The sequence below is a fragment of the Streptomyces sp. NPDC049627 genome (assembly GCF_044465645.1).
In the GTDB taxonomy this organism is placed as follows: domain Bacteria; phylum Actinomycetota; class Actinomycetes; order Streptomycetales; family Streptomycetaceae; genus Streptomyces.
This window is the reverse complement of sequence record NZ_JBITLW010000003.1, coordinates 238,681-293,757: the sequence shown is the minus strand read 5'-3', so window position 1 is coordinate 293,757 and position 55,077 is coordinate 238,681. Positions and strand designations below refer to the sequence as shown.

Here is a 55,077-nt window from a genome sequence, read left to right as displayed (position 1 = left end):
CCGGCTACCCTCCCCCCGTGACCACCCAACCCGCCGCCACGCCACTGCCCCCCAACGCCCGCGCCTACCCCCTGCACACCCCCCGCGGCACGTTCGCAGTCGTCGACTCCCCCGCCGCGCCGGACGCGCAGCCACGAGGCGTAGCCCTCCTGCTCCCCGGATTCACCGGCAGCAAGGAGGACTTCACGCTCATGCACGAGCCGCTGGCGGCACGCGGCTACCGCACGATCGCCGTCGACGGACGCGGCCAGCACGAGTCGGACGGTCCCGGGCAGGACGAAGCCCCGTACGCCCAGGCAGAGTTGGCCCGGGACGTCCTCGCCCAGGCGGCAGCCCTCCGCGCCACCGACGGCCCCGACGGCCGCGTCGCCGTCGTCGGCCCCGACACCCCCCTCCACCTCCTCGGCCACTCCCTCGGCGGCCAGATCGCCCGCGCCGCCGTGCTCCTCGACCACTCCCCGTTCCGGTCGCTCACCCTCATGGCATCGGGCCCCGCCCAGATCTCCGACTCCCAGCAGCAGCGCGTGAAGCTGCTACGGGACGCGCTCGCGGTGATGACCATGGCCGAGACCTGGGAGGCGATCCTCGCCATGGGCCCGCCCGAGGAGGTCGGCGGGCCGGCGCGCGGCATCGGCGGCCAGGACCTGCTGCGCCGCCGCTGGCTCGGCACGAAGCCCGCCCAACTGCTCGCCACGGGACGCCAGTTGTGCACGGAACCGGACCGCGTCGACGAACTCGCCGCCGTCCCGCTCCCGTTCCACGTCCTGTCCGGAGCGAGCGACGACACCTGGCCGGTCCCGGTCCTGGACGACATGGCTGAACGGCTGCACGCCCGCCGCACGGTCATCCCCGGCGCCGAGCACTCCCCCAATGCCGACCAGCCCCTGCCCACGGCCCAGGCCATCGCCGACTTCTGGGACAGCGTCGACGGCACCGGCAGCCGATCCCCGGCGGACGCCTAGTGGCGGACATCTAGCGGCGGACGCCTAGTACTGCGCCTGGAGGTGCTCCCAGAACCCGTCCCGCAAGGCCCGCCGCAGATCGGCCTGCCCGCGCAGCGAGTACTGCAGCAGCCCCTCCGCCTCCACCAGCAGGTCCTGGTCCACCGACCCGGGGAGGTAGGGGTGCCCGGGCAGCAGCTCGACCAGCGACTCACGTCCCCGCGCCGCGAGCCACTTCGCCGCGATCTGCGCGCCGACGAACCGCACGTCCTCCCGGGTGGGCCGAGCCCCCGCCGCCTCGTACGCGGCGGCGGTGCGCCGGGAGACGTACGGCTTGAAGAAGTCGAGGTCGAAGGTGCGCTGGCTGTCGACCTCCCAGAGCAGCGGCTCGGCCTGGTTGCGGCCTTCCGGTGCCTCGATGCCCCACAGATGCACCCGCGCCCCGTACCCCTGCGCCGCCTCGACCGCCGACACGAGGTCCTCGTCGCCGCCCAGCAGTGCCGCGTCGCTGATGGCGCGGTGTCGGGCCAGGGACTCCAGGTCGGTCCGGATCAGTGAATCGACGCCCTTTTGCTGGTTGTTGGCGTTGAGGTTCCCCAGCCGCACCTTCACATCGGGCAGCTCGGCGATCGACTGCTGTTCCGCCGTGTGGATACGGCGCCGCGCACCGTCGTACCAGTAGACCCGCAGCAGCCTGCTGTCCGCGAAGATCGTGCGTGCCCTGTCGATGAGCGCCTCGATCAGGCCCTCCGCGTCCACGTCGAAGGCCCGGCGGTCTTCGGTCCCGGCGACCAGCCGTCCCGCGGCGGCATACAGATAACCCGCGTCGACGAAGATCGCATGGGTCGAGGGCGTCTTCGCCACCTCGGCGAGCATGCGTTGCAGCAGCTCGTTGGTGTGGTCGATGCGGGCGCCGAGCGCCGCGAGGTCGTCGTTCATCGCCTCCATTGTCCCGGCCGTCACGCTGCGAACACAACCGGTCCCGGTCGGTCCCGCGAGGGTCTCTCACCAGCCGCTTACCGGTCAGTAGTTAGTCGTTCGAAAAATTTCTTTAGCGTAGGGAATGTTTGTAACACGCATGCCGTTGCATACGTACGTAACCAAGTGTGAACCCAGTAGTTCTCCTCAGGAGGATGACCAGACGAAGGGAGAAGCCATGCGCTTCGAGATCATGCGACTCGACGAGGTCGACGGCACGCCCGTGGACAGCACCGTCGTGGACGCCGCCTCCGTCAACCGGATCGTTCAGCAGGCCGCCTCGATCGGCCAGCGGCTGTGGATCCGCCCGGCTGAGACCTCGGCCTCATAACTGACGCTCCTAACAGACGCTCACTGCAGACGCTCGCAACAGACGCGGATCACCGCAGAAGCTTCGAAGCCCCCGTACGGCATCCCTGCCGCACGGGGGCTTCGTGCATACGGCGGCTCAGGCGCCCTTGATCACCTGCGTGACGCCGTTGATGATCTGCTGCACGGCGATGGCCGACAGCATCATGCCCGCGAGCCGCGTCACCAGGACCACGCCGCCGTCCTTGATGACCCGGATGATCAGCAGCGAGTACCGCATCACGAGCCACAGCACGACATGGATGGCTAGGATCGCCATCCACACCGACACCTGCGTGGCCACGGTGTCGGCCTTCTGCACGGCGAGGATGACGGACACGATCGCGCCCGGACCGGCCAGCAAGGGCATGCCCAGCGGTACGAGGGCGACGTTGACGTCCTTGGTCTGCTTGGGCTCGTCCGTCTTGCCGGTGAGCAGGTCGAGCGCGATCAGCAGGAGCAGCAGCCCGCCCGCGATCATCAGCGCGGGGACCGACACATGCAGGTAGTTGAGGATCTGGTGGCCGAGGAGCCCGAACACCGCGATCACCCCACCCGCCACGCACACGGCCTGGAAGGCCATGCGCTTCTGCACCTTGCCGGGTCGGCCGGCGGTGAGCGCGAGGAAGATCGGGGTGATCCCGGGGGGATCCATGATGACGAAGAGGGTCAGGAAGAGGGAGCCGAAGACGGCGAGGTCGAACATGGGTGATGGGCCTTGCAGGTGAGTGAAACGCACGGTGGGCAGCACTGCGCTGCCGCCGGGCGATGGGGGAGGGTGGGCACGGCCGGCGGCGCCGGGTGCCTCTGAACGAACGTGAGGGTGACCGGCCTAGACCCCGCCGGCCCCCGGCACGGGAAACGCCCCGGTCGCCCGCCGCGTGATCTCGCCGTACACCTCGGGATCCGTCGTGAACTCCCCTAGCACGCACGTCTTGCGGCTGCCGTGGTAGTCGCTGGAACCGGTGGTCAGCAGCCCGAGCTCCTTGGCGAGCCCGCGCAGCCGCGCGCGCGTGTCGGGGTCGTGGTCCATGTGGTCGACCTCGATGCCGTCGAGCCCGGCCGCGGCCATCTCGGCGATCGCGGACTCCGGCACGGTACGGCCCCGCTTGCTCGCGGCCGGGTGCGCGAAGACGGCGACGCCGCCCGCGGCCTTGATCAGCCGGATCGCCTCGAACGGGTCGGTCTCGTGCTTCTCCACGAAGGCCCGCCCGCCGTCGGCCAGCCAGTCCTCGGTGAAGGCGTCACCCACGGTCGGTACGACCCCCAGCTCGACCAGCGCGGAGGCGACGTGCGGCCGCCCGACCGAGCCGTCGCCGGCGATCCGCAGCACCTGTTCCCAGGTCACCGGCACACCCAGCTCGTTGAGCTTGGCGACCATGCCGCGGGCCCGGGGCACGCGGTCGTCCCGCACGAGCTCCCGCTCGGCGAGCAGCGCCGGCTCTTGCGGGTCGAAGAGATAGGCCAACATGTGCATGCTGATGCCGTCGATACGGCAGGACAGCTCGGCACCGGTGACGAGGGTGAGCCCCTCCGGCAGCGCGGCGATTGCCTCGGCGTACCCACGGGTGGTGTCGTGATCGGTGAGGGCCACCACGTCCAGCCCGGCCGCGGCGGCGTTGAGCACCAGCTGGGCCGGCGTGTCCGTACCGTCGGAAGCGGAGGAGTGGGTGTGCAGGTCGATGCGCACGACGCAAACTCCAGACGATGACGACACGAAAGGGACCGCACAAGGATAACCGGCTTTTCAAGCCCCCCTGTCACACCCGCACAGCCGAGCGCCCCTTACAGGCACCCACCTAGGGGCGCGGGGAACTGCGCGAGCAACCCAAGACCACCCGCACTCGCCCCTCAACAGCACACCCCGCCCCAGTAGGCGCTACGGCTCAAGCAAGCGCGGCGACAACGCTCCACACGGCACCAGATCCACCTCGGCCCCCGCATCCCGCAGATCCGTCAGCACCAGCTCGTCGTACATCAGCAAGCCCGACTGCTCCGGCCACATGACCGCCCACAGCCACATCCCGAGCGCCTCCCCCGCGAACACGGCACGGTCGTCGGGCGTGCCCGACACATGCCAGAGCGGTGTCGGCCGCCCCGCGGCGAGGACCTTGGCCTGCGGCGGCTTCTCGACGTTCATGTACGGCCCGGGATCCGGCCCGTCGATGCCCGCATACCGCGCGCCGAGCCCGACGCCGAGCTCCTCGGCGACCAGGATCAGCTCGCCCACGCCGCCGAGCGGCCCGGGCCCGGAGCAGGCCACGGCCGTCGCCCGGCCCCCGCTGCGGTCGTCGCCCGCGCTGGCGACGCCCGTGAACAGCCAGCCGATCGGCAGCGGCCATGGGATCCACACCGGCACCTGCGTGCGGTGCACGACCACACTGAGGGCCTCGACGCTGGGCGGGATCACAGGCTGCACCGGATGCACGGTGCCGTGCACATCGCACTGCCAGGTGTCGACGAAGAGTCCGGGAGCCCTGACCCGGCCACCACACTTCGGGCAACTGGGTTCGCCCCTCATAGGGCCCCACGGTCCTACCCCTTCCGCGTCACGTCAAGGACGATCACCCGACCGGGCGGAACCCGTTCACGAAGGCGGCGGGATGCCCTTTGCGTCGTTAGCATGCCTAACTTAATATATGTATATGCCATCTATCTCTCTGCGTCAGCCGAAGGCCGTATGGGCGACCGCCGGCGCGTCCGTCGTCGCCTTCATGGGCATCGGGCTCGTCGACCCGATCCTGCCGTCCATCGCCGGCGGCCTGAACGCCACGCCCGGCCAGGTCTCCCTGCTCTTCACCTCGTACTTCCTCATCACGGCCGTGGCCATGCTGCTCACCGGCTTCGTCTCCAGCCGCATCGGCGGCCGCAAGACCCTGCTGCTGGGCCTGGCGTTCGTCGTCGTCTTCGCCGGGCTCGCCGGCACGTCCGGTTCCGTCGGCGAGCTGGTCGGCTTCCGGGCGGGCTGGGGGCTCGGCAACGCGCTCTTCGTCTCCACGGCCCTCGCGGTCATCGTCGGCGCGGCAGCAGGCGGCAGCGCGGCCGCGATCCTGCTGTACGAGTCCGCCCTCGGTCTCGGCATGGCCTGCGGGCCGCTGCTGGGCGCACTCCTCGGGGACGCCAGCTGGCGCTACCCGTTCTTCGGTACGGCCTTCCTGATGGCCGTCGGCTTCCTGTGCATCGCCGTGTTCCTGAAGGAGCAGCCGAAGCCGGCGCGCAGGACGTCGCTGCTCGACCCGGTCCGCGCCCTCGGCCACGGCGGCCTCGCCTCCGCGGCGGTCTCGGCGTTCTTCTACAACTACACGTTCTTCACGGTGCTGGCCTTCACGCCGTTCGTGCTGGACATGAGCCCGTACCGGTCGGGGGCGGTGTTCTTCGCCTGGGGCGTGCTGCTCGCGGTGTTCTCGGTGATCGTGGCGCCGCGCCTGCAGGAGCGGTTCGGTTCGCTGAAGGTGCTCGGCGGCTCGCTGGTGCTGCTCGCCGTGGACGTACTCGTGCTCGGTTACGGCGACCACACCACCGCCGTCGCCTGCACCGTCCTGTCCGGCGCGTTCATCGGCGTGAACAACACCGTCTACACGGAGCTGGCCCTCGGCGTCTCGGACGCGCCGCGCCCCGTGGCGAGCGCGGGCTACAACTTCGTGCGGTGGTTCGCGGCGGCGGCCGCGCCCTACTTCGCGCCGCGGATCGAGGAGTGGACGGGCAGCGTCCACGTCCCGTTCGTGGTGGCCGCGGTCACGGCCGTGGCGGGCGCGCTCGTGGTCGTCGTACGGCGCAAGGCCCTCACGGACGAGGTCGAGGAGCTTCAGACGCGGCACGCGACCGAGGACAGCGTCACCGTGTTCGCCAACTGACGGTTTTCGGCCACCGGTTGGTGAGGTTGCTCACGCCGCGGTCAGTCGAGCGGGACGGAGGTGCGGGCGGGATCGCGGAGGTCCGTCCCGTGCGTCAGCCAGCGCTCCTGGAGGGCCTGGGCGCCGTGCACGCGCTTCCAGGCGGCCTCGTTCGGGGTCATGGGCAGCAGGGGCAGGAAGTGCACGGGGTCGGCGGGCTCGTCGAGCTCCAGGTCCTCGATCAGGCCGCCCGGCTCCGCCACCAGGACCGAGGTGAACGGGGCGCCGGGCCACAGCGGTTCACCGACGTCCAGGGAGGCGCCCGGGGCCACGATCACGCCCTCCACCTGCGGGGACGCGGCGAGTACGGCGAGCGGGCGGAGCACCTTGTCGGTGTCGGCGAGGCCCGAGCGGACCGAGAGGATCAGCTCGGCGCGGGGGCCCTTGACCGGGTCGGCGACCATCGCGGTGGGTTCGCTCATGGGTTGCGCGGACATGCCGAGAGTGGCGTAGCGGACGATGTCGCCCTCCTGGAAACGGAGCACCTCGATGCGGTCCGTACCGAGGAAGGTGACCGCCGCGCGGGCGTCCGGCTCACCCAGAGCGGTACGCAACCGGGCTTCGACCAGAGGAAGAACATCAGCCATGCGGCGAGCATAGAACTCGTCAGCACCGGGCAAAGCAGCGCCTTGACACTTCAGTCGGCTGATACTCTTGCCCGGTGTTCGGGACAGCACGCAGAAGCGTCTGGATCGAGTCCCGACGCCGAATTGAGACTCCCCTACGGGGAACCCCGAACGGGGTATGGAACGTCCCTCACGAGGGACCGGCCGGAGGAGGTGGGGCTGTCATGGATCGAAGTCGACCGTGCAGTACCACTCGCTCTTCCCGCCGCTGATGTAGCTGATCCGGCTGTTCCGCTCCGGCTGACCGCCGCCCTTTCACGCTCGCGTCCTCACACGGAAGAGCACTTCGTTTCGCTTTGCCTGATCGGTCTGATCTGAATCAGCAACGAAGCCCATCACCGCGACGGTGCGGTGCTCCCCGCTTTGTGGACGTGCCAAACATCCTGAGGTCAGGACGTCCCCATTCCGGGCAGTTCCAGCCGTACCGCGGCCCTTCACGCTTCGTTGCCCGTTGCGAAGGAGCCTGCTCATGTCGATGATCCGCGACCTGCGTGCCGTGGTCCGCCCGTCCCGCGTCTCGCTGCGCAAGGACAACGGCGCGTACGACACCACCCGCGCCCCCGGGACTCCGTCGGCCGTCGTCGACTGCGCCGTCTACCGGAACGGCGCCCGCGTCGAGAGCGCGAAGCCCCTGACGCCGCACGAGGCGATGCGCCAGGTACGGCGTGACGGCGGCTTCGTGTGGATCGGCCTGCACGAGCCGACCGAGGCCGAATTCTCCGGTATCGCGAGCGAGTTCGGGCTGCACCCGCTGGCCGTCGAGGACGCGGTCCAGGCCCACCAGCGCCCGAAGCTGGAGCGCTACGACGACTCGCTCTTCACCGTCTTCAAGACCATCCACTACGTCGAGCACGACGAGCTCACCGCCAACAGCGAGATCGTCGAGACCGGCGAGGTCATGTGCTTCACCGGGCGGGACTTCTTCATCACCGTCCGGCACGGCGGGCAGGGCTCGCTGCGGGCCCTGCGGCACCGGCTCCAGGACGACCCCGAGCTGCTCGCCAAGGGCCCGTCGGCCGTGCTGCACGCGATCGCCGACCATGTCGTCGACGGGTACATCGCGGTCGCCGACGCGGTGCAGGACGACATCGACGAGGTGGAGACGGAGGTCTTCTCCCCCGGCCGGAAGGGCTCGCCGCGCGGTACGGACGCGGGGCGGATCTACCAACTCAAGCGCGAGGTCCTGGAGTTCAAGCGCGCGGTGTCGCCCCTGCTGCGCCCCATGCAGCTGCTGAGCGAGCGGCCGATGCGGCTGATCGACCCGGACATCCAGAAGTACTTCCGGGACGTCGCCGACCACCTGGCCCGGGTGCAGGAGCAGGTCATGGGCTTCGACGAGCTGCTGAACTCGATCCTCCAGGCCAACCTGGCGCAGGCGTCCGTCGCGCAGAACGAGGACATGCGGAAGATCACCTCCTGGGCCGCCATCATCGCCGTACCGACGATGGTGTGCGGTGTGTACGGGATGAACTTCGACTACATGCCCGAGACGCACTGGAGGTTCGGGTACCCGATGGTGCTCGGGATCACGGCGGTGATCTGCGTCGGCATCCACCGCACGCTGAAGCGCAACGGATGGCTCTGACCGGCCCGGACACGCCTGACGCGGCTGGATAGTCTTGCGCCATGACTAGCGAGCTGCTCGACCAGGCCCTCGTCGAGGAGGCCACCAAGAAGTCCGGCCTCATCTGGGTCAAGGGACCTGGTCACCCGGCCCGGGCTCTGTGGCACGTCTGGCACGAGGGTGCCGCGTGTGTCGTGGGCGACGGTCCCGGTGAACAGCCGCTGCCCGGGCTGGCCGACGGGGCCGGGGCCGAGGTGACGGTCCGCAGCAAGGACAAGGGCGGCCGGCTGGTCTCCTGGTCGGCGAAGGTCGTGGAGCTCGCCCCTGGGTCCGAGCAGTGGGACGCCGCGGTCGCCGAACTCAAGGGCAAGCGCCTGAACGCCCCCGACGGCGAGGCGATGCCCGAGCGCTGGGCCCGCGCATGCCGGGTGCTCCGCCTGGAGCCGACCGGAACCACCGCCCCGCTGCCGGACGGCTCCCTGGCCGAGGCACCGTTGCCCTCCCCGGCGACGACCCGTCAGCCGATCCCCGCGGGGCTGCCGCGGCTGCTGCTGAAGAAGAAGAAGCGGCGCCGCTAGCCGGTCACGACGTCGGCAGCTGCTTGCCGTAGTCCACCGTCTCGCCCTTGGCCGGCTTCTCCAGGGGGAAGTCCTTGCCCCAGGAGGAGAAGGTCAAGGTGCCCGCGCCGCCTGCCCGGGCCAGGCGCAGGGGATACGGGGTGCCCTCCAGGGAGACGTCCAGGGTGCCGCCCGAGCCCTTGTCGCCGGTGATGCGGATGGTGCGTACGCCGGCCTGCTCATGGTGGCCGTCGGTGGCCAGCGAGCCGTGGAGGGTCAGCAGGCCGTCGAGGAGGACGGCCTTCTCCGTGAAGCCGCTGAACTTCTTGTACGACGGATCGGCCTGCGGCACCTTCACATACTTGCCGCCCAGCTTGTCCGCGGCCGCCGTGTCCGCCTTGCCGCCGCCCTGCCCGTCCGCATGGCTCCAGAAGGCGGCGTCGGCCTTCAGATACAGCTGCTCACCGATCCGCAGCAGCTGGAAGGTCGCCCCCTGCACGGTGACCGACCCCGTCGCGCCGTCGGTCTTCAGCTGCATGTCGAGTTTGTAGGTGCGCCCACTGGTCACCACGTTCCCCGACAGGCGCACCGCCTCGGCGGAGTCCGCGGCGGTACGGCTCTTGCGCTGGATCTCGGCGGCCGGCAGCTTGCCGACCCCGTTGGTGCCCTCGTCGGGGTCCTCACTGCAGCCCGTCAGCCCCGTTCCCGACACGACCAGGGCGCACACGGCGCTCATCAGCGCGGCCCGGCGCTTACGCCCCTGGGAAATCCGCGTACGCCCCTGGGAGATCGCAGTCACAGGTGGGGCTGCCTTTCTGTCGTGGGACCTGAGCGGCGTACCGCAGCGTACCGGGGCCTCAGGCCTCAGGCGGAGTCAGACCGTCCGGACCGCTCACCAGGGCGTATCGGATCAGGACGGGCTAGCCTGAAGCCCACCCGAGCGGGCAATTCGGAAATGCGGCACCGTCCGCGGAACCGCACCAGAAACACGGCACATCCCGCACGCAAAGGAGCCTCAGCCATGGCAGCCGGCGCTCCCCGGATCTTCGTCTCGCACCTCGCCGATGTCGCCGCTTTCGACCCGAACGGCGACCAGGTGGGCCGCGTCAGGGATCTGGTCGTCATGCTGCGCGTCGGCCGACGCCCGCCGCGGCTGCTCGGCCTCGTCGTCGAGCTCTCCACCCGGCGCCGCATCTTCCTGCCCATGACCCGCGTGACCAGCATCGAGTCCGGCCAGGTCATCACCACCGGCGTGCTCAACGTCCGCCGCTTCGAGCAGCGCCCCACCGAGCGCCTCGTCTTCGGCGAGCTCCTCGACCGGCGCGTCCGGCTCGTCGAGACCGGCGAGGACGTCACCGTCCTCGATCTGTCGGTGCAGCAGCTGCCGGCCCGCCGGGACTGGGAGATCGACAAGGTGTTCGTTCGGAAGGGGGGCAAGGGCGGCGCCTTCCGCCGGGCCAAGGGGGAGTCGCTGACGGTCGAGTGGTCCGCCGTCACCGGATTCTCCGCGGAGGAGCAGGGACAGGGCGCCGAGAACCTCCTCGCGACCTTCGAGCAGCTGCGCCCCGCCGACCTCGCCAACGTCCTGCACCACCTCTCGGCCAAGCGCCGCGCCGAGGTCGCCGCGGCCCTCGACGACGACCGCCTCGCCGACGTCCTCGAAGAGCTCCCCGAGGACGACCAGATCGAGATCCTCGGCAAGCTGAAGGAGGAACGCGCCGCGGACGTCCTGGAGGCGATGGACCCGGACGACGCGGCCGACCTGCTCGGCGAGCTGCCCCCGGAGGAGCAGGAGCGGCTGCTGAGCCTGATGCAGCCCGGCGACGCGGCCGACATGCGGCGCCTGATGGCGTACGAGGAGCACACGGCGGGCGGCCTGATGACGACCGAGCCGATCGTGCTGCGGCCGGACGCGACCGTCGCCGACGCGCTGGCCCGGGTCCGCAACCCGGACCTCTCGCCCGCCCTCGCCGCCCAGGTCTACGTCTGCCGCCCGCCCGACGAGACGCCGACCGGCAAGTACCTCGGCACGGTCCACTTCCAGCGCCTGCTGCGCGACCCGCCGTACACCCTGGTCAGCTCGCTCGTCGACGAGGCCCTCGAGGCCCTGGAGCCGGACGCGGCGCTGCCGGTCGTCGCCGGGTTCTTCGCGACGTACGACATGGTGGCGGCGCCCGTCGTCGACGAGTCCGGTTCGCTGCTGGGCGCGGTGACCGTGGACGACGTACTGGACCACCTGCTGCCCGAGGACTGGCGGGAGACGGAGTTCCACCTGAACGAGAACGAGGATGGCGAGGGCGCCGAGGGGGTGACCACCGGTGGCTCCTGAGCGCGAGGGCACGCGCGAGCGTGTGGTGTCGGGCGCCACCGCGGCCACCAGGGCGCCCCGCGCACGCCTCGACCAACCCCGTCCGCCGCGCCGCCGGATCCTGCCGGAGTGGGACCCGGAGGCCTTCGGGCGGCTGTCGGAACGCATCGCCCGCTTCATCGGCACGGGGCGGTTCCTCGTCTGGATGACCGTCGTGATCGTCGTGTGGGTGCTGTGGAACATCGCGGCCCCGAGCGGCCTGCGCTGGGACGAGTACCCCTTCATCTTCCTGACCCTGGTCCTGTCCCTGCAGGCCTCCTACGCGGCCCCGCTGATCCTGCTCGCGCAGAACCGGCAGGACGACCGCGACCGGGTCAACCTCGAACAGGACCGCAAGCAGAACGAGCGGTCCATCGCCGACACCGAGTACCTGACCCGCGAGATCGCCGCCCTGCGCATCGGCCTCGGCGAGGTCGCCACCCGCGACTGGATGCGCTCGGAGCTGCAGGACCTGATGAAGGAGCTGGAGGAGCGGCAGGACGGCCACCGCGGCAACGGCCACCACGAGCACGGGGTATTCCCGGCAGAACGGTCGCGCGGACGTGACGCAGACGACCGCTGACAGCCTTTCCAGGGCACGGCTACTGGGCCGTACCATCGTCCTTATGGCTACGGAAGACGCGGTGCGCGAAGCACTGGCGACGGTGAACGACCCCGAGATCAACCGCCCCATCACCGAGCTCGGGATGGTCAAGTCGGTCGACATCGGGGCGGACGGAGCGGTCGCGGTCACCGTGTACCTGACGGTCTCCGGCTGCCCGATGCGCGAGACGATCACGCAGCGCGTGACAGACGCGGTCTCCCGGGTCGACGGCGTCACCCGCGTCGACGTCACGCTCGACGTCATGAGCGACGAGCAGCGCAAGGAGCTGGCGAGCGCCCTGCGCGGCGGCCAGGCCGAGCGCGAGGTCCCCTTCGCCAAGCCGGGCTCACTCACCCGCGTGTACGCGGTCGCGTCCGGCAAGGGCGGCGTCGGCAAGTCGTCCGTCACCGTCAACCTGGCGGCGGCGATGGCGGCCGACGGCCTGAAGGTGGGCGTCGTCGACGCCGACATCTACGGCCACAGCGTGCCGCGCATGCTGGGCGCGGACGGCCGCCCGACCCAGGTCGAGAACATGATCATGCCGCCGTCCGCGAACGGCGTGAAGGTCATCTCCATCGGCATGTTCACGCCGGGCAATGCCCCGGTGGTCTGGCGCGGCCCGATGCTCCACCGCGCCCTTCAGCAGTTCCTGGCCGACGTGTACTGGGGCGACCTGGACGTCCTGCTCCTGGACCTGCCCCCGGGCACGGGCGACATCGCCATCTCGGTGGCCCAGCTGGTCCCGAACGCCGAGATCCTGGTCGTGACGACCCCGCAGCAGGCGGCCGCCGAGGTCGCCGAGCGCGCGGGCTCCATCGCCGTCCAGACCCACCAGAAGATCGTCGGCGTGGTCGAGAACATGTCCGGCCTGCCCTGCCCGCACTGCGGCGAGATGGTCGACGTCTTCGGCACGGGCGGCGGCCAGCTCGTCGCCGACGGCCTCACCCGTACGACCGGTACGAACGTCCCGGTCCTCGGCAACATCCCCATCGACGTCCGCCTCCGCGAGGGCGGCGACGAGGGCAAGCCGGTCGTCCTGACGGACCCGGACTCCCCGGCGGGCTCGGCCCTGCGGGCGATCGCGGGGAAGCTCGGGGGACGGCAGCGGGGCCTTTCGGGACTGTCTCTGGGGATCACTCCGAAGAACAAGTTCTAGACGCCCTGGGGGCGCGGGCTGTGTCGATATGCGGCTCCGCCGCGTGGGCGCGGGCAACCACGAACAGCCCGCAGTCGCAGAACATCATGAAGCCCTACGGCGAGGGGGCGCCGAATGCCAACGGCGCCCCTTTTTCCGGCTCGGCCCCGCCGGCTAGGCGTACGCGCTGATGTCCTTGATCATGGCGAAGCCGAGCCCATACGCGCTCATGCCTCTCCCGTACGCCCCCACGTGGACACCCTCCTGAGTCGAGCCGGCCAGCACCCAGCCGAACTCGGACTCCCGGTAATGGAAGGGCGTCGGTACGCCGTCCACCGGGAGGGACAGCGTCGACCAGTCCGGCCCGTCCAGATCGTCGGCCAGCGCCCACGCGGTCTCCGTCTGCTGCTCCAGCCAGTCGTCGCGCAACGAGTGGTCCATCTGCCCGGGCCAGGTGAACGACAGCAGCCCCACCCCCGCGAGCCACGCCGCCGAGGAGACCGACGTGGCCTCCAGCAGCCCCGTACCGTCGGCACTCCTGCGGGACGGATTCGCCGCGACGGTCACCACGACCGCGAACTTCTCCCGGTCCTCCGTCGCCTCATGCCGCACGGAGGGCTCGTCGCCGTGCCCGATCGACCCGTGTTCCACGGCCCCGTCGGCCGCCGTGCCGACCTGCATCAGCCAGCGCGGCCCCGTGAAGGCCTCATCGAGGCCGTACCACGGGAAGGGCGCCAGCAGGTAGCCGTCGACCGTACGCCGGGCGGAGGGGACATGCTGTCCGCTCTCCGCGCCCGGCGCCTGCGCGACTGCCCGACTCGTCGTCTGACTCGTCGTCTCCATGTGCCCGGACGCCTCCTCGCTCTCGCCGGACCAGCCCGGCCCGCCCCCCTTCGGGCGGCGCTACCTGTTCAGGTACGGTCCGCACAACAACTCGGCAGCATAACCACACCGCACAAAGCAGCAGGGAAAGCGCCCGGCGCGTGGGGCGCGCAGGGGGCGGGTTCAGGCCGCGCGCGACCCGGGCGGAGTATGAGAAGCGTCACGTATGAACGGTGTTCGCTTCCCTGTTCGTACGGCTCAGGTGGCGTCCGCGTCGAAGGGCGGACGGCTGTCGCGGGCAGTCTCGGGCTTCTTCGTCATGTCGACGCTGCCGCCGGAGGATCCGGAGGAACTCGAAGAGGCCGACGACTCCGCTTCGCGGCCGTGGACGGCGTCGGTGACCTCGGCCATCTCCTTCTTCAGGTCGAAGCCGTTGCGGATCTCCTTCAGCCCCAGGTCGTCGTTGTCCAGCTGCTTGCGGATGAACGTCTTGGGGTTGAGGTCCTCGAACTCGAAGTCCTTGAACTCCGGGCCGAGTTCCTGCCGGATGTCCTGCTTGGCGCTCTCCGAGAACTCGCGGATCTTGCGGATCGTCCGCGTGACGTCCTGAATCATCTTCGGGAGCTTGTCCGGACCGAAGATGAGCACGGCAAGGACGACGAGCGTCACCAGCTCGAGCGGTCCTATGTCATTGAACACCTGAAGCTCCTTGCGATGTCCTCGGTCCTCGGCCCTCGGTGGTCGGTGCGGGTCTTGCCGTGGTCCGGGCCGGATCCAAGGTACCTGCCGATCCCGTACGACCGGTACTGTCCCGAGCCTCCGAGTGCGCGTACGCGTGCGGTTTTGGGGGGTGTTTGCCTTGTCATGGGCTTGTGGGGCGGTGACCGGGCTCCGCTGTGAGGTTCGTGTGAGTCTCAGCCACCGCTGGACGAGCCGAGCGTCAGCGAGAGGGTGACCTCCTTGCCGCCGCGCTCCAGGGTCAGCGCCAGTCGGTCGCCGGGCCGGTGGGCGCGGGTCTTGACGATGAGTTCCTCGCCGGAGTGGACGCGCTGGCCGTCGACCTCCTTGATGACATCGCCCGGCTTGATGCCGGCCTTGTCGCCGGGGCCGCCCTGCGTGACCGCCGGGCCGCCGTCGCTGCCCTTGGTGCCGACGCGGGCACCGTCGCCGCTGTAGTCCATGTCGAGGGTCACACCGATGACCGGGTGGGTCGCCTTGCCGGTGTTGATCAGCTCCTCGGCGACGCGCTTGGCCTGGTTGACCGGGATGGCGAAGCCGAGGCCGATGGAGCCGGACTGGCCGCTGTCGAGGTCGGAGCCGCTGTCGGCCGACCGTATCGCCGAGTTGATGCCGATGACCCGGGCCCGGGCGTCGAGGAGGGGGCCGCCGGAGTTGCCGGGGTTGATGGGCGCGTCCGTCTGCAGGGCATCCACGTACGACACATCGCTCCCGTCGCCGCTCTCGCCGCCGGCCGTGATGGGCCGCTCCTTGGCGCTGATGATGCCGGAGGTGACGGTGCCCTCTAGGTCGAACGGGGCGCCGATCGCGATGACGGGGTCGCCGACCTGGACGTTGTCGGAGTTGCCGAGCGGCAGGGGCTCCAGGCCGCTGACGCCGGTGACCTTGACGACGGCGAGGTCGTAGCCGCTGTCGCGTCCGACGACGGTGGCCTTGGCGGTGTCCCCGCTGTGGAAGGTCACCGATATCTCGCCGTCGTCGCCCGCGGGCACGACGACGTGGTTGTTGGTGAGGATGTGGCCGCGGTCGTCGAGCACGAACCCGGTCCCGGTGCCCTGCTCCTCGCTGCCGCTCACATGCAGCGTCACGACGCTGGGCAGGGCACGAGCGGCGATCCCCGCGACGCTGTCCGGCGCCCGCCCGGTGGGCTCGGTCCCGGCCTGTGGCAGCTCCACCTCTCCCACCCCGCCGTTGCGCTCCAGATACGCGCCCGCGACACCACCGACGCCGCCGGAGACGAGCGCGATCAGCAGAGCACCGACGATCAGCACCTTCTTGGCCCGCCTGCGCCGCTGCTGCTCGGTGACGACCGCGGCGCCGTTCTGCTGGAGGGGGGCGGTGGGGTGGGCGGTGGGGCGGGGGGTGGCGGCCCAGGGGTCGTAGTTCTGCCAGGGATTGGTGGGGGGTGGGGCCTCTGCGTAGGTGGGGGTGGACTGGGCCAGGGTGTCGGCCGTCGAGGGCGTCGGCTGGGCGGGGATGCCGGGGGGCGCCTGCTGGACGGCGGCGGCAAGGGGCGACGCCGGGACAGGGGTGCCGGGGGTCGGGGGCGGGACGGGAGTGCCGAGGGCCGGGGGCGGTGCCGGTGTGGAGGCGTCGGCCGGCGGGGCCGTGGCTGCCGACGGCATGGGTGTCCCGTGCACAGAGGCCGGCGCGCCGGGCGTCGGGGCGGGGAGACCGGGTGCGGGCGCGGGCATACCGTGCGCCGGGGGCGGCGGCATCGGTACGGCCGTCCCGTGCGCGGGCGTGGTCGCCGGGTGCTGGACCGGCGGAGCTGGCGCCCAGGGGCCGGGCTCGCCGTAGGGCGGGGTGCTGTAGGGGTCGGGGTCGTGCAGGGGCTTGGGGCGTTCGACGGCGGGCGCCGCGGGGGTGGGGGCGGCGTCGGCGGCGGGCGCTGGCGGGACGGGAGCGGCGTCTACGGCGGCCTCCGCGGGGACCGCGAGCGCACCGTCGGCCTCGGCGGCCTCCACGACGACGGCACCTGCGTCATCGCCGCTCCCCACAGCCACGTCGACGTCACCCGCCGACGGGACGGCAGCGGGCACGACACCCGGCCGCGCCAACTCGAAGTCGCCCTCGTCCGAAGCCCCGGCACGACCACCACTGCCGCCCGCACCAGGCCGCCGCAGCTCGAAGTCGCCCCCGGTGTCGCCCTCGGCCGAAGCCCCGTCGCTCTGCGCGCGCACTGCCGGACGTGCCAGTTCGAAGTCGCCGTCCGTGTCGTCACCGACGACCGGGCCACCGGTGGCCCCCGGTGCCGCCGGCTCGCTCGTCTCGTCCGGTGCCGGGTCGGTGCCCTCCGCCCGGGCCGAGGGCTCCTGCGGCCGGGGTCGGTTCCACCACTTCGCCTTCGCGGGCTTCCCCTCGTTCATGCTCTGCTTCCTACTCGCTGCTGACCCTTGCTCGAGCAGGACGCTTCGCTGGCCCCGCCGCACCCGAAGGGACACAGCAGGAGCGCGGCCGGGCAGGCCGCCACAGGGAACACCCCGGCGCCCGAACGCCTACTCAACTCTGCGCTGTCGCGCTCACCGTTCCCTCAGGAAACCGGCGCCCTCGTGCTACCTCCCCCATCCGGCACGCGGCGTCAACGGCGGCCGCAGTTGATCGACTCCGCGCCCGGCTGTCGGGCAGGGCGCGGCCCACCCCGGATTCAATCAGGTTCGTGGGCCGCTGCGCAGAGGCCGGGTCAGTGGCCGGTGGCGGGCGAGGTGGAGGGAGCTGACGTCGCGTCGGGGACGGGTGCGGCGAGCAGGTCGGGGGTCGCCGTGATCTCGGGGGTCTTGGACCACGAGGTGAGGGTGAGCGGCGGGGTCGCGCTGAGCGGGCGTATCAGCGGCGACATGGCGGCCGCGCCGGCCACCACGGGCGCCGTCAGGGTGTGCATCTCCTGGTCGGCGGGCTGGGCCGGCATCCCGGGCAGGAGAGGGGCCGACACCTCGGTCGGGGCGGTCGGGGCGGCCGGCGTCCGCTGCCCCTGCCCCTGGGCGAGCAGCGGGCCGATCGCGCGGCGGCGCTGGTTCTCGGGTGCCGTCGCGGCGCCGGTTCCCTGTGTCCGCGCCGGTGTCGCATTGCTGCCGCCCGAGCCGCCGCGCGCCTCGGCGTCGGTCGGCGCGCTCGCCGTGACGCCGCCCAGTGAGATGGCCGCCAGTGACACGGCCCCCGCCGCGACCAACGCGAACCGCATCCGGGAGGACCCGGAGCGATCGGCGTCCTGACGGCCCACGGGATGGGTACGGAACCCGCGGTCCGAGGCGGGGAGCGCCGGGGCATGCGGACGCGACGGGACGTATCCGAACTCGAAGCGGTCGCCCCGCTTCACTCCGAACACCCCGGTGGCTCCCGGCCGCCCGGGCAGTCCTCCGAATCCTCCCCCGCCCAGCGGCGAGCCACCGCTGTCCAGGTCACCTCCCCCGGGGAGGCCCTGAAGGCGGGCCAGGAAACTCTCGGACGGAGGCGGCGGGGCCGCTTCCGCGAAGACGTTCTTCAGCCGGCGCTGAGCGTCGACCTCGGCCTTGCACTTGGCGCACGTCGCCAGGTGGGCCAGGACGCGCTCGCGCGTCTCATGACCGAGCTCTCCGTCGACGAGGGCGGAGAGTCGGTCTCCCAGATGCTGCTCTGCCAGGAGCCGTTCGGCGGGGTCGGGTCGGGAGCCACTCACGCGGTCGCGCCCCCTCCCCCCAGCGCGGCCACACGTGGCACGAAGGAGCGGCGCTCGGCGCGCGCCTCCGGCGAGCGGTGGGCGAGGGCCTTGCGCAGCTGCGAGCGGCCGCGGTGGATACGGGACCGGACCGTGCCGAGCTTGACGCCCAGGGTCGCGGCGATCTCCTCGTACGACAGTCCTTCGATGTCGCACAGGACGACCGCGGCGCGGAACTCGGGCGCGAGGGTGTCCAGGGCCTGCTGGACGTCCGCGTCGAAGTGCGCGTCGTTGAAGACCTGCTGCGGGGTGGGTTCCTTGCTGGCCAGCCGCTCGGCGGCGTCCTCGCCCAGCGCGTCGAAGCGGATGCGCTGCTTGCGGCGGACCATGTCCAGGAAGAGGTTCGTGGTGATGCGGTGCAGCCAGCCCTCGAAGGTGCCCGGCGTATAGGTCGACAGGGAGCGGAACACTCGGACGAAGACCTCCTGGGTGAGGTCCTCGGCGTCGTGCTGGTTACCGGTGAGGCGGTACGCCAGCCGGTAGACGCGGCCGCTGTGCGTGCTGACGATCTCCTCCCAGGTGGGCGGAGTCCACGCCTGCCCGTCCGCGTCGGTGGAGAAGGTCGCGGTCTGGGCGTAGTCGCCGGCGTGGCTGTGGTCAGCGGTGTCGTTCACGGATTTCGGCCTGCCCGCCGATCCGAGAAAGCGCCGCAGCACTCCTCCCCGATCCACAGGCGCAGCCGCACCTCCCCTGTCGGCTCTGGTGGTGTCCAGTGGAGCCCCTACCATAGCCACCTCGCCCGTTAGCTCCGGATAAGCGGTTTTACGAGAATTTGATCTGGGCTGATACGGCTGGTGGGCCTGCGTCAGCACTTGCTCGCGGTCTCGTTCGTCATCGTGATCCAACTGTGTCCCCCCGCTCGTCTTCCCACCCCTCTAAACGCCCGGTCCCATCTGCGGGTTCCCGCGCGCAACGGATACAGTCACGCCCAGGCAACCACGGGGCAAGGAGAGGGCCATTACCGGCAACCGGCAGACGAGCTGGGCGTTCGCCGACGCCTACGTCGCCGAGGACGACGTCCTGCGCTGGGCCCGTGACCGGGCCCGCGAGGCGGGGCTGCGCTCGGTGTCGCCCGGCACGGGCGCCGCGCTGCGACTGCTGGCCGCCTCGGTGGACGCCAAGGCGGTGGCCGAGATCGGCACCGGCACCGGCGTCTCCGGTATCCACCTCCTGCACGGCATGCGCCCCGACGGCGTCCTGACCACCGTCGACCCCGAACCGGAGCACCAGCAGTTCGCCCGACAGGCCTTCCGCGCCTCCGGCTTCGCCAGCAACCGCGCCCGCTTCATCCCGGGCCGTGCCCTGGACGTCCTGCCCCGCCTCGCGGACGCCGGTTACGACCTCGTCTTCTGTGACGGCGACCGGCTGGAGTTTCTCGACTATCTCGCTGAATCGTTGCGTCTGCTGCGTCCGGGTGGCCTCGTCGTCTTCGAGGGCGTCTTCGCCAACGGCCGCACGGTGGACTCGGGCCCGCAGCCCACGGAGGTCATACGCATCCGGGAGCTGCTGCGCGCGGTGCGCGAGAGCCAGGAGCTGGTGCCGTCACTGCTGCCGGTGGGGGACGGGCTGCTGTGCGCCGTGAAGCGCGCTGACCGCCCCGCCACCTGACCGCGGACGTACCGGGAAAGCAGCGACCCCGGCACCGTGTGCGATGCCGGGGTCGCCGAAAGGGTAGGGTCGCTGTCCGCGTCAGCCGACGACCTTCTTGAGGGCGTCGCCGAGTGCGTCGGCCTCGTCAGGGGTCAGCTCGACGACGAGCCGACCGCCGCCTTCGAGCGGAACGCGCATGACGATGCCCCGCCCCTCCTTGGTCACCTCGAGCGGGCCATCGCCCGTCCGCGGCTTCATGGCCGCCATGCTCGTTCCCCTTCCTGAAACCAGCTCATAGTCAAAGCCGACGGCCCCATGGGAGGGCACGCGCATCTGGCATGAGACACGCGACACCGGCATCGAACACATTGCTTCCCAGCCATTATCCCGCATCTCAGGACCCGATGACCAACATCAGTCGGCATCGCTTGGGCAACGCGCGCGAGCAAAACCACTCAATTCGGCGATGTGACTGCGATACTGCGCCACCGCACACGATTCGGCCGAACAGAATCGGACACGCATTCTTTGACGCAGGTCACATGACCGGTTGCCGGTGATCTCCGCCATGCTGTCCCTCAGACAAGTGCGTACCGACGAGTACGCCGCAGCCGCGAACCGGAGGGGATACCCATGGCCGACACCGTGCTCTACGAGGTGAGCGACGGGCTCGCGACGATCACGCTGAACCGCCCCGAGGCGATGAACGCGCTGAACATCGAGGCCAAGGTCGCCCTGCGCGAGGCGGTGCAGGCGGCTTCCGCCGACGACGCCGTACGGGCCGTGCTGCTGACGGCGGCCGGAGAGCGGGCGTTCTGTGTGGGGCAGGACCTCAAGGAGCACATCGGGCTGCTGGCCGCCGATCGGGAGACGGGGTCCGGGCAGACGATGACCACCGTGCGGGAGCACTACAACCCGATCGTGACCGCGCTGACGTCCATGGCGAAGCCTGTGGTGGCCGGGGTGAACGGGGTCGCGGCCGGGGCGGGCTTCGGGTTCGCGCTGGCTGCGGACTACCGAGTGGTGGCGGATACGGCTGCCTTCAACACGTCGTTCGCGGGCGTGGCCCTGACGGCCGACTCCGGGATCTCCTGGACCCTGCCGCGCGTGATCGGCGCCGGCCGCGCCGCCGACCTGCTGCTCTTCCCCAGGAACATCAAGGCGCAGGAGGCCTACGAGCTGGGGATCGCGAACCGGCTGGTGCCGGCTGCCGAGCTGCGGGCCGAGGCCGAGAAGGTGGCTCGGGCGCTGGCCGACGGACCGACGGTGGCGTATGCGGCGATCAAGGAAGCGGTGGCGTTCGGGCTGTCGCACTCTCTTGAGGAGACCTTGGAGAAGGAGGACGAGCTGCAGACGCGGGCGGGGTCGTCCGAGGACCATGCGATCGCGGTGCAGGCCTTCGTGAACAAGGAGAAGCCCAAGTATTTGGGCCGGTGAGCTCGGGGCTGCAGCGTCGTCGGGGACTGCGGGTTCATGGGGGTTGAGCGCGCAGTTCCCCGCGCCCCTTACGGGGCGCTCCTCGTCACGCATGCTTCCAAGTGGTCGTCGACCAGACCGCACGCCTGCATCAGGGCGTATGCCGTCGTCGGGCCCACGAAGCGCAGGCCGCGCTTCTTCAGGGCCTTGGACAGAGCCGTCGATTCCGGGGTGACCGCCGGGACGTCCGCCAGGGACTTCGGGACCGGGCGGCCGACCGGGTCCGGGGCGTGGGACCAGATCAGTTCGTCCAGCTCGCCCGGCGACCAATCGGCCAGCACGCGCGCGTTGGCCAGGGTCGCGTCGATCTTGGCTCGGTTGCGGATGATGCCCGGGTCGGCGAGGAGACGGTCGCGGTCGGTGTCGGTGAAGGCGGCGACCTCGGCGATCTTGAAGTCGGCGAAGGCGGTGCGGAAGCCCGGGCGGCGGCGCAGGATCGTGATCCAGGACAGGCCGGACTGGAAGGCTTCCAGGCTGAGGCGTTCGTAGAGCGCGTCGTCGCCGTGGACCGGGCGGCCCCACTCCTCGTCGTGGTACGTCACGTAGTCCGGGGTGGACAGGGCCCAGGGGCAGCGCAACACGCCGTCCGGGCCGGCGAGGGCCGTACCGTCGCTCACTGCTGGTCCTCCTGGGCGGGCTTCTCCATCGACACGCGTCCGCCGGCCGACGCCTGGGCTCCGGCCAGCGCGGACTCCAGGTCCGCGATACGGGCGTCGCGCTCGGCGAGCTCGGCGCCGAGGCGGCTGAGGGCGTCGTCGACGTCGGCCATGCGGTAGCCGCGGGCGGCGAGCGGGAAGCGGAGGCTGTCGATGTCGCCGCGGTCGACCGGGCGGTCCAGCGGCAGCAGGTCCTGCAGGCGCTCGGGGGCCGCCTCCGGCAGCGGGCCGTCGCCCTCGCCGCCGCCCACCACGGCGAGTGTCACCGCGGCGACCACGACGGCGAGCGCGACGACCAGGAACAAGAACATAACCATCGCTGTGGCCCCCACGGTCGGTGAATGCGAGCGGTCGAGTGTGTCAGTGTCCGATCGTGCCATGCGACTCTGACAGTTAGGGTCGCAGGCGGCCGAAGGCCGGCGACTTGCCAGGACGTACGAGGAGAGGTCACAGGGGATGCTCAGGCTGGGCAGGCGTGAGTTCGACACGCACGAGCCGGTGATCATGGCGATCGTGAACCGGACCCCGGACTCCTTCTACGACCAAGGGGCTACGTTCCGCGACGAGCCCGCCCTCGCGCGCGTGGAGCAGGCCGTGGCCGAGGGCGCGGCGATCATCGACATCGGTGGGGTCAAGGCCGGGCCGGGGGAAGAGGTGACCGCCGAGGAGGAGGCGCGGCGGACGGTCGGGTTCGTGGCCGAGGTGCGGCGGCGGTTTCCGGATGTCGTGATCAGTGTGGACACCTGGCGGGCCGAGGTCGGGGCGGCGGTGTGCGAGGCCGGGGCGGATCTGCTGAACGACGCGTGGGGTGGGGTGGATCCGGGGCTGGCGGAGGTCGCTGCGCGGTACGGGGTGGGGCTGGTGTGTACGCATGCGGGGGGTGCGGAGCCTCGGACCCGACCGCATCGGGTGACGTACGACGACGTCATGGCCGACATTCTGCGGGTGACGGTGGGGTTGGCCGAGCGGGCGTTGGCGCTGGGGGTGCCGCGGGAGTCGATCCTGATCGATCCCGGGCACGACTTCGGGAAGAACACGCGGCACAGTCTTGAGGCGACTCGGCGGTTGGGGGAGATGGTGGAGACGGGGTGGCCGGTGCTGGTGTCGCTGTCGAACAAGGACTTCGTCGGGGAGACGTTGGACAAGCCGGTGAAGGAGCGGGTGGTGGGGACCTTGGCGACGACTGCGGTGTCGGCGTGGCTGGGGGCGCAGGTGTACCGGGTGCATGAGGTGGCGGAGACGCGGCAGGTCCTGGACATGGTGGCGTCGATCGCGGGGCACCGGGCTCCGGCGGTGGCGCGTCGGGGGCTGGCGTAGGCCCTCGGGGCGGGTGGCTCGGACGACTTTCCTCGCCCCCGCCGCCCCTACCCGTCCCATCCTTGAAGGGGCTCCGCCCCTTCGACCCCGCCAGGGGGCTGCCGCCCCCTGGACCCCCGTCGGCCTCGAAAGGGCCTCGTCCTCAAACGCCGGACGGGCTGAAATGCCGTGACCGGCGTCCAGAGGTGGCCGCCCCCTGCGGGTGGGTGGGGTTGAAAGAAGCGGACCGGCATCGCCCTAAGGGGCGCGGGGAACTGCGCGACCAGCCTCCTACGGCCGTTCGTCGCGCAACCCGGCGTCAGCCCCGCGGCGCAAGCGAAGTCGGGCGGGGTCGGGGGCGGAGCCCCTGGTACCGCGCCTCCACAGGCGCCGCGCTCTCGGCCTGAGCCCCGCGCCCAGCGGCCCGCGCTAGCGGCCCGCCTCCTTCGACACCAACGCCACCGCCTCGTCCACGTCGTCCGTGACGTGGAACAGCAGCAGGTCCTTCTCCGATGCCTTGCCCTGGGCGACCAGCGTGTTCTTCAGCCAGTCGACCAGGCCGCCCCAGTACTCGCTGCCGAACAGGACGATCGGGAAGCGGGTGACCTTCTGGGTCTGGACGAGGGTGAGGGCCTCGAAGAGTTCGTCGAGGGTGCCGAGGCCGCCGGGGAGGACCACGAAACCCTGGGCGTACTTGACGAACATCATCTTGCGGACGAAGAAGTAGCGGAAGTTCAGGCCGATGTCGACGTAGGGGTTCAGGCCCTGTTCGAAGGGCAGCTCGATGCCGAGGCCGACCGAGATGCCGCCCGCCTCGCACGCGCCCTTGTTCGCCGCCTCCATGGCACCGGGGCCACCGCCCGTGATCACCGCGAAGCCCGCCTCGACCAGGCCTCGGCCGAGGCGGACCCCGGCCTCGTACTCCGGCGAGTCGACCGGTGTGCGGGCCGAGCCGAACACGCTGATCGCGGACGGGAGTTCGGCGAGGGTGCCGAAGCCCTCGATGAACTCCGACTGGATGCGCAGGACACGCCACGGGTCCGTGTGGACCCAGTCGGACGGCCCGCCCACATCCAGCAGCCGCTGGTCGGTCGTGCTCGCCGTCACCTGGCTCCGCCTCCGGATGACCGGTCCGAGCCGCTGCTCCGACGGTGGCTGCTTCTTCCCCTCGGGGTTGCCGGTAGCCATGTGCGCTCCCTCCGCTGCGGGGCCTGCGGGACTTGCAGGTCGTTCCACCTCAGCGTAGATCCACGCGGGTTACGGACGGGGGACGTGAGCATGACCGCCATGAACCGCCATCGCCGGAGTCCGGTCCCGGCGCCCGTCCCCCGGCGCTACGCCGTGAGCCAGGCCCTCAGCCGCTCCTCCCCGGCCAGGATCTTCGCGGTCTCCACCCGTTCGTCCCGCTTGTGCGCCAAGTGCGGGTTGCCGGGGCCGTAGTTGACCGCCGGGATGCCCAGGGACGAGAAGCGGGAGACGTCCGTCCAGCCGTACTTGGGGCGGGGGGTGCCCCCGACCGCCCTCATGAACGCCGCGGCCGCCGGGTGGGACAGGCCCGGCAGCGCGCCGCCGCTGTGGTCGTCCACCACGAACTCCTCGACGCCGCAGTCGGCGAAGACCTCGCGGACGTGCGCGATGGCCTCCTCCTCGGTGCGGTCCGGCGCGTAGCGGAAGTTGACGCTCACGACGCATTCGTCGGGGATGACGTTGCCCGCCACGCCGCCGGAGATGCCGACCGCGTTGAGGCCCTCGCGGTACTCCAGGCCGTCGATCACCGGATAGCGCGGCTCGTACGAGGCCAGCTTCGCCAGGATCGGGGCCGCCGCGTGGATCGCGTTCGAGCCCATCCAGCCGCGCGCCGAGTGGGCCCGCTCACCCGTCGTCTTCAACAACACCCGCAGCGTGCCCTGGCAGCCGCCCTCCACCTCGCCGTCGGACGGCTCCAGCAGCACCGCGAAGTCGCCCTCCAGCCACTCCGGACGGTTCTCGGCGACGTGCTTGAGGCCGTTGAGGTCCGCGGTCACCTCTTCGTTGTCGTAGAAGACGAAGGTCAGGTCGCGGTTGGGGGCCGGCACCGTCGCCGCGATGCGCAGCTGGACCGCGACGCCCGACTTCATGTCGCAGGTGCCGCAGCCCCACAGGACACCGTCCTCGTCCAGCCGCGACGGGACGTTGTCCGCGATCGGCACGGTGTCGATGTGGCCGGCCAGGATCACGCGCTCCGGCCGCCCCAGGTTCGTCCGCGCCACGACGTTGTTGCCGTACCGCTCGACCGTGAGGTGCGGCAGGGCGCGCAGGGCGGTCTCGATGGCGTCCGCGAGGGGCTGTTCGGTGCCGCTGACGGAGGGGAAGTCGACGAGCTGCGCGGTGAGCTTCGCGGCGTCCAGCGTGAGGTCCAAAGAGGTGTCGGCCATGCTGCCGACCCTAACGTGCCGGGCCGTCGGCCCACTTTCCCCACAGGACCCATACCACTCAGTAACCTCGGCTACCTTGGAGCACGTGCCAGAGCCGTCTCCCTCCTCCACACGTCGTGGCCGCCTCCTGCGTCGCGGGGCGGCCTTCCTGGTCCTGCTCGCCGTCGCGGGGTACCTCACGGTGCAGTACGTCACCGGAGGCACAGGAGCGCCGGGCTGCGCGGTCGTCTCCGGCAGGGGCGACGGCGCGCGGTACGAGTTCACGCCGGAGCAGGCGGTGAACGCCGCGGCGATCGCGGCCGTCGGCACCGGACGCGGGCTGCCCGAGCGGGCCGTGACGATCGCCCTCGCCACCGCGCTGCAGGAGTCGGGGCTGCGCAACATCAGGCACGGCGACCGGGACTCGCTGGGCCTGTTCCAGCAGCGGCCCTCGCAGGGGTGGGGCACGGAGAAGGAGATCCTGGACCCGATCTATTCGTCCGGCATCTTCTACGAGCACCTGGTCAAGGTCCGCGGCTACCGGGAACTGCCGCTCACCGTCGCCGCGCAGCGCGTCCAGCGCAGCGGCTTTCCCGAGGCGTACGCCAAGCACGAACCGGACGCGACCCTGCTCGCCGCCGCCCTCACGGGGCGTTCGGCCGCGACGCTGACCTGCGAGGGGCGCCCCGCGGCCACGCGGGACGCGGGTCCGGACGCCGTACGGGCGGCGCTCGCAAGGGACTTCGGGCGGCTGGAGTCGACCGCCGCCGAGCTGGGCTCCGCACGGGCCACGCCCACTCCCTCCGTGGTCGAGAGCGACGGGAACACCGTCCAGCTGCCCGTGACCGCCGACAAGGGTTCCGGCGGGCGCGGGGTCCGCGAACGGGGGTGGCAGCTGGCCCACTGGGCCGTGGCCAACGCCTCCGACCTGCACATCCAGCGGGTGTCGTACGCCGGGCGGGAGTGGACCGCCGGGAACACCGACAGCCAGTGGCGGGCGAGCGCGGCGCGGGGTGGCTCGGAGGCCGGGAGCGGGCTGGACTCGGTCCGTATCGTCACGACTCACTAGGGCCGGAAGCAGTGCGCGCAGCCGTTCGGGAACCCACTCCCACGGGTTACCCGGAGAGCCGGCCGGCGACGGCGTGCGCAGGTTTTCGCGCGGTCACCCTCATATCGGTCAAAGGCCTTGAGAACAAAGGGCTGTAAGGATTCCGCAGACTTTCTCGCCGGGCGCGTTTTGACCGTTTTTATCCGCAGGCGATAATGCGACGCATTGCCAACTCTTTACATTGCGGCGCCGCAACCTTCGCGGGCTTCGAGCGGTAGTCACTGCGTCCGAGCCCGGAGATCAACAGCCAGTCGGTCAACTGCCGGGCACAGACGGACACTTCATCGTTCTCATCCGACATATCCGTCGAAGGAGCATCATGTCCCTCCCCCTGACCCGCCGGATCGCCCGTGCCGCGCTGCTCGTCGCTGCGGGAGCGGCTGCCGGGGTCGGTGCGGCCGGCTCCGCCAGCGCGGCCCCCGAACTGCCCGACGCCTCGAAGGTCGGCGGGCTGACCGCCCTGGACGGCACGAGCGTCGTCGACGGCGCGGCTCAGAACGCCACCGGGATCGCCGGTGGCGCCGTCGACACGGCGGTCGACAAGGCACTGCCGACCGCGACGAAGGCCGGCGACAAGGTGACCAAGACCGGCGGCAAGACCGCGAAGAAGGCGGTGCCGACCGCGGCCAAGGCCGGCAGCAAGGTTGCGAAGAAGGCGACGCCCGCGGCGCAGGAGACCGCGGGTGGCGTGGCCGGGTCGGTCGGGACCGTCCTCGGTGACGCGGCCGGTGCGGCCACGCAGAACACGCCGAAGACCGGGTCTCTGCCGGTGCAGGCGCTTCCGCTCGGCTGACGGTCGGCATGCGCCTGACTTGAGCCGCCGACGGGGTTCAGGGAGTTCCCTGGGCCCCGTCGGCTTTTGCGTGTCCTACGTCGGCAGGGGCCGGGGCTGTTCGGCTTGCGCCCGGCGCTGCAGGCTGTGCCCACCCGTTCCGCCCTGCGGAACGACTGCCCACCGCGGTAGCGGCAGTGACGACACAGCGCCAGCCGCGGCAAGCCACAGACGCCGTTACGCCAGGCGCTGTACCGCCGCCCTCACCCGTTCGTCCGTCGCCGTAAAGGCCACCCGTACGTGCTGGGCGCCCGCCTCGCCGTAGAAGTCGCCCGGGGCCACCAGGATGCCGAGGTCGGCGAGGTGGGCGACCGTGGTCCAGCAGGACTCGTTCTTCGTGGCCCAGAGGTAGAGGCTGGCCTCGCTGTGCTCGATGCGGAAGCCGTGGGACTCCAGGGCGTCTCGGAGCGCGTTGCGGCGGGCCGCGTAGCGGTCGCGCTGGATGCGGACGTGCTCGTCGTCGCCCAGGGCCGCGACGACCGCCGCCTGGGTGGGCGCCGACGTCATCATGCCGCCGTGCTTGCGGATCTCCAGCAGGGGCGACAGGACCGCCGGGTCGCCGGCCAGGAAGGCGGCACGGTAGCCCGCCAGGTTCGAGCGCTTGGACAGCGAGTGGACGGCCACGATGCCCTCGTAGGAGCCGCCGTTCACGTCCGGGTGCAGGACCGAGACCGGGTCGGCCTCCCAGCCCAGCTCCAGGTAGCACTCGTCCGAGAAGATCAGGATGCCGTGCGAGCGGGCCCACGCCACGATCCGGGTGAGCTCCTGCTGGGAGAGGACCTTGCCCGTGGGGTTCGACGGCGAGTTCAGCCAGAGCAGCTTCAGGCCCCGCGGGTCCAGCTCCGTCGGGTCGTCGTACACCTCGTAATCCGCGCGGGCGAGGCGGGCGCCCACCTCGTACGTCGGGTAGGCCAGCCGCGGGTAGGCCACCTTGTCGCCGGGGCCGAGGCCCAGCTGGGTGGGGAGCCAGGCGACCAGTTCCTTGGAGCCGACGATGGGCAGGACGTGGCGGTGGGTGACCTCGCGGGCGCCCAGGCGGCGCTCCACCCAGCCGGTGATCGCGTCGCGCAGCGCCGGGGTGCCCCAGACCGTCGGATAGCCCGGAGAGTCCGCCGCGTCGATCAGGGCCTTCTGGATCAGCTCGGGGACCGGGTCGACCGGCGTGCCGACGGAGAGGTCGACGATGCCGTCCGGGTGCGCGGCGGCCGTCTTCTTGTACGGCTCCAGCTTGTCCCAGGGGAAGGCCGGAAGGCGGTCGGAGACTGCGGACACGGGATCTCGCTCACTTTCTGGTACTGCCGGATATGGCAACGCCTCGGTCCCGTACGGCGATCAAGGTGATCAGACCGTACGGGACCGAGGCGGCACGCGGTGCGGGTCGCCGGTGGTGTTACTCGGCCTGCGGCGGCAGCGCGGCGACGAACGGGTGGTCGCGCTCGATCAGACCCAGCTTGCTGGCGCCGCCGGGCGAGCCGAGCTCGTCGAAGAACTCGACGTTCGCCTTGTAGTAGTCCTTCCACTCCTCCGGCACGTCGTCCTCGTAGAAGATCGCCTCGACCGGGCAGACCGGCTCACAGGCTCCGCAGTCGACGCATTCGTCCGGGTGGATGTACAAGGACCGGGAGCCCTCGTAGATGCAGTCGACCGGGCACTCCTCGATGCACGCCTTGTCCTTGACGTCGACACAAGGCTGCGCGATGACGTAAGTCACGCTGTCGTTCCTCCTCGATAGGGCGCTGGCGGGCCTCCTCAGGCTCCGCCGCCTGGCGCGCGGGAGCGCGGCGTCGTCGATGCCCGCCCCTAGTATCTCCGTTCTTGGGCATGATCCGAACAGGAGGGGTCGACCGACCTGTGGAAATCTCTGCGACAGGGCGCCTTGAGGTCCGTATCACCGCTGCTGACGTGGGCAAACGGGTCTCCGTACGCCGCCTGAACGATCCTGCGTCTCCGGGTGAGAAGTTCACCGACACGGTGGGTGTTCTCGCATCGTGGGACGACGGTGTGCTGCTGATCACACGGAAGAGCGGCGAGACCGTCCGCATCGCGGAATCGTCGCTGGTCGCGGGGAAGGTGGTGCCGGGTGCCCCGGCCCGTCGCCGGGGGCCCTCCGCCACGTACGAGGAACTCGCTCGCGTCGCCACGCGCGCGTGGCGGCCGGCGGAGAGCGAACGGCTCGGCGAGTGGGAACTGCGGGCCGCGTCCGGGTTCACCCGCCGCGCCAACTCGGTGCTGCCGCTCGGCGACCCCGGGATGCCCCTTGAGGCCGCGCTCGACATCGTACGGCGCTGGTACGGCGACCGTGGGCTCCCGGCGTATGTCCAGACCGCGACGGGGGCCGAGGGCACGCAGGAGCTGCTGTGTGCGGAGCTGGAGCGGCTGGGGTGGGTGCGGGAGGTGTCCGCCGAGATGTGGATCGGGGCGCTGGCGCCGGTCGCCGACGCAGATGAGGGCGCCGGAGTGGTGCTGTCCCGGGAGGCGGACGAGGCTTGGCTTGCGCGGTATCAGCGCAAGGGGGTGAGCGAGGTGGCCCTGGAGGTGCTGGGGAGCGGGCCGTCGGTGTGGTTCGCGACCGTGCCCGGTGCGGCGGGTGGTGCGCCTGCCGCGATCGGGCGGTGTGTCGTGGACGGGCGGTGGGCCGGGTTCGCCGCCGTGGAGGTGGATCCGGCGCTGCGGCGGCAGGGTCTGGCGACCCGGGTGATGGCCGCGCTGGCCCGGCGGGCGCTCGACGAGGGGGCGTCGGCGGCGTGGCTGCAGGTCGAGACGGAGAACGTGGGGGCGCGGGAGCTGTACGCCGGGATGGGGTTCTCCGCGCATCATGCGTACCACCACTATCGATCACTGTGAGCAATCGCCGTCAGCTGCGGTACGGATCGCCGTGAAAGGGCACGAGCCAGCTATGCGTCCCCCCTATCCCCCGTCCCCCGAGCGCTCCGCCGAGCTGCGGCGGCGGTTCGCCGAAGAGGCGCGGTCCGAGCGGCCCGATCTGTCCATGCTCTGTCTGCTGGTGGGGGCCGAGGCGGACGGGGCGCTGGACGAGACGGGCATGGATGCGGTGCAGGTGGAGCTGGACGGGCTGGCGGGGCAGCTGCCGTTCCGGCCCGGAGGGCCGCGGGCGTGGGCGGTCGCCCTGCGGGAGCTGCTCGGGGAGCGGTACGGGTTCCGGGGCTCCGCCGCCGATTATCAGCGGCTGGAGTCGTCGTTGCTGCATCAGGTGCTGGTGCGGCGCAGGGGGCTGCCGATTCTGCTGTCGGTGGTGTGGATGGAGGTCGCCCGGCGGGCGGGGGCGCCGGTGTACGGGGTCGCGCTGCCCGGTCACTTCGTCGTGGGGTTCGGGCCGGCCGATGAGCAGGTGCTCGCCGATCCGTTCGACGGGGGGCGGGTGCTGACCGGGGGCGATGCGGAGATGCTGGTGGCCGGGGCCACGGGGGCGCCGCTGGATCCGTCGATGCTGACGCCGGCCGATCCCCTGGATGTGGTGCTGCGGATTCTGAACAACGTCCGGGCCTGGGCGGCGACGCGGCCCGAGCGGTCGGACGTGGCCCTGTGGGCGGTGGAGTTGTCGCTGCTGCTGCCCTCGCATCCGGCGCGGCTGCGGTTCGAGCGGGCGCAGTTGCTGGTGCAGCGGGGGGACTTCGTCGAGGGGGCCGTGGGGTTGGAGGAGTACGCGGAGTTGATCAGCGGGGTTGATGCTGCCGCGGCGGAGCGGGTGCGGGGGCAGGCCAGGGCGGCTCGGGCGATGTTGAACTGACGGTTCGCCTATTCGCCGTCAGGGGTCCTGTTGTCATGCGACTGCGGCTTCGTCGTGGCTTGTCGCGCAGTTCCCCGCGCCCCTCAAGAGGCGCTACAGCCACCCCTTTTCTCGTGCGATCCGCACCGCCTCCGCCCTGTTCCGGACCGCCAGCTTCTGGATCGCCGTCGACAGGTAGTTCCGCACCGTGCCCTGCGACAGGTGCAGGGCGGCTGCCAGCTCCGCGTTCGTGGAGCCGTCCTCTGCTGCTCGCAGGACCTCTCGCTCCCGGTCGGTCAGAGGGTTGGCGCCCTCTGCCAGGGCCGCTGCTGCCAAGGTCGGGTCGATGACCCGCTCCCCCGCCAGTACCTTGCGTACCGCCTCGGCCAGTTGGGCCGCCGGTGCGTCCTTGACCAGGAAGGCGTCGGCGCCCGACTCCATCGCGCTGCGCAGGTAGCCGGGGCGGCCGAAGGTGGTGAGGACGACCAGCTTCACGGCGGGCAGCTCGCGGTGCAGGAGGGCCGCCGCCTCGATGCCGGTCGCGCCGGGCATCTCTATGTCGAGGAGGGCCACGTCCACGTCGTGCTCGCGCGCCGCCGTCAGGACCTCGTCGCCGCGGGCCACCTGGGCGACGACCTCGATGTCGTCCTCCAGGCCGAGCAGGGCGGCCAGGGCCTCGCGGACCATCGACTGGTCCTCGGCCAGGAGGACCTTGATCGTGCGGCTCGTCATGGGGCGGATCCTACGTCGGCCGCCGGGCCCGCCGGCACGCGGGCGACCAGGCGGAAGCCCTGCCTGCTCCCGCCCGCCTCCAGGGTGCCGCCCGCCTTCTCCAGGCGTTCGGTGAGGCCGGTGAGGCCGTTGCCGGGACCGTTGCCCGCGCCGCCCGAGCCGTTGTCCTCGACGGAGAGTTCGAGCACCGGTCCGTCGAGGGTCTGGCGGCGGACCAGGTCGACGGTGCAGCGGCCGGCTCCGCTGTGCCGTACGACGTTGGTGACGGCCTCGCGCAGCGCCCAGGCGAGGGCGGACTCGCTCTCCTCGGGGACGCCGGAGAGGTCCGGGTCCTCGGCGGGCAGGCCGGCGGTGACGCCGGCCGCCGTCAAGGCCACCTTGGCTCCGGCGAGTTCGGCGGTCAGACGGGGGCGCCGGTAGCCGGTCACCGCCTCGCGTACGTCCACCAGGGCCTGGCGGCTGACCTGTTCGATGTCGGCGACCTGCTGGGCCGCCTTCTCGGGGTGGCCGGGGAGCATCCGGCCCGCCAGCTCGCTCTTCAGCGTGATCAGCGACAGCGAGTGGCCCAGCAGGTCGTGCAGGTCGCGGGCGAGGCGCAAGCGTTCCTCGTTGGCAGCGAGGTGGGCGACCGTGGCACGGGCCTCACGCAACTCGATGGTCGTACGGATCAGTTGGCGTACGCCGGTCATGGAGAAGCCGCCGAGGAGGGCCGGGAAGAGCAGGCCCCACAGGAACGACGTGCCACCAGGGACCACGAATGCGACCCCGGTCAGCAGGGCGGACACGGCCGGGATCGTCCAGCGGGCGAGGTGGAACGGCAGGGCGGCGCCGGAGGAGATCGCCACGTACACGAACAGGACGAGCCACTCCCGACCCAGCGTGAGCGCGAGGACCGTCGACTGGGCGGCCAGGACCGCCACCGAGCCGAGCACCACGCCATTGGTCTCGCCGCGCCCGGTGCGGAAGACCAGGGCGAAATACCAGGCGACGAAGGCGACGAGGCCGATCCAGCCGAGGACGCGGACTCCGTCGCTGTGTCCGCCGTGCAGCAGGTCACCCACGGGTGCGCTCAGGTACGCGAGCCAGATCCCGATCCAGAGGAACTTGACGACCTGCTGTCTGCGGTTCTGCGGGCGCTGCCCGATGCCGACGCTGCTCACGCCTTCAGCGTGTCCTTCCGGTACAGCCAGGCCGCGCCGCCGGTGAACAGGGCGAAGAAGACGGCGAGGATGGCGATGTCCTTCGCATGGGGGGCCTGGCTCTGTTCGATCGCCTGCCCGAGGGCAGCGTACGCGTGTGTGGGCACCCAGGTGGCGATGTCCTGCAGCCAGGACGGGAAGGACGTGGTCGGCATCCACAGGCCGCCGAGGATGGACAGCCCGAAGTAGGTGATCATCGTGATCGGGCGGACCGCGTCCCCGCTCGCGAGGTAGCCGAGGGCCACGCCGAGCGCGGCGAAGACGAGGCTGCCGGCCCAGATCGACCCGGTCAGCGCGAGCCACTGCCAGGCGTCGAGGCGTACGTCCTTCACGATCGCGGCGACGGCGAAGACGATCACGATGGACGGCAGGCTGACCACGGCGGCGCTCGCGGTCTTGGCCAGGACGTACCCGCGGCCCGGCAGGGTCGTCAGCCGCAGCTGCCGTACCCAGCCGCTCTCGCGCTCCTTGGCGATGCGCTCGCTGTTGCCCATCAGGACGGCCGTCAGGGCGCCGAAGGAGGCCATCGAGACCATCATGTAGGTCGGCAGGGTCAGGCCCGTGCCGTCGATCCTGGTCGTGCTGTCGGCGGTGCCCGCGATCAGCAGGAACAGGATGGACGGATAGAGCACCGAGAAGAAGAGGAACTTGCGGTTGCGCAGGGCGCGGGTGAGTTCCAGCCGGATCAGGCCCTTCATGACGTACGTGCCTCCTCGGCGGTGGTGATGGCGACGAACGCCTGCTCGAGTCCGAGCCCGGCGACTTCGAGGTTGCGGGGGTACAGGCCGAGCCCGTAGAGGGAGTGGACGGTCGCGTCGGCGTCGGAGGACTGGATGCGGACGGTACGGCCGGATATGTCGAGCGTCCTGAGGAAGGGCAGCGACCGCAGCGCGGCCTCGTCGACCGGGCCGTCGGGCAGGTCGAAGGAGATCCTGCGGGCCCCCGCCTTGGCCTTGATCTCGGCCGCCGTGCCATCGGTCAGCAGGCGCCCGCGATGCAGCACCAGCACACGGTCGGCGATGGCGTCGGCCTCTTCCAGGTAGTGGGTGGCGAAGAGGACCGTACGGCCCTGCTCGGCCTGTTCGCGCATGGTGGCCCAGAAGGCCTGGCGGGTGGTGACGTCCATGCCGGTGGTCGGCTCGTCCAGGACGATCAGGTCGCTGTCGCCCGCGGTGGCGAGGGCGAAGCGGACGCGCTGGGCCTGGCCGCCGGAGAGCTTGTCGACCTTGCGGTCGGCGATCTGCGCGATGCCCGCGCGGCTCAGGACGTCGGAGACCTGGTACGGCCTCGGGTGCAGGTCGCAGGCGAGCCGTACCAGCTCGGCGACGGTCACCTCGTCCATCAGCCCGCCGCTCTGCAGCATGGCGCCCACCCGCCCGGCGACGATGGCCTCGCGGGGCTCGCCACCGAAGATCCGCACCGTGCCGCTGTCGGGCTGCCTGAGGCCGAGCAGCAGGTCGAGCGTGGTCGACTTGCCCGCCCCGTTCGGACCCAGCAGGGCCACGGTCTCCCCCGGGTGCAGCGCGAGCGTCAGCCCGTCGACGGCCCGCACACTCCCGTAGCTCTTGGTCACCTGGTCGAATCCGACCACTGTCGTCGTCATGTGATCAAGAGTGGCTCCCGGCACCCCCGGTCCGGCAGTGTCGGTGGTCCTGAGTGCCGGATGACAGATGTCATACGACGGCCAGGGGGCACCCCGCGTGTGCCGGGTGCCCCCTGGTCCGAGCAGCTGCGCTACGTCGGGTTGGTGTCGATGGTGACGGTGCGCTCCGCCGGCGTCTTGCCGCGCAGGGCCTTGCGCAGGGCGGAGGCGACGTCCTCCGGCAGGACGTCACGCTTGCCGCTCGCGCCGTTGATCTGCACGCCGTCGAAGGTGGCGCCGTACGCCGCCTTGAGCGCCTTGAGGTCGTACGTGTCCACGAGCTTGCCGTCGATGGCCTTGACGCCGAGGATCTTCGGCAGGGACAGCGCGCCGAACGGGATGCTGTGGGAGGCGTCCGTCTGGACCGTGACCTTGGCGGCCATCGCCGGCTCGGCGAACTCCTTCATGAACCGGTCGACTTCGGCGTTCGTGACCGTCGGCTGGCGGGTGGTGGTCGCGACCTGCACCGGGGAGGGGTTGCCCGTCTCCACCTGGGTGCGGTACGCCTCCTCGACCGCCGAGGTCGACTTGGCGACGTCGATACCCTTGCCGGGCTTGCCGTACACGGCGACCGCCTTGCCCGACTTGAAGGAGACCGTGCCCTCGGTCACCGAGCCGGAGCCGCCGGAGACCTGCTCCAGGGCGGCGTGCAGCTTCTCCTCGTCGGTGGGCATGACCGGGTCGACGACGCGCTCCTGGCCGAACAGCGCGCCGATGACCGACACCGGGTTGTAGTCGCTGGTCGCGGCCGCGCTGACCGTGTCCTGCATGTTGAACTGCAGGCCGGCCTGGTCCGGCTCCAGTGTGACGGTCCTGCCGCCCACCGACAGCTTCAGCGGCTGGTTGACCCGCTTGTCGAAGGCGTCGTTGAGCTTCTTCACCGCTTCGTCGCGGGTGCCGCCGCCGATGTCGACGCCGAGCACGGTGGTGCCCTTGGGCACGTCGGAGTGGGCCATCAGCAGGCCGACGCCGTAGACGCCGCCGAGGAGGACGATCACTCCGCCGCCGGCCAGCGCCAGCTTGTTGCGGCCCTTCTTCTTGGGCGCGCGGGAGGCCGGGGCGCTCGACGTGTCCGGCTCGGGCAGCTTCGGGGGCGTGTGCGGCCCGGGCGCGTCGGTGCCGCCCGGCCCGAAGGGCCCGCTCTGCGCGCCGGAGGGCACGACGGGGATGCCACTCGTGACGGTGTGGCCGGAGACGTTGTCGGCGACGCCGCCGTAGTGCGGGGTGCCGGGCTCGGGGGCCGGTTTCTGCGGGGTGAGGATGGCGGTGTCGTCGCTCATGCCGCCGCCGGGGCCGAGGCCCGCGGTGTGGGGCGAGGTGCCGGGGCCGGCGGAGATACCGGAACCACCCGGACCGCCGGGGCCCGCGGGTCCGGGAGGACCACTCGGGCCGGCGGGGCCGCCGCCCAGACCGTTGCCGGGGCCACCGGGCCTGCTCGGGCCCGTCGAAATGCCGGAGCCGCCCGGACCGCCCGGGCCGGCGGAGATGCCGGAACCACCCGGACCGCCGGGACCGCTCGGGCCACCGCGCCCGCCGAGTCCGCCCTGTCCCCCGCCGGGCGCCGGCGGCACCGCCGGACCGTCGCCGGTGACCGGACCGGTCGTCGGGCCGGAGGGACCCTGCGGGCCGCCCTGGCCGCCGCGGCCGTTCGGGCCGCCGAAGTCGCTCGGCCCGTTGAAGTCGCCGGAGCCGTCGAAGCCGTTCGGGGCGTTGAAGTCGTTGGGGGCGTTGAAGTCGTTGGGGGCGTTGAAGTCGGCGGAGGGGTCGAAGCCGCCCTGGCCGCCCTGGGGGCCGTAACCGGCCGGGCCATTGGGGCCGCCCTGCGTGCCGTAGCCGTTCTGGCCGCCCTGACCGTTCTGGCCGCCGCTGCCGTTGTCCGAAAAGTACGGCAGGTCGTCACGGCGCGCCTCGCCGCCGGGGCGTGAGCCGTTGCCGTTGCCGTTGCCCAGCGCGCCTGCCGCCAGGGCCTCGGTCACGTCGAAGGAACCGGTGCCGCCGCCGTGCCCGGGAGCCACGGGTCCGCCGGTCGCGCCGGGGAGCCCCGCGCCCTTCGCACCGCCGGGACGGGATCCCGCGTCGGACCGGGTGCCGTTCGCGCCGCCGGGGCGGGAGCCGCCGGGCACGCCCATCGAACCGACGACCCCACCGGGCCGCCCGGTACCGGGCCGCGCACCGCCGGGCGCACCGGCATCCGTGCCCGCGCCACCGGGGCCGCCCGCGCCGGGGCCCGAACCGCCGGGCAGACCGGCCCCGTTCGTGGACGCTCCGCCCTGACCGCCCTTGGGCGCGGAGGACTTGCGCGGCGCGAACCAGTCGCTCGTCTTCTCCCCCGCCTGCGCCGCGGGCTCGGCCGGAGCCTCGGCGGTGCCCGTGGACGTGGAGGTGGGGGCGGACGGCGCCGACGGCTCGGGGTCCGCGACGGCGCCGGAGCTCTCGGCCTCGGCGACGGGCTTGCGCACGACGACCGGCGGAATGGGCCGCGACCCCGGGATGTTGATCCGGATCCGGGTCGTCAGCGTGGTCTCGGTCTTGCGTTCCTCCGGCTGCGCGGCCGAACGGCCCGCCTCCGCACCGCTGTCGGAAGCCATGGGGGTCCCGTACGGCGGCGTGCCCGAGGGGTATGCGGCTCCGCCGCGCCCGTTGGGCCCGGAGGACGGAGTGTCAGTTTCACGACTCAAGGCAGGTTCTCCCGGTTGGCTCCACCGCCTGTTCGGCCTCATTGCTTTGGCCGGTTCGGCGGCGCGCACCACCATACTGGCCACTTCCGGCCCGCATCCCACGACCGCCTGGGAAACCCACACGGGACTCGCACGAGTGGGTTGTGGAGAAGTGGTACGTCACTTGCCATGTCGGACGCCGTCGGCGTCCGGTTGCCGCACGGGGGCAAGGGTGGCGCAGATCACAGCCACCGCCATGCCACCGAGCAGGAAGAGGTAGGAGGCGGCTCCCGTGCCGAAGACGAAGTCGCCCTCCGGGCGGCTGGCGGTGAGCAGAATGACGGTGATCATCCAGCCGCCGGCGGGCGCGACGGCCCCGGCCCGGCTGCCCGTCGCCCGGCCGGCGCCCAGACAGAGCCCGGCCTCGCCCGCGAGCGCGAGCAGCAGGCCGCCCGGGAACCACGCGGGCTGCACCAGTGCCCCGGCCACCCCGACGACGGCACCGAGCACGAAGAGCCCGAGGTAGGCGAGGACCCGCAGACCGGAGGGCCGCTTCAGGGGCTGGGCGAGCATCGAGCTCATGACGCCTCCTCGGCACCGGTACCGGCGACACCGGCGAACAGGTCGGACTCCGTCTCCGCGGCCCTGTCCCCGCGCACCAACTCGTAGTACTCGGTGGTGAAGAGAGGCTGCGCGAGCTCGTTGGAGAGCGCGAAGTACAGGTCGGCCACGTCGATCTGGGTGGCGTGCGCCCGCATGGCGGCGGCCTTGGCGGCGGCGTACGCGGTGCCGTCGATCACGGTGGTGATCCGCTCGTCGGCCACGACACCTGGTACGCCGTCGACGGTGGCCGCCTTGCTGAAGGGCAGTCCGGGCAGATCCGCCTGAAGCCGGGCGAAGGCCTCCTCGGCGACGGTGCGCGGGACGCGGTTCCAGTAGATCTTGGGGATCCGCCATCCGGCCTCGGCGGCCAGCTCGGCAGCGCGCATGGCGATGCGGTGGGCCTGGATGTGGTCGGGGTGGCCGTATCCGCCGTCGGGGTCGTAGGTGACGAGGACCTGGGGGCGTACCTCCAGGACCACCTCGACGAGAGCCCGGGCCGCGTCGTCGACGTCCGCCTGCCAGAGGCAGCCGGGGTCGTCGTTGTCGGCGATGCCCATCATCCCGGAGTCCTCGTAGCGGCCCTTTCCGCCGAGGAGACGGAAGTCCTCGACGCCGAGCTCGCGCATCGCGGCGGCGAGCTCGCCCAGGCGGTGTTCGCCCAGCTCGGCGCCGGTCAGGTGGTGCAGCTCGGGGGGAATGACCTCGCCGTGCTCGCCGAGGGTGCAGGTGACCAGGGTCACATGGGCACCCTCGGCCGCGTACTTGGCCATGGTCGCGCCGTTGTTGATCGACTCGTCGTCCGGGTGCGCGTGCACCAGGAGGAGACGCCGGGCGGGCAGTTGCGTCATGAGCCCACCCTACGAGGGCGCCGCTCCCGCGCCCCTGCCCACCCGCCGCCTCCCGACCGCCGGTCACCCCTCTTCGTCGAGGACGTGAGCGACGGCGAGCGCGATGCGCTCGATCCAGTCGATCGCATCGTTGACGGCGGCCTCGTCGATGGGGCGACGTTGCTTCAGGTCGCCGTCGATCAGGTCGGCGTCATGCGCGATCTTGTTGCGTCGCTGAGTGATCTCCAGGTAGCGGCTGCGAAGCGTCTTCTCGTTCAGCGAGGTGCGCCCCTGGAAGAACGTCTGGTTGATCCATCCCGCGGCCTCGTACCAGACCTTCTTCTCCGTGACGAGCTTGAGTACCTCGGAGATCTTGCCGGGATGTTGGAGGGACTGAGGGGCGAGCTTGTCACGCAGGTGCTCGACGACAGCCTCGGACACCGTGACCTCGCCTCGCTTCACCGCCTCGACCCTGTGCAGCGGCAATTCGTAAACACGCAGCTGATACGGCATGTCGGGGCTGTCCTTGGCCGCCAGTTCCGCGACGCGGCGCAGCACTTCCTCGTGCAGCCAGTGGTCGATCGCGGCGACAGCCTGCACCCAGGCCGCGCGATAGAAGTCGTCGATGTCGATGGTGGGCGAGTTGAAAGGGGTGAGCATCCTGCCCGCTTCGACCATGCGCCGGGCGTACGACAGGTTCGTCATGAACGCCTCGAACTGACGCGTCTGCGGTCTGGGAACAGCCATGGGTAACCCCCGAGGAACTCTCCGTCACGATCTCTACGTGCACGATTCCCGAGGTGGACGGGGTTGAGTCAAGCCGGGCACGACAGACGCGGAGCAAGGTGGCCGATTCCGGCCCCTGAATTTCCGGATCGCGTCCCTCCGGTCTCCCTGCCGTTCAGAAGCCCAAGTACGTGATCTGAACGACGTAGACCCGCTCGCTTCGCACGACCACTTGGTACCGAATCATGCCTCCTCCGGGAACAGGGATTTGGCGGCCTCGAGGATCGAAACCCTCGTAGGCCCGGCCGTGGACATGGAGAGCCTCGGCCGCCCTGACCAGTTCGTCGGCCGCACGTTCGATGGCGGCCAAGAAGTCGAGCGGAAGGGAACGGGCGGCCTCTTCGGCCCCGAAGGCGTACTCCCATTTCCAGCTCACTCGCGAATTGCCTTCATCGATTCGTCGAGAACGGCGCTCAGCTCGCGAAGGGCCTCCCACGCGATGGCAGGATCCTCGTGTTCCAGGTTGCTCTGCGCCTTGGCGTAGCGCGCGGACAGATCTGGGCGACGGGCGATCTCGATCTCTTGAGCCCAGCTCAGGACCCAGCTCTGGACTGGGCTCACAGACTGCCACTCGACTGCTTTGGCGAAGGCCTCGTCCTTCCTGGCCTGCATCTCGTCCAGGCGACCTGGCGCGACGATGGCCAGAGCTGCACGCAGGGCATCAGGGGTCAGCTCGGGACGAGGGATCAGTTCGTTTCCGTGGTCGGCCTGAGTGCTCATGGTGTCCTCCGGAGGGTGCCCCGGCCAGAGTATCCGGCCGACGCGCGGGGAACAGGGCGGAACGGGCTCAGGCGGCAGCGGCAGCGGCAAGGGGAGTGCGGCAGTCACGGCAGTGTCCTGGGGTGGGTGAGCGGAAGCCTCGGTCGCAGCCTTCGCAGTTCTGGATGGGGTGCCGGACCGTCGGCGGCGGGGTCGGGGCGCGGAACGGTGGTGGGGCCGGGAGCTGTGCGGCGAGGCGGTGGGCCAGGAGGGCGGCGGGTCGTCGTGGCCCTTCGGGCGGTAGGTCCGCGGTGAGGGCCTGGCGTACGGCGGTGGGGGTGACGTCGCGTTCCAGCCAGGCGGCGACGCCGGGAGTCAGATGGGCGGTGTCGCAGGCGGAGAGGAGGAGGCGCGGGTCGTGGCGGCGGAGGTCGGCGAGGAGGTCGGTGGCCTGCTGGAGGAGGGCGGGTGCGGGGTAGGCAGGCTGGGGGACTGCGGGGAGGGGCTTCTTGCGGGGCGCCCGCTTCTTCGTCGGCGTCGGGTGTGAGGGCCGGGCGGGCTCGTCGTCGTGGCGCCGGCTCCCTGGCTGGTTGCAGGAGACGGTGCGGGTGACGATACGGCCGCCAGGGATGCGGGTGCGTTCGCGGCGCAGGTAGCCGTGCGCTTCCAGCTCGCGCAGAGCGGCGGCGATGCGGGTCGCGCCCTCAGGGAAGCGGGCTGTGAGGGTCTTGATGTCGACGCGGGCACCCTTGGGCAGCGACTGGATGTGACAGGCGAGACCGATCGCGAGGAGGGACAGCTCCGGATGCTGGATGAGGTGGTTGCCGATCACCGTGAAGCGGGTGGTGTGGCGGGTGTTGTCGTGAGTGAGACCGCCGCCAGCATGGGGCCGCCGGTTCCGGTGTTTCTTGGCGGCAGGCCGGGACTCGGCGCGCGGGGGCGCGCTAGGGTTCTGCGTATCCATCGGGAAGCTCCTACTTCCTCGGTGGTCAGGCCCTCGCACTGGGATTGCCGTCCCGGCGGGGGCCGTCGCATGTCTGCGGTTGTGTTGCGCTGAGCGTATGGCCAGCAAGGGGCTGCGAATCCAGCCGAGTTGGCGATGTTCACCCGGCCGGGTGAGTTTGCGCCGCGGGCGGGAGGGGTGGGGCTTGGTCGGGTTCTTTCACCGTCGTGGTCCTTGGGAAAGACCGCCCCTCGCACCGGAGCACGAGTGGTCGGGTCCCGGTGGCGTACCTACTTCGCACTCGGCCCACACCGTCTTGCGGGGGTACGGTCCGGGGGCGGTGCCCCAGCGGTCTGCGAGCGCGTCGACGAGGCCGTTGCAGTTGAGGGAGACGGTCGCCCCGAGTGTCGGTGACCTCGATGCGCAGGGTGTCACCGACGACGTACAGGGTGAGCTGGAAGTCTCGGCCGGGGACACGGCTGTGCGTGGCGGCGTTCGCCGCGAATTCGGCCGCGATGAGCGCCGCCGGGTCCGACGGGAGCCCCCAGGAGCGGAGTTGCTCGGTGGCGAGCAGGCGGGCGAGGCGGGCTCCTCGTGAGGTGGGTGACAGCTGCACGCTGAAGTTGCGGGTGGCTGTTTCGAGTTGGGCCTCGGTCGAGGCGATTTCTTGATTCACATCACTGAGCGTGGCGGTGTGCGCTTACCGTGAACAGTGACGATGCCGTTGCGTACGGTGACCGTCCGGGGCTTGTCTGGTGGTGTCCGGGCTTGCCGGGACAGGGCGCACGGGTACGGGGCGGGTCGGGACGGCCGTACGACGGAGGGCGCGGAAATGTCGGTGGACGGTGAGGTCAGGCGGCTCAAGAGCGAGGCCGACGAGCCGGGTTGGGAGGTGGACCCGGACGACGACTGGGGCGTGGCGGTCGTCGCGACCGTGGGGCGGCAGCTGAAGCTGCGGCGGGAAGCGGTGGGGATGCGGGCCGCCGCGTTCGGGGAGGCGGTGGGGTACGGCGAGGACATGGTGTACAAGATCGAGGCCGGCAAGCGGATTCCGCGGCCCGAGTACTTGGACATGGCGGACGAGGTGTTGGGGGCGGGTGGGCTGCTCTCGGCGATGAAGGAGGACGTGAAGAAGGTTCGGTATCCGAAGAAGGTGCGGGACCTGGCGCAGTTGGAAGCCAAGGCGGCCGAATTCCAGCTCTACGACCCTCTGAACATCCACGGGTTGTTGCAGACGCCTGAGTACGCGCGTGCCCTGCTCCTGATGCGGCGCCCCGCATACACCGTCGACGAGGTGGAGCGCTTCATCGCTGCGCGCGTGGCCCGCAAGGCCGTATTCGAACGAGACCCGGCGCCTGAGATCAGCTTCGTCCTGGAGGAGTGGACACTTCGTCGTCCGCTCGGAGGCAAAGCAGCGTTGCGCCGCCAGCTCGAACATCTGCTTGAGGCAGGGCAATTGCGGAACGTCGAGCTTCAAGTCATGCCGATGGACCGCGAGGAGCACGCCGGTGTTGATGGCGGAATCGAGGTGCTCAAGTTCACCGACGGCTCGGCGGTGGGACGCTCACCAGTCGTGGCCGGCGGTCGCCCTGTGCCCGAGCCGAGGCAGCTTCGTATCCTTGAACTGCGGTATGGCATCATCCGGGCTCAGGCTCTCACCCCGCGTGAGTCAGCGGCATTCATCGAGCAACTGCTGGGGGAAACATGATCCGCAACACGTCGACTTTCGACCTGGTGTGGTTCAAGAGCAGCTACAGCAGCGGCAGCGAGGGCGATTCTTGCGTCGAGATCGCCACCACCCCCGGCACCATCCATGTCCGCGATTCCAAGCACACCGCAGGCCCCCAGCTCGCCCTCACGCCGGGGGCCTGGTCAGCTTTCGTGCCCTTCGTGGCCAAAGACTGACAGCGGCTACTCGACCTCCGCCTCCGGAACGTCGACCTCGCCGCCCAGCGAACGGGCGATGGCCGTGAACTCGATCAACGCGGACTGAAGATCGCGCACGATCTCCTCGGCGATCTCCTCGGGTGACAGTCCGCTGTCGGCGTCGTCGAGGGCGGGGTCCTTCATCCATGTGATGTCGAGGTTGACCTTGTCGCGGGCGATCAGGTCCTCGTAAGTGAACTTCTTGAACGGGCCGTTCTCGTCCTCGGACTCCACGCGGGACGACCGGGGCTCGCCGGGCCGGTAGGCGGCGACGAAGTCGTCGAGGTGGGCTCGGGTCAGCGGGCGCTGCTTGAGCGTGAAGTGCTGACCGGTTCGGAAGTCGTAGACCCAGGTCTCGGTGGTGAGATGTTTCCCGTCGGCGCGCGGAGGCCTCTTGTCGAAGAAGAGAACGTTGGCCTGGACGCCACCAGCGTAGAAGATGCCCTTCGGCAGTCGCAGGATGGTGTGGAGGTCGAACTCGTCGAGCAGCTTGCGGCGGACCTTCTCACCGGCGCCGCCCTCGAAGAGGACGTTGTCGGGCAGGACGACCGCCGCTCGGCCGCCGACCGCCGTCAACGACATGATGTGCTGGAGGAAATTCAGCTGCTTGTTGGTCGTGGTCGCGGTGAAGTCGTCGCGGTCGTACTGGATGTCCTCCTTCTCGACCTCGCCGTCCTGGCCGATGACCGTGATCGCGGACTTGCGGCCGAAGGGAGGGTTCGCGAGGACGAGGGTGGCGTGCTTGCCGCTGGGCTTGTCGGCCAGGGCGTCGCCGACGTGGATGAGGCTGGGGCCGTCGCTCTTGCCGATGCCGTGGAGGAGCATGTTCATCGCGGCGAGGCGGGCGGTGCCGGTGACGAGTTCGTTGCCCCAGATCTTGCGGCCCTCGTCGTAGGCCTTCCGCTCGTCCAGCGACATCTTCTTCATGTGGTGGTCGCGGATGTAGGCGTGGGCCGCGATGAGGAAGCCGCCGGTGCCGCAGGCCGGGTCCGTGATGGTGTCGTCCGGGCCGGGCTGGGTGACGTCGATCATGGCGTCGATGAGGGCGCGGGGGGTGAAGTACTGGCCGGCGCCGGTCTTGGTGTCGGAGGCACCCTTGGCGAGCAGGCCCTCGTAGGCGTCGCCTTTGAGGTCCGTGCCGGTCATCGTCCACTCTTCGCGGCCGATCAGCTCTACGACCAGCTTTTCCAGAAGGGCCGGCTTGGTGATCCGGTTCTGGGCGTCGGCGAAGATCGTGCCGATGGTGGTGTCCGGGTGCCGACCGAGGTGTTCGAGAGTGTCGCGGTAGTGCTTCTCCAGGGCGGCACCGCGCTTACCGACGAGCGACTTCCAGTTGTACTCGGGAGGCACGACAGCGCTCATGTCCTGACCGTCCCACGGATCGTTCTCGATCTCGTCGACCATCTTCAGGAAGAGCAGGTAGGAGAGCTGCTCGACGTACTCGATGGTGGACATGCCGTTGTCACGGAGGACGTTGCAGTAGTTCCAGAGCTTGGAGACGAGCGTGTTCGTCTGAGCGACGGCCTTGGCAGTCTGCTCGGCGGACTCGTTCGCGGGCTGCTGGTCTTCGACGGGGGCGGTCACAGGTCGAACTCCTGCTGTATGGCGAGGGCGGTGGCGGGGGTCGGTGCAGGAACGAAGGCACTACCGGACAATGTCGACCTGGCTGAGGATCCGCGTCCGGATTTTCCGGGCTTAGCTTCTGGCCGAGAGGAAATCCGTGAAAGAAGGAGAGATGCGGGCTCTTCCCTATTATCTTGGGGCACCAAATCACCACTAAAGGCCACCGAAAGCAAACGCCGCCGCAAAACCCGTGCTCGCGCCTCAGCGGAATCAACGTAGCGTCCAGAATTATCAGCCTGCTCCCGCAGGGCTTGACACTGAGCCACAATTTCGAGTTGTTCCTCCCGGGATGGAACCAGGAAGGGGACCTTTCGCAAATCCTTCATATAGATTGCGGCAACGTTCGTTGAAGCCTTACCCTTGCTCAGCCGACGGAAGCCAGGAGAGTTCAACTGCAATGCCGCAAACTCAGGCACGATCGATGAAGCAAACCGAATTCGCGTAATGTTCTCATTGAACACCCAACCCTGAATTCGATCATCAACGACGGCCGACTTGCCTACGAGCTCAGCGCTATTCTTACTGTTGAAGAGTACGTCACCCGGTTCCAAACCGTACTTGTCAACGGCTTCTTCGTCGGCCTGTACATGGACTACCTGCTCAAGGTCCAAGTTGCCGTCTGAAGTGATGTTGTTCATCTTCAAGTAGGGAACCCCTGCCTCCGCAGGGACCAGATGACGCTGAGCTCTGCTCCACCCTCCTTGAGAGCTAGAGATTACCTCACCGAGGGGACATTCTAGTGAGCCGGCCTGTGCTAGTTCACCAAGTCGGTTGGCTACATACCTACCAGTCAGCTGACCACTCAGGCGACGAGCACGACTAACGAGGCCACGTGCGATATCAAGACGCGACAACTGTTCTTCGAGGGCATCGACGATACGGTGCTGCTCTGCGATCGGCGGTACTGCGATACTCACCTTGGCCAGGTTCTTGCCCGAGATTCGTTTGCGGGTGGTACCCGTCTGGTATTGAGAAATCTGCTGTCGCACCTGAGGCGAGTTAATGGCCCACATGAGCCAACGGTTGAACACGCCAGACTTGCCGGGACGAAGAATCCGGACGTCCACGACGGTCACCGCAGGACGGTCGCTTCCAGGGAACAGGCAGGCTCTTCCCAACGGCTCAGGCATCCGCGCGATCAGCACATCGCCCGGCTCCAAGTAGGTGCAGCGCAGACGGTCTGCCGTGGCAGCGGTTAGGAACCGGCTACTCCGGTCCCGGAAGGTCCCCTCACCTATGTCAGCCAGCTGAATCAGGCGCACTTCACCGTCTGGATCCTGGTCCTTACTCTCCACCCAGTCTCCGTCGGTGAAAACGCCGTCGGACGCCACCAGCTCACCGAGCGTCGCCCAAGCCCATCCCGCTGGAAGCTCCCTTTCCCCATCCACGCTCACGCTCAAGCCAGTTCCTGATTCAGCTCATCCAACAGTTCCAACGCCTTGTCCTTGTCCCCGAACGCCCGCATGAAGCCCCGGCCTCCGCCCCGCTCGGTAAAGGGCGCGTGCCCAAAGTCCGACGGCTCGATGCCGATGTCGGCGGCAATGGCGTTCTTTATCCGGTCCAGCCACCACACCTGGTCCTCGGTGAACTCCACGCCCGCCTGCCGCTGCCGCAGCAGCCAGCCCTCGAAGCGCTCCTCGACCACCGTACGGTACGGGCGCAGCTCATCGTCCGCGCCGAGCTCGTAGCGGATGAGTCGGATCAGGTCGCCGAGGCCCGCCTCCTTGCCGGGGCTGGCCGCCGCCTTGCCGAGCTGTTCGTAGTGGTCCCAGAGGACTCCCGTCGTCCAGGCCCGGTTCGTCGCCCGGATCCGGCCCGCCAGCTCCTTCAGCGCGTCCCTCGCCTCGCGCGGGCTGACTCGCACCCCGCTGCCCAGCGCGACGCGGATCGCCGCGTTCTGGTCCCGCTGCTCCTTCTCCAGCAGCGAGTTCCACTCGGCCAGCTCCTTGCGGGCCCTCTCCGTGCGCGGTATCTCCCGCATCCCGGTGACCCGGACTTCGGTCGTCTCGTCGTACGTCAGGTCCTGCTGGTGACGGATCTCCAGGATCAGCTTCCGCAGCTCCGGGTTGCCGGTCAGCGGAGCAACCGCGTCCTGCACCAGCTTCTTCGCCAGCTCGGGACCGCCCTCATGACGAGCCCGGTCCTGCGTGTCCACGTCCACCGCGTCCGTAACCCTGCGCGCCAAGTCCGCAAGGCTGACTCCCCCGGACGTCTGGGCCAGAAGCTTCCTCTCGTCCTCGCCCAGCTGACGGTCGATACGGGCCAGCCGACGCGCCAGCGTCTCCGCCTCGTCCGCAGTCAGCGACCGCGTACCGGTCTTGTCGAGGAGCTTCGCCAGCGAGACGCTCTTCTCGCCCGCCGGGATCAGCGGCCTCGCGTCCACCAGCGGAGAGTCCGTGACGCCCACCGCGTCGATCAGGACGAAACGGTCCTTCGTCAGGTCGGGCGCCGCGTCCGGCGTCACCGCCTTCAGCTCGTCCGCGTCGATCGAGCGGGCGCCCCGGCCCTTCATCTGCTCGAACAGCACCGGGCTCTTGATCGACCGGAGGAAGATCACGCACTCCAGCGGCTTCACGTCCGTACCCGTGGCGATCATGTCGACCGTCACCGCCACGCGCAGCCGGGGAGAGTTGCGCAGGTCGTTGATCAACGAGTCGGGATCGTCGCCGTTCTGCCTCGACCGGTACGTGATCTTCTTCGCGAACGCGTCCCCCCGGCCGAAGACCTCCTTGACCTGCTTCAGCACCTCTTCAGCGTGATCGTCACCCGCCGCGAACACCAACGTCTTCGGGAGGTCCGCCCGGCCCGGGAACCACCGCTGCCAGTTGTTCCTGTACGTCGTCAGCACGGCACGGATCTCGTCCTCGGTGATCACCGTACGGCCGAGCTGCGCGGTGGTGTACTCGAAGTCCTCGTCGAGTTCCTCATAGCGCTGCGTGCGGGTCTGGCGGTCGCGGATGCGGACCGTCGTACCCGCCTCGATCTTCGCGCCGCCGTCCTCCCGGATCGTGGTGTTGACGCGCACGATGTCGAAGTCGACGTTGACGCCGTCGGCCACGGCCTGCTCGTACGTGTACTGCGACACCATGTTGTTGTCGAAGAAGCCCTTGGTCTGACGGGTGGGCGTGGCCGTGAGGCCGACCAGGTGGGCGTCGAAGTACTCCAGGACACCGCGCCAAAGACCGTAGATCGAACGGTGGCACTCGTCGACCACGATCACGTCGAAGGACTCGATCGGGACGTCCGGGTTGTACTCGACCGTGATCGGCTCGTCCGCCGCGTAGGTCTCGTCCAGGGTTGAGGTCTTCTTGTCGTCGTCGCCCGAGTCGGACCCGGACTTCCCCGGGGTCGCCGTACGCGCGGCTGTCTCGTTCGACTCGGGCTCGTCCGTCTCCGGCCCGTCCGGCAGCTCCTCCCCCTTGAGCAGCGCGTACATCCGCTGGATCGTCGAGATCACGACCGCCGACGTGTCCTGAAGCCCGCTTCGGCCCAGCATGTCGACGTTGTAGAGGTCGGTGAGCTTCCGGTTCTCGTCCGGCGTCCGGTACTTGTCGAACTCGGCGTGGGCCTGCCGGCCGAGGTTGTTGCGGTCGACGAGGAAGAGGATCCGGCGGGCGCCCGCGTGGCGGAGCAGGCGGTACGTCTCCGTGACGGCCGTGAACGTCTTGCCGGCGCCCGTCGCCATCTGGATGAGGGCACGCGGCCGGTCGGCGGCCAGAGACCCCTCCAGGCCCGTGATGGCGTCGACCTGGGCCATGCGCAGGCCGTGGGTCTCCAGGAGCGGCATGTTCGTGCGGAGGGCCGCACGGAAGGTGGGCGTGTCCGGCTCCTCGTCGGCCCGCTTCATCCACGCGGCGATGGTCTCGGGGCGGTGGAAGGTGAAGACCTCCCGCGAGCGGGCGTCGGGGTCCACACGGTTGAGGAAGTACGTCTCCGCGCCCGTGCTGACGTAGCGGAACGCGAAGGGCTCTTCCCTGCGCCACACCGCCATCGCGTGCTCCTTGAGCACACCTGCCGCGTACCGCTCGTTCTGTGCGAGTGCTCCAGAGAGAGCCGTTCCCTCGCGCTTCGCCTCGATGACGCCGACGATCTTTCCGTCGACGTAGAGGACGTAGTCGGCGCGTCCCGTGGCCAGGGTGAACTCTTCGACGGCGACGCCCCTGCCCGCCAGCGGGTTCGCCTCCGCCTTGCTCTGGATCAGCCAGCCCGCCTTCGCCAGCATCGCGTCGATCTTCTTCCGCGCCTGCACCTCGTTGAGCGGCGCCGGGCGCTGCGCGCGCTCCACGATGGCGTCCCGGGCCGCGGAGGCGACCTTGCGGGGCTGGAGGCGCTCCCGGTCGTACTGCTGCTGGTGAGCCGCACGCAGGTCGGCGACTTGTGCCCTCAGCTCCTCTATCTCGGCGGCGTACGCCGACTTCGACAGCTGCGCGCTCGCGATGAGTGCCTCGGCCTCCGCGCGCGCCCGCCGCTCGGCCTCCAGACGGTCACTGGTCTCGGACAGCTTGACGCGCGACTCGGCCAGCGCACGGCGATGACCCTCCAGAGCCTCTTGGAGTTCGGCGATCTCCTCGGGCTCGGCGGACGGCACGTCCGCAGGGAGCGACGGGGGGACGAAGGCGGAGACGGTTCGCGTCCCGCCCATGGCGCGGTCGAAGAGGTCACCCAGCTGCCAGCACAACCTCAGCGCTTCGAGTGCCTTGGTCGTGTCGAAGAGGTGATTGTGCGCGGCGTCGTTCCGGCCCCGGCGCAGCTTGTCGAAGGCGTCACGGCTCCAGCCGACCAGCACGCCGGCCCGTGTGAGGGCGTTGAGACGGTCGAACTGGGTCGTGCCCTCGACGCGCGTGCCGGTACGGGTGACGAACTCCTCGGCCAGGACCTCGCCGAACTGCCCGGCACTGACGTAAGCGGCGTTCGGGTTGGTCAGAACGGTGAGTTCCGCCTGCGAGCCGTAGATGGCCAGGAGGGGCTGGTACCCGTACAACCGCCCGAAGTTGGGCGACGCCTTCGCCAGCTTCCGGAGTCGATCGTCAACACTGCCACTGTCCACGCGCCGCTGCCTCAGCCTTCGCTTGTCCTAGATCGGTCAAGCTTAGGGCGACCAGGCGCCGCGCAGGGGTGGAACAGGTCGGTCGGAGCGGGCTCCGACCGACCACGGCCCGGAGCCCGCAGGGTGGCGCGGCTCAGAACTTGATGCTGCCGATCATGCCCGCGATGTTCGTCGTCAGCTCACTGATGGTGGGCGCGACGGTCGAGGACGCCAGGTAGAAGCCGAGCAGCATGCAGACGACGGCATGCCCGGCCTTCAAGCCTGATTTCTTGATCAGCAGGAAGACGATGATCGCCAGCAGCACCACCGCCGAAATCGAGAGTGCCACGGCGGCTCACCTCCAAGAATCCCAAGCGCGGGGGGAACGGACTATGGGGGCAGATAAATCCATGCAGCAGCCAGCAGGTTCATACCCACTATGCGACATTGATCATAACTATCCGTACGTGCGCATCGATCGGCGCACAGCCGCACAAGGGGGCGCACTGGCCAATATGGTCGGGGCATGACGACCGAGCCTGTCTCCTTCCCCCGCCGGCACGCCCGCACCCAGAGGTTCACGCTCGGCGCGCCGCGCGCGTTCGCGGTGGCGCCCGACGGCAGCCGTGTCGCGTTCCTGCGCTCCACCTCCGGTACGGATCCGGCGAGTTCGCTCTGGGTGCTCGACACGGCGGACGGCACGGAGCGCGTGGCGGCCGACCCGCGCGCCCTCCTGGGCGGGGCCTCGGAAGACCTACCGCCGGAGGAGCGGGCGCGGCGCGAACGCAGCCGTGAGGCGGGCGCCGGCATCGTCGCCCACGCCACCGACGCGGCGGTGGAGTTGGCGTCTTTTGCCTTGTCAGGGCGGCTTTTCACGGCGGAGCTGCGGGCCGGCACGGCACGTGAACTCCCGGTCCCGGGGCCGGTGATCGATCCGCGTCCCTCCCCCGACGGGCGGCACGTCGCGTATGTCGCGCAGGGCGCCCTGCGGGTGGTGGGCGCCGAGGGCGAGGGCGATCGCGCGCTCGCCGAACCGGAGTCGGACGGGGTCACCTATGGGCTGGCCGAGTTCATCGCGGCCGAGGAGATGGGGCGCCACCGGGGCTTCTGGTGGGGTCCGGAGTCGGACCGGCTGCTCGTGGCACGCGCGGACGACACGCCGGTGCGCCGGTGGTGGATCTCCGATCCGGCGCGTCCGGAGCGCGAGCCGCAGCAGGTGGCGTATCCGGCGGCGGGGACCCGGAACGCGGACGTACGACTGTTCGTGATCGGTCTGGACGGGGTACGCACGGAGGTCTCCTGGGACCGGGCGCGGTACCCGTATCTGGCGCGAGTGCACTGGTCAGCGGCGGGTGCGCCGCTTTTGCTCGTACAAGCGCGCGACCAGCGCAGCCAGCTGTTCCTGGCCGTGGACCCGGCGACGGGGGCGACCCGGATGGTGCACGCCGACGAAGATCCACAATGGCTGGAACTTTTCGCCGGTGTGCCCTGCTGGAGCCCGTCCGGGCATCTCGTGCGCATCGCCGACGAGGGCGGCGCGCGGGTGCTCGCGGTGGGCGAACGCCCGCTGACAGGACCGCAGTTGCACGTCCGGGCGGTGCTGGACGTCTCCGACGACGACGTGTTGATCTCGGCGTCGGCGGGGGAGGCCGCGGCCGATCCCGAGATCGGCGAAGTGCATGTGTATCGGGTGAACGAGCTCGGCGTGGAGCGCATCTCGCAGGAGCCCGGCGTGCACTCGGCGGTGCGCGCGGGGGGCGTGACGGTCCTGGTGTCCTACACGCCCGGCCGGCCCGGAGCGCAGGTCCAGGTGCTGCGGGAGGGGAAGCAGACGGCGACGGTCCGGTCGTATGCCGAAGATCCCGGTATGACCCCGCGCGTGACCCTCACCCAGGGGGGCGCGCGGCGTATCCCGTGCGCCGTGCTTATGCCTCGGGACTACGCCGGTGACACCCCGCTCCCGGTTTTGCTGGATCCGTACGGGGGACCGCACGGCCCTCGGGTGGTGGCCGCGCACAACGCCCACCTGACCTCGCAGTGGTTCGCCGACCAGGGGTTCGCGGTGGTCGTCGCGGACGGACGCGGTACGCCGGGGCGCTCGCCCGCCTGGGAGAAGGCGGTCCACGGGGACTTCACGGTCTCGCTCGACGACCAGATCGACGCGCTCCAGGACCTCGCGAAGTCCCACCCGCTCGATCTGTCCCGGGTGGCGATCCGCGGCTGGTCGTACGGCGGCTGGCTGGCCGGGCTGGCGGTGCTGCGCCGCCCGGACGTCTTCCACGCGGGCATCGCGGGCGCACCCGTCACGGACTGGCGCCTGTACGACACGCACTACACGGAGCGGTATCTGGGCGACCCCGCCGAGCAGCCGGAGTCGTACGCGAAGAGCTCACTCGTCACCGACGACGGGCTCTCCTCCCCCGCCGGGCCGCACCGCCCGCTGATGATCGTGCACGGCCTGGCCGACGACAACGTGGTGGTCGCCCATGCCCTGCGCCTGTCCTCCGCCCTCCTGGCGGCAGGCCGTCCGCACGAGGTGCTGCCGCTGTCCGGGGTGACCCATATGACCCCGCAGGAACAGGTCGCGGAGAATCTGCTGCTGCTCCAGGTGGACTTCCTGAAGCGGTCGCTGGGGCTGCACTGACTGCTCAGTCGCGTCAGTTGCCCTGCGAGCCGAGGAAGACCAGGAGGGGAAGGCCGACGAGCAGGAGGTGGGTGACGCCGGTCTTCCAGTAGCGCAGCACCGCGGCGAGGGCGAACCCGCCGCCGGCCAGCCATGCGGCGAAGACCAGGATGTCGTGCTGCGCGGCGTCCGCCCGGCGGTCGGCGTACTCGTCGAAGCCGGCGCCGATACCGGAGGCGACCATGCCGAAGCCGAGGACGATCACCACAAGGACGTCGAGGAGTCCTACGAGGACCGCGATCAGTCCGTCGTGTTCGCGTGGTCGGCGTTCCATGGGCCAAGCCTCCCGTAGGGGCGGGCCGGGGTCCTGAGCAGCCGTACTCATCCGCTCGGGACCCCGGCGCCTGCCGCCCGTGTCAGCCGTGGACCAGCGGGGAGCCCTGGAGGTCCTTGGTCACGGCTCCCTTTCCGTCGCCCTCGATGTCGTAGACGATCGTGGAGTCCGACGACCACCAGACCTCACCGTCGTACGTCATCGACGGGGCGGTGCAGGTGTTCGCGGGGGTGATCTCGAACCAGGTGTACTCGTCGTTGACGAGCTGGGTCAGGTCGCACGTCTTCTTGGTCTCGACGACGTCGGCGCTGTCCTTGCCCGGGCGGGACTCCAGCCGGGTGGTGATCTTGAAGCTGGTGAACCGCTTGCTGTTGTCGATGACCTGGTCGACCAGGATCTGCCAGCTGACCACGGACTTGGCGGTGATCTTGCCGTTCGCGGCGGTGGCGGTGTTCGCCACGTGGTACAGCGACTCCGGCTTGTTGCCGGGGAAGTACACCTCGAAGGAGGAGTCCGCCGTGGCGGCGGCCGCCGGGGAGGCGAGCAGGACGCCGGTCGCGAGCGCGGAGGCGGCGAGCCCTGCGGTGGTGAGCAGCTTGCGCATGGGGTTCCTTCCGTGGGGAGGGGCCGGGCCGGTGGGCCCGGCCCCTGGGCGGTGGTGCGTCAGTTGCCCCGGAGCGTGTGCTCCAGGGAGTCGGCGTACAGCCGGGCGCCCGCGGGCTTGGGGTGGAACGACTGCATGGAGGGAGCGGGCCCGTCCGCGTCCGCCTCGGAGCGGCCGTTCATGACGATGCCGTGGACGCTCTCGGGGTCACCGCAGATCGCCTTGCCGGCGAACTCGTCGCGCGGGTCGGAGAAGACGGCGTAGGCTCCCGCGTCGGCCGCCGCGCCCTTCATCTCGTCGGCGAGGACGTCCGCCACCTTGTTGATGAACTGGCCCTCGACCCGGTCCAGGGCCGGCAGGCAGGAGCCGTCCTTCTCCAGCAGGGTCGGGTAGCCCATGAGGACGATCTTGGCGTTCTCCGCCTTGCTGCGGATGGTCCTCAGCAGTGCCGTGATCCGGGGCCGGACCGCGTCGTGCAGCCACTTCGGCGCCCATTCGTCGAGGCGGCCGGTCTCCCCGCCGTTCTCCTCGCCGTTGTCCGGGTTGATGTTCGGGATCGACGCCGCCTGGCAGTTGACCAGGGACGGGACGGGGATGTCCACGCACTTCTTGACGACGTCGGTGAAGCGGGCGTCGTTGCCGCCGATGCTGATCGTCACCAGGGTGGTGTTCTGGTCGAGGTAGCCCGCGTCGATCTGCGCGACCTCGCCCTGGCCGCCCTTCAGCACGTTGTAGGTGCGGGCGCCGGAGCAGGCGACGAAGTGGTAGTCCATGTCGGCGTCGCGGTGGTCGGACATCGCCCCGATGGACTTGGAGTAGCCGGGCAGGGTCGCCTGGCGGGACCAGGCGATCTTGGACCGGTGGCACTTGGAGGTCGTGTTGACCTCGACCTTGCCCTCGTCGTGGGCCTTCTCGTTGACCTTGTCGCGGAAGTCGGTCTCCGGGTAGTAGTTCTTGCCGCCCGGCTCGGTGGCACCCTCGCCGGAGGAGTAGGAGTCACCCATGGCGACGACGAAGTTCTTCGGCTTGCCCGGCAGCGGCTGGAAGGCCACGGAGTCCCAGGCGATGTCCTCCTCGCCGCGTCCGTCGGCGGTGTCGGTGTCCAGCGAGACGGTCGGCGCGCCGGTGAAGTTGAACACGCCGAGGTCGACCCACTTGTTCTCGCCGACCCGCTGCGGGTGGACCCGGACCGAGCTCTTGGAGTCGGTGCCGCCGACGTGGTAGGCGGCCTGCCGGGTGTGGGCGCCGTGGTCCGGCACGTGCGCGTACACCCGCATCCAGCCCCGCTTGGCGCTGTTCAGGGTCCAGGTGCCCTTGGTGTACATGCGGATGCCGTTGGCGTCCCCGGTCTTGGACCGGGTGTGCGAGAACCAGAAGTGGTTGCCGTTGCCGGCGCCGATCTGGTGCAGGTCCACCCGGCCGTTGGGCTGGGCGAAGGTGAACTCGAACTTGCCCTGGGAGGACACGCCCCCACACCGGTTGGACGACCCCGCCGGGACGGTCTTGTCGGGCAGGTCGTCGACGATCA

54 protein-coding genes and 1 pseudogene (1 of these 55 only partly in view) are annotated in these 55,077 nt (G+C 70.3%); 18 read left to right on the top strand and 37 right to left on the bottom strand.

The features are described from left to right. The first annotated feature begins 17 nt into the window (after positions 1–17). The gene (locus ACIBU0_RS10475) at positions 18–962 is read left to right on the top strand and encodes an alpha/beta fold hydrolase (protein ID WP_398814724.1); all 945 of its coding nucleotides are present in this window, start codon (positions 18–20) and stop codon (positions 960–962) included. Between the two features lie 24 nt (positions 963–986). Here ACIBU0_RS10475 and ACIBU0_RS10470 read toward each other — a convergent pair whose 3' ends face one another. Beyond that, complete coding sequence (locus ACIBU0_RS10470) at positions 987–1,880, bottom strand: NYN domain-containing protein (protein WP_398814722.1); 894 nt, start codon at positions 1,878–1,880, stop codon at positions 987–989. A 217-nt stretch (positions 1,881–2,097) separates the two neighbouring features. Here ACIBU0_RS10470 and ACIBU0_RS10465 point away from each other — a divergent pair, with 217 nt between their 5' ends. After that, a complete protein-coding gene (locus ACIBU0_RS10465; RefSeq protein ID WP_398814719.1) occupies positions 2,098–2,250 on the top strand; it encodes a hypothetical protein in 153 nt (50 codons plus the stop codon). A 117-nt stretch (positions 2,251–2,367) separates the two neighbouring features. On the opposite strand, the gene ACIBU0_RS10460 is transcribed toward ACIBU0_RS10465, so the two are convergent. The 3 genes from ACIBU0_RS10460 to ACIBU0_RS10450 all read right to left on the bottom strand — a co-directional run bounded on the left by ACIBU0_RS10460 (position 2,368) and on the right by ACIBU0_RS10450 (position 4,788). Further along, positions 2,368–2,973, bottom strand: coding sequence for a MarC family protein (locus ACIBU0_RS10460; protein ID WP_398814716.1), 606 nt, complete (start codon positions 2,971–2,973; stop codon positions 2,368–2,370). Positions 2,974–3,099: 126 nt separating this feature from the next. Next, on the bottom strand, positions 3,100–3,957 hold the full coding sequence (locus ACIBU0_RS10455; RefSeq protein WP_398814714.1) for a PHP domain-containing protein: 858 nt from the start codon (positions 3,955–3,957) through the stop codon (positions 3,100–3,102). Positions 3,958–4,146: 189 nt separating this feature from the next. Continuing rightward, positions 4,147–4,788, bottom strand: a complete 642-nt coding sequence (locus ACIBU0_RS10450) for a DUF6758 family protein (RefSeq protein WP_398814712.1) — start codon at positions 4,786–4,788, stop codon at positions 4,147–4,149. A 118-nt stretch (positions 4,789–4,906) separates the two neighbouring features. Between ACIBU0_RS10450 and ACIBU0_RS10445 the strand changes: the two genes are divergently transcribed. Then, the gene (locus ACIBU0_RS10445; protein WP_398814709.1) at positions 4,907–6,121 is read left to right on the top strand and encodes an MFS transporter; all 1,215 of its coding nucleotides are present in this window, start codon (positions 4,907–4,909) and stop codon (positions 6,119–6,121) included. A 41-nt stretch (positions 6,122–6,162) separates the two neighbouring features. Here ACIBU0_RS10445 and ACIBU0_RS10440 read toward each other — a convergent pair whose 3' ends face one another. Continuing rightward, positions 6,163–6,747 (bottom strand): suppressor of fused domain protein, encoded by a 585-nt coding sequence (locus tag ACIBU0_RS10440; RefSeq protein WP_398814707.1) that lies wholly within the window; start codon positions 6,745–6,747, stop codon positions 6,163–6,165. Between the two features lie 508 nt (positions 6,748–7,255). Between ACIBU0_RS10440 and ACIBU0_RS10435 the strand changes: the two genes are divergently transcribed. Beyond that, on the top strand, positions 7,256–8,371 hold the full coding sequence (locus ACIBU0_RS10435) for a magnesium and cobalt transport protein CorA (protein ID WP_398814704.1): 1,116 nt from the start codon (positions 7,256–7,258) through the stop codon (positions 8,369–8,371). 41 nt (positions 8,372–8,412) lie between these two features. Further along, positions 8,413–8,928, top strand: coding sequence for a hypothetical protein (locus ACIBU0_RS10430; protein WP_398814701.1), 516 nt, complete (start codon positions 8,413–8,415; stop codon positions 8,926–8,928). 4 nt (positions 8,929–8,932) lie between these two features. Here ACIBU0_RS10430 and ACIBU0_RS10425 read toward each other — a convergent pair whose 3' ends face one another. Then, positions 8,933–9,643 (bottom strand): hypothetical protein, encoded by a 711-nt coding sequence (locus ACIBU0_RS10425; RefSeq protein WP_398815543.1) that lies wholly within the window; start codon positions 9,641–9,643, stop codon positions 8,933–8,935. 285 nt (positions 9,644–9,928) lie between these two features. Between ACIBU0_RS10425 and ACIBU0_RS10420 the strand changes: the two genes are divergently transcribed. Genes ACIBU0_RS10420 through ACIBU0_RS10410 form a run of 3 tightly spaced genes read left to right on the top strand, consistent with a single transcriptional unit; the run spans position 9,929 to position 13,014 of the window. After that, entirely contained in the window at positions 9,929–11,236 is a 1,308-nt protein-coding gene (locus tag ACIBU0_RS10420; protein WP_398814698.1) for a magnesium transporter MgtE N-terminal domain-containing protein, read from the top strand. Further along, positions 11,226–11,837 (top strand): DUF1003 domain-containing protein, encoded by a 612-nt coding sequence (locus ACIBU0_RS10415; protein WP_398814695.1) that lies wholly within the window; start codon positions 11,226–11,228, stop codon positions 11,835–11,837. The genes ACIBU0_RS10420 and ACIBU0_RS10415 overlap by 11 nt, the downstream gene beginning before the upstream one ends. Positions 11,838–11,880: 43 nt before the next feature. Then, the gene (locus ACIBU0_RS10410) at positions 11,881–13,014 is read left to right on the top strand and encodes an Mrp/NBP35 family ATP-binding protein (protein ID WP_398814693.1); all 1,134 of its coding nucleotides are present in this window, start codon (positions 11,881–11,883) and stop codon (positions 13,012–13,014) included. A 153-nt stretch (positions 13,015–13,167) separates the two neighbouring features. On the opposite strand, the gene ACIBU0_RS10405 is transcribed toward ACIBU0_RS10410, so the two are convergent. The 5 genes from ACIBU0_RS10405 to sigE form a co-directional block, all read right to left on the bottom strand. Continuing rightward, positions 13,168–13,836 (bottom strand): hypothetical protein, encoded by a 669-nt coding sequence (locus ACIBU0_RS10405; protein WP_398814691.1) that lies wholly within the window; start codon positions 13,834–13,836, stop codon positions 13,168–13,170. Between the two features lie 237 nt (positions 13,837–14,073). After that, entirely contained in the window at positions 14,074–14,514 is a 441-nt protein-coding gene (locus ACIBU0_RS10400) for a sec-independent translocase (RefSeq protein ID WP_398814689.1), read from the bottom strand. Positions 14,515–14,729: 215 nt separating this feature from the next. Beyond that, entirely contained in the window at positions 14,730–16,922 is a 2,193-nt protein-coding gene (locus tag ACIBU0_RS10395) for a trypsin-like peptidase domain-containing protein (protein ID WP_398814686.1), read from the bottom strand. A gap of 314 nt (positions 16,923–17,236) precedes the next feature. After that, the gene (locus ACIBU0_RS10390; protein WP_398814683.1) at positions 17,237–18,208 is read right to left on the bottom strand and encodes a zf-HC2 domain-containing protein; all 972 of its coding nucleotides are present in this window, start codon (positions 18,206–18,208) and stop codon (positions 17,237–17,239) included. Then, positions 18,205–18,903, bottom strand: a complete 699-nt coding sequence (gene sigE, locus ACIBU0_RS10385; RefSeq protein ID WP_128434766.1) for an RNA polymerase sigma factor SigE — start codon at positions 18,901–18,903, stop codon at positions 18,205–18,207. Before sigE ends, ACIBU0_RS10390 begins: the two co-directional genes overlap by 4 nt. 301 nt (positions 18,904–19,204) lie before the next feature. On the opposite strand from sigE, the gene ACIBU0_RS10380 reads away from it, so the two are divergent. Beyond that, on the top strand, positions 19,205–19,855 hold the full coding sequence (locus ACIBU0_RS10380; protein ID WP_398815540.1) for an O-methyltransferase: 651 nt from the start codon (positions 19,205–19,207) through the stop codon (positions 19,853–19,855). Between the two features lie 81 nt (positions 19,856–19,936). Here ACIBU0_RS10380 and ACIBU0_RS10375 read toward each other — a convergent pair whose 3' ends face one another. Further along, complete coding sequence (locus ACIBU0_RS10375; protein ID WP_003966491.1) at positions 19,937–20,104, bottom strand: DUF3117 domain-containing protein; 168 nt, start codon at positions 20,102–20,104, stop codon at positions 19,937–19,939. 366 nt (positions 20,105–20,470) lie between these two features. Here ACIBU0_RS10375 and ACIBU0_RS10370 point away from each other — a divergent pair, with 366 nt between their 5' ends. Beyond that, a complete protein-coding gene (locus tag ACIBU0_RS10370) occupies positions 20,471–21,274 on the top strand; it encodes an enoyl-CoA hydratase/isomerase family protein (RefSeq protein ID WP_398814680.1) in 804 nt (267 codons plus the stop codon). A 68-nt stretch (positions 21,275–21,342) separates the two neighbouring features. Here the strand turns inward: ACIBU0_RS10370 and ACIBU0_RS10365 are convergent, their stop codons facing one another. Beyond that, positions 21,343–21,930 carry a DNA-3-methyladenine glycosylase I gene (locus ACIBU0_RS10365; RefSeq protein ID WP_398814677.1) on the bottom strand — a complete coding sequence of 196 codons (588 nt, stop codon included), beginning with the start codon at positions 21,928–21,930 and terminating at the stop codon, positions 21,343–21,345. Further along, on the bottom strand, positions 21,927–22,280 hold the full coding sequence (locus ACIBU0_RS10360) for a DivIVA domain-containing protein (RefSeq protein ID WP_398815537.1): 354 nt from the start codon (positions 22,278–22,280) through the stop codon (positions 21,927–21,929). Before ACIBU0_RS10360 ends, ACIBU0_RS10365 begins: the two co-directional genes overlap by 4 nt. A 145-nt stretch (positions 22,281–22,425) precedes the next feature. Here ACIBU0_RS10360 and folP point away from each other — a divergent pair, with 145 nt between their 5' ends. Continuing rightward, complete coding sequence (gene folP, locus ACIBU0_RS10355; protein WP_398814674.1) at positions 22,426–23,286, top strand: dihydropteroate synthase; 861 nt, start codon at positions 22,426–22,428, stop codon at positions 23,284–23,286. A 408-nt stretch (positions 23,287–23,694) separates the two neighbouring features. Here the strand turns inward: folP and ACIBU0_RS10350 are convergent, their stop codons facing one another. Together ACIBU0_RS10350 and dapE are read right to left on the bottom strand one after the other, a co-directional pair. After that, positions 23,695–24,453, bottom strand: a complete 759-nt coding sequence (locus ACIBU0_RS10350) for a TIGR00730 family Rossman fold protein (protein WP_398814671.1) — start codon at positions 24,451–24,453, stop codon at positions 23,695–23,697. Positions 24,454–24,599: 146 nt separating this feature from the next. Continuing rightward, complete coding sequence (gene dapE / locus ACIBU0_RS10345; protein WP_398814668.1) at positions 24,600–25,679, bottom strand: succinyl-diaminopimelate desuccinylase; 1,080 nt, start codon at positions 25,677–25,679, stop codon at positions 24,600–24,602. Positions 25,680–25,764: 85 nt separating this feature from the next. Here dapE and ACIBU0_RS10340 point away from each other — a divergent pair, with 85 nt between their 5' ends. Both ACIBU0_RS10340 and ACIBU0_RS10335 read left to right on the top strand, forming a co-directional pair. Continuing rightward, complete coding sequence (locus tag ACIBU0_RS10340) at positions 25,765–26,727, top strand: heavy metal transporter (RefSeq protein WP_398814665.1); 963 nt, start codon at positions 25,765–25,767, stop codon at positions 26,725–26,727. A 358-nt stretch (positions 26,728–27,085) separates the two neighbouring features. Then, positions 27,086–27,559, top strand: coding sequence for an ATP-binding protein (locus tag ACIBU0_RS10335; protein ID WP_398814662.1), 474 nt, complete (start codon positions 27,086–27,088; stop codon positions 27,557–27,559). 216 nt (positions 27,560–27,775) lie between these two features. Here the strand turns inward: ACIBU0_RS10335 and ACIBU0_RS10330 are convergent, their stop codons facing one another. After that, entirely contained in the window at positions 27,776–28,870 is a 1,095-nt protein-coding gene (locus ACIBU0_RS10330) for a bifunctional succinyldiaminopimelate transaminase/glutamate-prephenate aminotransferase (protein ID WP_398814659.1), read from the bottom strand. Between the two features lie 118 nt (positions 28,871–28,988). After that, positions 28,989–29,309, bottom strand: coding sequence for a ferredoxin (gene fdxA / locus ACIBU0_RS10325; protein WP_003998156.1), 321 nt, complete (start codon positions 29,307–29,309; stop codon positions 28,989–28,991). Between the two features lie 110 nt (positions 29,310–29,419). On the opposite strand from fdxA, the gene ACIBU0_RS10320 reads away from it, so the two are divergent. After that, positions 29,420–30,442, top strand: coding sequence for a GNAT family N-acetyltransferase (locus tag ACIBU0_RS10320; RefSeq protein ID WP_398814655.1), 1,023 nt, complete (start codon positions 29,420–29,422; stop codon positions 30,440–30,442). 52 nt (positions 30,443–30,494) lie between these two features. Further along, a complete protein-coding gene (locus ACIBU0_RS10315) occupies positions 30,495–31,346 on the top strand; it encodes a tetratricopeptide repeat protein (protein ID WP_398814652.1) in 852 nt (283 codons plus the stop codon). A gap of 93 nt (positions 31,347–31,439) precedes the next feature. Here ACIBU0_RS10315 and ACIBU0_RS10310 read toward each other — a convergent pair whose 3' ends face one another. The 12 genes and pseudogenes from ACIBU0_RS10310 to ACIBU0_RS10255 all read right to left on the bottom strand — a co-directional run bounded on the left by ACIBU0_RS10310 (position 31,440) and on the right by ACIBU0_RS10255 (position 42,089). After that, positions 31,440–32,057, bottom strand: coding sequence for a response regulator transcription factor (locus ACIBU0_RS10310; RefSeq protein ID WP_398814650.1), 618 nt, complete (start codon positions 32,055–32,057; stop codon positions 31,440–31,442). Continuing rightward, a complete protein-coding gene (locus tag ACIBU0_RS10305; RefSeq protein ID WP_398814647.1) occupies positions 32,054–33,217 on the bottom strand; it encodes a sensor histidine kinase in 1,164 nt (387 codons plus the stop codon). Before ACIBU0_RS10305 ends, ACIBU0_RS10310 begins: the two co-directional genes overlap by 4 nt. Further along, on the bottom strand, positions 33,214–33,954 hold the full coding sequence (locus ACIBU0_RS10300; RefSeq protein ID WP_398814644.1) for an ABC transporter permease: 741 nt from the start codon (positions 33,952–33,954) through the stop codon (positions 33,214–33,216). The genes ACIBU0_RS10305 and ACIBU0_RS10300 overlap by 4 nt, the downstream gene beginning before the upstream one ends. Next, on the bottom strand, positions 33,951–34,859 hold the full coding sequence (locus tag ACIBU0_RS10295) for an ABC transporter ATP-binding protein (RefSeq protein ID WP_398814640.1): 909 nt from the start codon (positions 34,857–34,859) through the stop codon (positions 33,951–33,953). The genes ACIBU0_RS10300 and ACIBU0_RS10295 overlap by 4 nt, the downstream gene beginning before the upstream one ends. 131 nt (positions 34,860–34,990) lie before the next feature. After that, a complete protein-coding gene (locus tag ACIBU0_RS10290) occupies positions 34,991–37,486 on the bottom strand; it encodes a hypothetical protein (protein WP_398814637.1) in 2,496 nt (831 codons plus the stop codon). A 249-nt stretch (positions 37,487–37,735) separates the two neighbouring features. Then, on the bottom strand, positions 37,736–38,137 hold the full coding sequence (locus ACIBU0_RS10285; RefSeq protein WP_398814634.1) for a DUF6113 family protein: 402 nt from the start codon (positions 38,135–38,137) through the stop codon (positions 37,736–37,738). After that, positions 38,134–39,006, bottom strand: coding sequence for an N-acetyl-1-D-myo-inositol-2-amino-2-deoxy-alpha-D-glucopyranoside deacetylase (gene mshB, locus ACIBU0_RS10280; protein WP_398814631.1), 873 nt, complete (start codon positions 39,004–39,006; stop codon positions 38,134–38,136). Before mshB ends, ACIBU0_RS10285 begins: the two co-directional genes overlap by 4 nt. Before the next feature lie 63 nt (positions 39,007–39,069). After that, positions 39,070–39,690, bottom strand: a complete 621-nt coding sequence (locus ACIBU0_RS10275; protein ID WP_398814628.1) for a hypothetical protein — start codon at positions 39,688–39,690, stop codon at positions 39,070–39,072. A 196-nt stretch (positions 39,691–39,886) separates the two neighbouring features. Next, positions 39,887–40,147: a hypothetical protein gene (locus ACIBU0_RS10270; protein ID WP_398814625.1), complete on the bottom strand. Its 261-nt coding sequence runs from the start codon at positions 40,145–40,147 to the stop codon at positions 39,887–39,889. After that, the gene (locus ACIBU0_RS10265) at positions 40,144–40,491 is read right to left on the bottom strand and encodes a hypothetical protein (RefSeq protein ID WP_398814623.1); all 348 of its coding nucleotides are present in this window, start codon (positions 40,489–40,491) and stop codon (positions 40,144–40,146) included. The genes ACIBU0_RS10270 and ACIBU0_RS10265 overlap by 4 nt, the downstream gene beginning before the upstream one ends. Positions 40,492–40,558: 67 nt before the next feature. Beyond that, positions 40,559–41,434: a helix-turn-helix domain-containing protein gene (locus tag ACIBU0_RS10260; protein ID WP_398814620.1), complete on the bottom strand. Its 876-nt coding sequence runs from the start codon at positions 41,432–41,434 to the stop codon at positions 40,559–40,561. Between the two features lie 198 nt (positions 41,435–41,632). Then, positions 41,633–42,089: pseudogene (locus ACIBU0_RS10255) on the bottom strand (ATP-binding protein). A 156-nt stretch (positions 42,090–42,245) separates the two neighbouring features. Between ACIBU0_RS10255 and ACIBU0_RS10250 the strand changes: the two are divergent. Both ACIBU0_RS10250 and ACIBU0_RS10245 read left to right on the top strand, forming a co-directional pair. Continuing rightward, positions 42,246–43,121: a helix-turn-helix domain-containing protein gene (locus ACIBU0_RS10250; protein ID WP_398814618.1), complete on the top strand. Its 876-nt coding sequence runs from the start codon at positions 42,246–42,248 to the stop codon at positions 43,119–43,121. Beyond that, the gene (locus ACIBU0_RS10245) at positions 43,118–43,318 is read left to right on the top strand and encodes a DUF397 domain-containing protein (protein ID WP_398814615.1); all 201 of its coding nucleotides are present in this window, start codon (positions 43,118–43,120) and stop codon (positions 43,316–43,318) included. The genes ACIBU0_RS10250 and ACIBU0_RS10245 overlap by 4 nt, the downstream gene beginning before the upstream one ends. A gap of 6 nt (positions 43,319–43,324) precedes the next feature. Here the strand turns inward: ACIBU0_RS10245 and ACIBU0_RS10240 are convergent, their stop codons facing one another. The 4 genes from ACIBU0_RS10240 to ACIBU0_RS10225 all read right to left on the bottom strand — a co-directional run bounded on the left by ACIBU0_RS10240 (position 43,325) and on the right by ACIBU0_RS10225 (position 50,337). Next, positions 43,325–44,923, bottom strand: a complete 1,599-nt coding sequence (locus tag ACIBU0_RS10240) for an N-6 DNA methylase (protein ID WP_398814612.1) — start codon at positions 44,921–44,923, stop codon at positions 43,325–43,327. Next, on the bottom strand, positions 44,920–46,356 hold the full coding sequence (locus ACIBU0_RS10235; protein WP_398815534.1) for a restriction endonuclease subunit S: 1,437 nt from the start codon (positions 46,354–46,356) through the stop codon (positions 44,920–44,922). The genes ACIBU0_RS10240 and ACIBU0_RS10235 overlap by 4 nt, the downstream gene beginning before the upstream one ends. 2 nt (positions 46,357–46,358) lie before the next feature. Continuing rightward, entirely contained in the window at positions 46,359–50,009 is a 3,651-nt protein-coding gene (locus ACIBU0_RS10230; protein WP_398814609.1) for a DEAD/DEAH box helicase family protein, read from the bottom strand. Positions 50,010–50,142: 133 nt separating this feature from the next. Further along, positions 50,143–50,337, bottom strand: a complete 195-nt coding sequence (locus ACIBU0_RS10225) for a hypothetical protein (RefSeq protein WP_019755516.1) — start codon at positions 50,335–50,337, stop codon at positions 50,143–50,145. Positions 50,338–50,514: 177 nt separating this feature from the next. Here ACIBU0_RS10225 and ACIBU0_RS10220 point away from each other — a divergent pair, with 177 nt between their 5' ends. Continuing rightward, positions 50,515–52,632: a prolyl oligopeptidase family serine peptidase gene (locus tag ACIBU0_RS10220; protein ID WP_398814605.1), complete on the top strand. Its 2,118-nt coding sequence runs from the start codon at positions 50,515–50,517 to the stop codon at positions 52,630–52,632. 13 nt (positions 52,633–52,645) lie between these two features. Here ACIBU0_RS10220 and ACIBU0_RS10215 read toward each other — a convergent pair whose 3' ends face one another. The 3 genes from ACIBU0_RS10215 to ACIBU0_RS10205 form a co-directional block, all read right to left on the bottom strand. After that, positions 52,646–52,945: a hypothetical protein gene (locus tag ACIBU0_RS10215; RefSeq protein ID WP_398814602.1), complete on the bottom strand. Its 300-nt coding sequence runs from the start codon at positions 52,943–52,945 to the stop codon at positions 52,646–52,648. Between the two features lie 82 nt (positions 52,946–53,027). After that, positions 53,028–53,549, bottom strand: a complete 522-nt coding sequence (locus tag ACIBU0_RS10210) for a hypothetical protein (RefSeq protein WP_398814599.1) — start codon at positions 53,547–53,549, stop codon at positions 53,028–53,030. Positions 53,550–53,608: 59 nt separating this feature from the next. Next, positions 53,609–55,077, bottom strand: partial view of a GDSL-type esterase/lipase family protein gene (locus ACIBU0_RS10205; RefSeq protein ID WP_398814596.1) — the 3' portion only. The gene runs 2,542 nt beyond the window's last position; 1,469 of the gene's 4,011 nt are visible here — the last part of the coding sequence; its start codon lies beyond the right edge, outside the window; its stop codon occupies positions 53,609–53,611.

What these genes read in the sequence shown, in the direction of transcription:
- ACIBU0_RS10370 (WP_398814680.1), top strand. Translation starts at nt 20,471, where the DNA reads ATGGCCGACACCGTGCTCTACGAGGTGAGCGACGGGCTCGCGACGATC.
- ACIBU0_RS10300 (WP_398814644.1), bottom strand. Translation starts at nt 33,954, where the DNA reads ATGAAGGGCCTGATCCGGCTGGAACTCACCCGCGCCCTGCGCAACCGC.
- ACIBU0_RS10260 (WP_398814620.1), bottom strand. Translation starts at nt 41,434, where the DNA reads ATGGATACGCAGAACCCTAGCGCGCCCCCGCGCGCCGAGTCCCGGCCT.
- ACIBU0_RS10410 (WP_398814693.1), top strand. Translation starts at nt 11,881, where the DNA reads ATGGCTACGGAAGACGCGGTGCGCGAAGCACTGGCGACGGTGAACGAC.
- folP (WP_398814674.1), top strand. Translation starts at nt 22,426, where the DNA reads ATGCTCAGGCTGGGCAGGCGTGAGTTCGACACGCACGAGCCGGTGATC.
- ACIBU0_RS10465 (WP_398814719.1), top strand. Translation starts at nt 2,098, where the DNA reads ATGCGCTTCGAGATCATGCGACTCGACGAGGTCGACGGCACGCCCGTG.
- ACIBU0_RS10470 (WP_398814722.1), bottom strand. Translation starts at nt 1,880, where the DNA reads ATGAACGACGACCTCGCGGCGCTCGGCGCCCGCATCGACCACACCAAC.
- ACIBU0_RS10275 (WP_398814628.1), bottom strand. Translation starts at nt 39,690, where the DNA reads ATGACGAACCTGTCGTACGCCCGGCGCATGGTCGAAGCGGGCAGGATG.
- ACIBU0_RS10210 (WP_398814599.1), bottom strand. Translation starts at nt 53,549, where the DNA reads ATGCGCAAGCTGCTCACCACCGCAGGGCTCGCCGCCTCCGCGCTCGCG.
- ACIBU0_RS10375 (WP_003966491.1), bottom strand. Translation starts at nt 20,104, where the DNA reads ATGGCGGCCATGAAGCCGCGGACGGGCGATGGCCCGCTCGAGGTGACC.
- ACIBU0_RS10430 (WP_398814701.1), top strand. Translation starts at nt 8,413, where the DNA reads ATGACTAGCGAGCTGCTCGACCAGGCCCTCGTCGAGGAGGCCACCAAG.
- ACIBU0_RS10445 (WP_398814709.1), top strand. Translation starts at nt 4,907, where the DNA reads ATGTATATGCCATCTATCTCTCTGCGTCAGCCGAAGGCCGTATGGGCG.
- ACIBU0_RS10425 (WP_398815543.1), bottom strand. Translation starts at nt 9,643, where the DNA reads ATGAGCGCCGTGTGCGCCCTGGTCGTGTCGGGAACGGGGCTGACGGGC.
- ACIBU0_RS10320 (WP_398814655.1), top strand. Translation starts at nt 29,420, where the DNA reads ATGATCCGAACAGGAGGGGTCGACCGACCTGTGGAAATCTCTGCGACA.
- mshB (WP_398814631.1), bottom strand. Translation starts at nt 39,006, where the DNA reads ATGACGCAACTGCCCGCCCGGCGTCTCCTCCTGGTGCACGCGCACCCG.
- ACIBU0_RS10360 (WP_398815537.1), bottom strand. Translation starts at nt 22,280, where the DNA reads ATGTTCTTGTTCCTGGTCGTCGCGCTCGCCGTCGTGGTCGCCGCGGTG.
- ACIBU0_RS10265 (WP_398814623.1), bottom strand. Translation starts at nt 40,491, where the DNA reads ATGAGCACTCAGGCCGACCACGGAAACGAACTGATCCCTCGTCCCGAG.
- ACIBU0_RS10310 (WP_398814650.1), bottom strand. Translation starts at nt 32,057, where the DNA reads ATGACGAGCCGCACGATCAAGGTCCTCCTGGCCGAGGACCAGTCGATG.
- ACIBU0_RS10285 (WP_398814634.1), bottom strand. Translation starts at nt 38,137, where the DNA reads ATGAGCTCGATGCTCGCCCAGCCCCTGAAGCGGCCCTCCGGTCTGCGG.
- dapE (WP_398814668.1), bottom strand. Translation starts at nt 25,679, where the DNA reads ATGGCCGACACCTCTTTGGACCTCACGCTGGACGCCGCGAAGCTCACC.
- ACIBU0_RS10450 (WP_398814712.1), bottom strand. Translation starts at nt 4,788, where the DNA reads ATGAGGGGCGAACCCAGTTGCCCGAAGTGTGGTGGCCGGGTCAGGGCT.
- ACIBU0_RS10335 (WP_398814662.1), top strand. Translation starts at nt 27,086, where the DNA reads ATGTCCCTCCCCCTGACCCGCCGGATCGCCCGTGCCGCGCTGCTCGTC.
- ACIBU0_RS10405 (WP_398814691.1), bottom strand. Translation starts at nt 13,836, where the DNA reads ATGGAGACGACGAGTCAGACGACGAGTCGGGCAGTCGCGCAGGCGCCG.
- ACIBU0_RS10395 (WP_398814686.1), bottom strand. Translation starts at nt 16,922, where the DNA reads ATGAACGAGGGGAAGCCCGCGAAGGCGAAGTGGTGGAACCGACCCCGG.
- ACIBU0_RS10315 (WP_398814652.1), top strand. Translation starts at nt 30,495, where the DNA reads ATGCGTCCCCCCTATCCCCCGTCCCCCGAGCGCTCCGCCGAGCTGCGG.
- ACIBU0_RS10440 (WP_398814707.1), bottom strand. Translation starts at nt 6,747, where the DNA reads ATGGCTGATGTTCTTCCTCTGGTCGAAGCCCGGTTGCGTACCGCTCTG.
- ACIBU0_RS10435 (WP_398814704.1), top strand. Translation starts at nt 7,256, where the DNA reads ATGTCGATGATCCGCGACCTGCGTGCCGTGGTCCGCCCGTCCCGCGTC.
- ACIBU0_RS10245 (WP_398814615.1), top strand. Translation starts at nt 43,118, where the DNA reads ATGATCCGCAACACGTCGACTTTCGACCTGGTGTGGTTCAAGAGCAGC.
- ACIBU0_RS10420 (WP_398814698.1), top strand. Translation starts at nt 9,929, where the DNA reads ATGGCAGCCGGCGCTCCCCGGATCTTCGTCTCGCACCTCGCCGATGTC.
- ACIBU0_RS10290 (WP_398814637.1), bottom strand. Translation starts at nt 37,486, where the DNA reads ATGGCTTCCGACAGCGGTGCGGAGGCGGGCCGTTCGGCCGCGCAGCCG.
- ACIBU0_RS10295 (WP_398814640.1), bottom strand. Translation starts at nt 34,859, where the DNA reads ATGACGACGACAGTGGTCGGATTCGACCAGGTGACCAAGAGCTACGGG.
- ACIBU0_RS10350 (WP_398814671.1), bottom strand. Translation starts at nt 24,453, where the DNA reads ATGGCTACCGGCAACCCCGAGGGGAAGAAGCAGCCACCGTCGGAGCAG.
- ACIBU0_RS10215 (WP_398814602.1), bottom strand. Translation starts at nt 52,945, where the DNA reads ATGGAACGCCGACCACGCGAACACGACGGACTGATCGCGGTCCTCGTA.
- ACIBU0_RS10220 (WP_398814605.1), top strand. Translation starts at nt 50,515, where the DNA reads ATGACGACCGAGCCTGTCTCCTTCCCCCGCCGGCACGCCCGCACCCAG.
- ACIBU0_RS10460 (WP_398814716.1), bottom strand. Translation starts at nt 2,973, where the DNA reads ATGTTCGACCTCGCCGTCTTCGGCTCCCTCTTCCTGACCCTCTTCGTC.
- ACIBU0_RS10250 (WP_398814618.1), top strand. Translation starts at nt 42,246, where the DNA reads ATGTCGGTGGACGGTGAGGTCAGGCGGCTCAAGAGCGAGGCCGACGAG.